We start from the raw sequence: 49,730 nt of genomic DNA, 5'->3' as shown, positions 1-49,730 counted from the left end.
CCGAACTCAGAAGTGAAACGCCGTAGTGCCGATGGTAGTGTGGGTATTACCCATGTGAGAGTAGGGTGCCGCCAGACTTTTAAATTTTAAGTTATGCTATGTAATCATACCAAATACGGTGGAGCGGTAGTTCAGTTGGTTAGAATACCTGCCTGTCACGCAGGGGGTCGCGGGTTCGAGCCCCGTCCGTTCCGCCACCTTATTTAGGGGCGTAGTTCAATTGGTAGAGCACCGGTCTCCAAAACCGGGTGTTGGGAGTTCGAGACTCTCCGCCCCTGCCACAAAAAATCATGAATTTGTCTTAATTTTAGTCGTTTGATTATTTTTATCTATATAAATAAAAAAAATTTATTTACAGATTTACTTAGTTAATTATAATTTCCGCCCAACTACTTTTACAATCCAGAGGAAAAAAAATGGCTGAAAGTTTTGTAAGTCAACAACGTTTTTTTGATAATAAAAATTATCCACGAGGATTTTCTCGTCATGGCGATTTTACTATTAAAGAAGCACAAATTTTAGAAAAGCATGGTTGTGCATTTAAAGATCTTGATGCAGAAACAAAAAAACCGACAACAGCAGAAGAAAAATCATTTGTTGCAGTTTGTAAAGGTAAAAAAGAGCCTGCAACCGATTTTGAAAAAGTTTGGCTTAAATACCTTTCTCGTATTAATAAACCAAAACGTTTTCATACATTATCGGGTGGAAAACCGCAAATTGATGTAAACGATGATTTTGTCGATAATGATGACTGATTCTGTTAACCAATATTTTTGTGTAATTGAATTAACAGTCTATCCATAGAACGATAACTTAAAGCTTCTGAAATATGTTTTCGTTCTATGTTCTTTGAACCTTCTAAATCCGCAATTGTCCTAGATACTTTCAATATTCGGTGCCAAGCTCTAGCTGAAAGTCCTAACTTGATTAAGGCTTGTTCTAAATATTCATTATTATCGTCAGATAATTGGCAATAGTGTTCAATTTCACTTGCTTCTAATTGACTATTTAATTTTTTATTCCTATCAAATTGTGTATTTCTTGCCTGTAAAACTCTTTGCTTAATAGATACTGTTGATTCAGCAGATGCTTTTTTCTGACTTAGTGAACCTTTTGGTAAAAGTGGTACTTCTATAGAGATATCAAATCTATCAAGAAATGGACCAGAAAGTCGGTTCAAATAACGAATGACTTGTTGAGGCGTCGTTCTATTGTGTGTTCCTTGATAATGACCGGTAGGACTTGGATTCATAGCAGCAATAAGTTGGAATTTAGCTGGAAAGCGTATTTTAGCATTTGCTCTTGAAATAATAATTTCACCAGACTCAATGGGTTCTCTTAACGCATCTAAAACTTTACGATTAAATTCAGGTAATTCATCTAAAAATAATACGCCATTATGTGCCAGTGAAATTTCCCCCGGTTTTGGAATTGTTCCTCCACCAACTAGTGCTGCAGTTGACGCGCTATGATGTGGCGATCTAAAAGGCCGTTTACGCCAATTTTTAATTGAACCATTTAGACTGACTAAACTAGTGATAGCTGCACTCTCAAGAGCTTCATCATCGGTTAATGGCGGCAATAAAGAAGTTAAACGAGTGGCTAACATAGTTTTGCCTGTTCCAGGTGGTCCAATAAGCAATAAATTATGTCCACCAGCGGCTGCAATTTCTAAAGCTCTTTTAGCATGTTCTTGGCCTATGACATCTTGTAAATTAACTGTTTCACTTTCTACATCATCATTTAGACGGTAATTTACTTTAGATAAACTCACTTCATGATTGAGATGTTGACACAATTCAAATAAATTATTGGTGATTAATGCATTGCTATGATGAATTAAAGAAATTTCAGACTGATTTTCTGTTGAAATAATTAATGTGCGATGACTTTTTTGTGATGAAATCGCAGCAGGGATAGCACCTTTCACAGCGCGAATATTTCCAGATAGCGCCAGTTCACCTAAAAATTCATATTGCGATAAATCCTGAGCAGGAATTTGCTCCGTTGCCGCTAAAATTGCAATGGCAATCGGCAGATCGAAACGACTTCCTTCTTTAGGAAGATCAGCAGGTGATAGATTTACAGTTATTTTCTTGGCAGGAAACGTAAAACCACTGTTAATAATAGCGCTACGTACCCGATCTTTAGATTCTTTGACTGTTGCTTCAGGCAAACCAACTAATACAAAGCCTGGTAGTCCATTGCTAATATGGACTTCAACATTTATTAATGGTGCTTGTATACCAATAGATGCTCGTGTGTAGATAATTGCAAGTGACATAAAAATAATCATTAATGGTTAAAATGATTTATTATGTTACTTTGTTAAAATGAGAGAAGTGGCTTAATATTGGTTTATTGTGATGTAGTGTCCAATTAACATTGCCATTTTTCTTGAATAGTTAATTTTTATCAGTAAAAAACTTCGATACAAATAAACACACAAAAAATAAGCCAGCATTACTTAAAACTACTGATGGACTTGTCGGTGTGTCATAGAGAAATGAAAATAGTAAACCACTTAATACCGATATCATTCCAATAATAATTGAAAGTATAGCCATTACTTCAGGTGTTTTGGAAAAGTATCTAGCTGTAGCTGCAGGGATAATAAGTAAAGAGGTGATAATCAGTGCTCCCACGAATTTCATTGCAATACCAATAGTAAAGGCTAATAGGAGTGTTAGAATTAATTTTGTTAATCGAATATTAATACCTTGAATGAAAGCTAATTCTTCATTAACGGTAATAAAAAGAAAATCATTCCAGCGCCAAATCAATAATAAACCGATAAATATTACACCAATTACGATTTGAGAGATATCAGTGTAAGTTATCGATAACAGATCACCAAATAAGTAACCCATTAAATCAATCCGTATGTTTCCCATTAGACTGATTACAACTAAACCTAAAGATAACGCACTATGAGCAAGAATACCCAGTAATGTATCAATAGGAAGTTGTTTCTGGGATTCTAGCCAAAGTAATCCTAATGCTAAAATCAGTGTCACAAGAATTACTGCATAAAATAGATTAATATTTAATAAAAAACCAAAAGCAATACCGAGTAGAGCTGCATGAGATAAAGTATCACCAAAATAAGACATTCTACGCCAAACAACAAACGTTCCTAATGGACCGGTAATGGTTGTTAAGCTTAATCCAGCTAACAAAGAAGGTAATAACAATTCAATCATTTTAATGATCCCTTTCTATATGCATTAATTTATCATGTTGATGATCAGCCGATGTTCTACATAAGTCATGTTGGTGATTGTGATGATGTTTATACACAGCGATTTGTGATGCACCGTGTTGACCAAATAGGGAGACAAATTCAGGGTCATTTGACACAGTAGCAGGTGTACCCGAACAACAAATATGATGATTCAGACAGATGACTTCATCCGTTTTAGCCATGACTAAATGGAGATCATGCGAGACCATTAATACCCCACAATTAAATTGTTTTTTTGCATTAGCAATTAAATCATATAAAAGAATTTGTCCATTAACATCTACGCCTTGTGTCGGTTCATCAAGAATAAGTAATTGAGGCTGTTTTGCTAAAGCTTGAGCAAGTAAAACACGCTGTAATTCTCCACCCGACAATTGATGCATTGATTTATCGACTAAGTATTCTGCTTTAACAAGTGAAAGCGTTTTTAAAATATCGTCATTTTTTAATTGTTTATTTAACCGCATAAAACGCTTTACAGTAATAGGGAGAGTTGGGTTTAAATTTATCGATTGCGGAACATAACCAATTGTTAAATTCGGTAAACGACAAATCTGTCCCGAAGAGTGGGGTAGTAATCCTAATATGACTTTAACCAGCGTTGATTTACCTGCACCATTAGGCCCAAGTAATGTAATAATCTGATTTAGCTTAATAGCTAATGAAATATTATCTAATATTTTTTGATGATTGATTTCAACGGAGACATTTTCAAGTGAAATTAATTGAGTCATGTAACGGGTAGCCCTTGCTCACCTAAATGTTATGTTATATTATAACAATATTAAATTTTATTCTATCATAAATTATAGCATTGGATAATAACGTGAAAAATCATATCGTGAAGACTTTTAAACTGTTTATACAGTATTTAATAATCTTAACCCCAATATTAATAATACAAAGTGCAAGTAATTATGCTAATGCTACGGTTATATCGTCGGTTAAACCGATAGGTTTTATTACTCAAGCTATTACATCAGGCATCACTGATGCAGAAATTCTTTTACCGGACGGTGCTTCTCCTCATACTTATTCATTAAAACCTTCTGATTTAAAGAATATTAAGTCAGCGGAATTAGTTATTTGGGTTGGTGAAGATATGGAAACCTTTATGCCAACCTTATTGAAAAATATCGATAAACAAAAGCAAATTGAATTAATGGAAATTCCTGCAATTAAGACTTTGCTTCGAACTAATCACGATGATCATTCTCATGAAGAAATAAATCATCATCAATCAGACCATGATCATCATGGTGAATATGATGAACATATTTGGCTTTCGCCTGAAATAGCAAAAATTATTGCGCAATCCATTCATGATAAACTTATCACCCTTTATCCAGATAAAAAAATAAAAATTGACGAAAATCTAAACGAATTCACTATAAAATTATCTGAAACAGAACAAAACATTGCAAAAAAATTAATAAACGTCCAAAATAGAGGGTATTTTGTATTTCATGATGCCTATGGGTATTTTGAATCACAGTTTAGATTAAAAAATCTAGGTAGTTTTACTATAAATCCAGCAGTTCAACCGGGCGCTCAAAAAGTTTATGCTATTCAACAAAAGTTAAAAGAACACCAAGCAGTATGTGTTTTTATAGAGCCTCAGTTTAGCCCAGCAGTTATTGAAAAATTGGTTAATGGAACAAATGTCAGAATTGGAGAATTGAATCCTTTGGGGACCGATATAATGCCTTCAAAAGATGCGTATTTTCAATTTTTAATGAAATTAACTCAGCAATTGTTGGATTGTTTAGATAAATAATCAGATAGATAATAAATAGTTAAGGTTTATTTTGGCTCGAAAGATTGAAAATCGTCATATTGAAAAAAGCAAAGTGAAATTTCCCTATTTTTCAATATTAGGCGTTCTTCTTGTTGTTATCTTTTTTACGATATTATGGCGACCATTGAATTTGGATCGCACGGTTTATATACCGTTGAATCCTCAAGTTGAAACAACCGTGAATAATACTTCTGTGCCTGTAAGTATTGGAGAAGGTCAGGTTGAGTTAGTCGACGGTAATTCAAATTCTACAGTGATAGAATCCTCTGATGAACCGGAAGATGAAATTGTCAAAGATGACTTAGATAAAATCATTGATGAAAAAGATAATACTGTACAATATACCATTGTTCGGGGCGATACCTTACATGATATCTTATTACGCTATAACGTAAATCGAAATGATGTTTATGAATTAACGTCCAAATTTAAACAGCTTGCTAATTTAAGAATTGGTCAACAGTTGATGTGGACAACAGACGATGACCATAATTTACAAAACTTGAACTGGACTATCTCAAGTAACAATATCCGAATGTACGAAAAATCGGGTAATGACTTTGTTGAGAATTCAGAAACGGTCGAAGGAATTTTACAAGAAGTTGTTATTAAAGGTGAAATAAAATCTAATTTTATTGCTGATGCCCGTAAAAGTGGTTTAACTAGTACTGAAATCGGTATTATTACTCGTGCTTTACAATGGCGATTAGATTTTAAACGCTTACAAATTGGCGACAAATTTTCGGTTATTCTGTCTCGTGAGATGCATGGCGACCGTTTATCGAATAGCCAATTGTTAGCGGTTCGCTTCAAAAATGGCTCAAAAGACTATTATGCTGTTCTCGCCGATGACGGTAAATATTATGATATTAATGGAGATAGCTTATCCCAAAGTTTTTTCCGTTATCCATTAGCAAAAAAAGCGCGTGTTTCTTCTCAATTTAATCCTCGTCGTTTACACCCTGTGACAGGAAAAATAGCGCCTCATAATGGTGTTGATTTTGCGGTATCTCGTGGAACACCTGTCTTATCGGTGGGGAATGGTGAAGTTGTGATCGCTAAATATAGTGGATCAGCAGGTAATTATATCGCTATAAGGCATGGGCGTCAGTATATGACGACTTATATGCATTTAGATAAGATTCTAGTTAAACCAGGACAACAGGTTAAACAAGGTGAACAAATAGGATTGTCAGGCAATACTGGACGTTCAACAGGGCCACATTTACATTTCGAATTACATATCAATAACAAACCTGTGAATCCATTAACAGCTAATTTACCTATAGATGAAGGTTTAACAGGTAAATCTAAAAACGCTTTTGTTGCGAAAGTGAAAAGTATTAAACCACGACTAGAATTTAATAATTAATTTTGTAGATACACCATTTTAAGCTAAATATGTGCTAAATAAACAAGGCAGATATATCTTTGAAAAATTGTGTTATGATAACGAAATATATTTTATGACGAATTTTAGGTGAGCTTTGAATACTTCGACTAAATCTACAAAAAAGAAACCTACTCAAAAAGTAAAAAAAAATAAAAATAAAAAACGCTCACTTTGGCGCCGATTTTTGTCATTGCTATTTAAACTGTTTTTAGTTTTTGTGGCTGTGACCGTAATGTATGGTATTTATCTCGATCAACAAATAAAAGAACGCATAGATGGTAATGTTTGGGAATTACCTGCAGCTGTTTATGGTCAAATTATCGATCTTGAGCCAGAAAGTGAATACAGTTTAAGCGATGTTGTAACGTTGTTAATAGGTGCACAATATCGACAACAGGATACGCAAGCTACTCGACCCGGTGAATTCATCGTCAGTAATGATGCTGTTGAAATATACCGTCGCCCTTTTACTTTTCCTGATGGTGAAGAACAAGCTTTTCGAGTTAGAATTACGTTCTATGATAATCGAATAGATCGTATTACTAATTTAGATACAGGACGTGATTTTGGATTACTTAAGATCGATCCAAAATTAATTACAATGATGCACTCACCTAATGGAGAACAACGTTTATTTGTTCCTCTCAAAGCATTTCCTGATTCACTGATTAAAACTTTAGTTGCCACTGAGGATAAACGTTTTTATGATCATCATGGCGTGAGTTTATATTCGATTGGGCGAGCAATTTATGTCAACCTTACCACAGGTCGTACCGAAGGTGGAAGCACGTTAACTCAACAAACTGTAAAAAACTTATTTTTAACTAATGAACGTAGTTTAAGCCGTAAAATACGTGAAGCCTATATGGCGATGATTCTTGATGCTCGTTATAGTAAAGAACGTATCTTAGAGTTGTATTTAAACGAAGTTTACTTTGGACAAGCTGGGAGTGAGGAGATCCACGGTTTTCCACTTGCTAGCCTTTACTATTTTGGTCGTCCTGTTAATGAATTGACCCTCGATCAGCAAGCAGTTCTAGTTGGAATGGTAAAAGGGGCTTCGTTATATAATCCTTGGACGCAACCTAAACAAGTTTTAGAACGCCGAAATGTTGTTCTAAAGCTGACCGAGCAACAAGGAATTATTGATGATGAGTTATATAATCTATTAAGTCAGCGCCCACTATCTGTTTTACCAAAAGGTGGTGTTATTTCGCCACAACCTGCTTTTATGCAAGTTGTTCGTAGTGAATTAAGAAAGCAATTAGGTGATAAAGCAGATCACCTTTCAGGAATGAAGATTTTTACGACATTTGATCCTGTTGCCCAAGCAGCGGCAGAACAATCAGTTACGAATGAAATTGAAAAATTACGTAAATCAACTAATAAAGATTTACAAACAGCCATGGTTATTGTTAGCCGAGAAACCGGCGAAATTCGTGCAATTATTGGTAGTGCAGAGCCTCGTTATCCTGGTTACAACCGTGCATGGTTAACCCGAAGAGCAATTGGTTCACTTGCTAAGCCTTCAACATATTTAACAGCATTAGGGCAACCGGATCGTTTTCAACTTAATACGTGGTTGGATGATTCACCACTTTCAATAAAGCTTGATAATGGTTCGTACTGGCAACCGAAAAATTATGATCGTAAGTTTCGTGATCGTGTCATGTTAGTGGATGCTTTAGCACTTTCGTTAAATGTACCAACCGTCAACTTAGGGATGGCTCTTGGTCTTGATGCGACTAAAAATACCCTGCAAGCATTGGGTGTGCCAAGTGATCGTATTACGAATCTACCTTCACGGTTATTAGGTGCTTTAGAGTTAACACCTTTAGAAACAGCACAAATGTTCCAAACGATTGCAAACAATGGACAACGTTCGCCGTTATCTATTTTAAGATATGTACTAACGGATAAGGGAGAATTGGTATATCAAAACTATCCTAAACAGATTCAAGCTGTTTCACAGCAATCAGCTTATTTAACAACTTATGCTATGCAACAAGTTGTGGAATCGGGGACATCACGGTCTCTAAAACGAAAATATGGATCATTTAACTTAGCTGCTAAAACCGGAACCAGTAATGATTCTCGTGATAGTTGGTTTACAGGAATTGATGGTAAAAATGTCGCTGTTGTTTGGATTGGGTTGGATGACCATTCGCCAATGAAATTAACAGGTGCAACAGGTGCATTAAAAATATATAGTGAATACTTACAAAATAATCCACCTAAAAGGTTATCGCTCCCGATACCTCAAAATATCTACATGCTATCGATAGATGATAATGGTCAGTGGCAATGTGATGATCGTAGTGGTCGAAAATTACCTGTTTGGACAACCAATACACAAAGCTTATGTAACAACAATAATCAACCGACTCCAAGTCAGCAAGTACCAACTTGGGTCACTGAAATGTTAAATAATTAGGTGAAATAAAATGCCTGAATTACCCGAAGTGGAAACAAGCCGTCTAGGTATTTTGCCTTATTTAAAAGGACAAACTATAAAGCAAATAGTAGTTAGGCAACCAAAATTACGTTGGCCTGTTGATGAACTCATTCATCGTTCTCATGGAGAAGTCATTTTGGATGTCAAAAGACGTGCAAAATATTTGTTGATACAGCTAGCACATAATTGGATTATCATTCATTTGGGAATGTCTGGTAGTTTGCGTATTTTACTTGATGAACAACAGGAAGTAGCAAAGCATGATCATATAGACTTGGTTTTAGAAAATGGTGTTGTATTGCGTTATACTGATCCAAGACGTTTTGGTTCATGGCTCTGGGCTAATTCGCTTGAAGAGGTTTCTCAATTAAACCATTTGGGGCCTGAGCCTTTGAGTGATGCGTTTTCAGCAGAGTATCTGTTGGCGCAAGCGAAAAATCGTCAAATACCAATTAAAAGTTGGATTATGGATAATCATATTGTTGTTGGTGTAGGAAATATCTATGCATCGGAATCGTTGCATATGGCAAAAATTAATCCCAATCGAAAAGTGAATTCATTACAATTAGTCGAGTTTGAAAGATTAGTTTCAGCGATCAAGCAAGTTCTGACTAAATCGATTAAACAAGGTGGAACGACACTAAAAGACTTTCTTCAATCTAATGGAAAGCCTGGTTATTTTGCTCAAAAATTACAAGTATATGGGCGAGAAGGACAAGAATGCCATAATTGCAAAACTATAATAAAATCGCAAAAAATAGGTCAGCGGAATACTTTTTTTTGTGATAATTGTCAAAAATATTAAAAAACAAATGGATACTTATTTTTTTCAAAACAATAAATATGTTAATAAACACACTAGGCTAAAACATCTTTTCAGACAGTTAGAAAATTTTTAATTTTAAAACAATTATTTTTCTTTTTTTGATAACTCAAAAATTAAATTAGCATAACCAATCTTTTTAACAAAAAAAGCGTTAAAATTATATTAACCTTTTTATTCCATATACTATAGACTTGTTATTTAATATCGGCTATCTTTCTTAATGAAAAAGTATGTAGAAATTGTTGAAATATAAAAATTGCCATTTTTAAGTGATAATAATCGTATGTTTTAATTTTTATTACTTTTCTCCAACTACTAATATATAGTGAATCTAACGTAGTTATTTATGTTTAATTTAAGGAATTTAAGATGATCAAATACGCCTCTCGCTTTTTGATAATTTGTTCTATATTTTTATTTGCTTTAATCAGTAATAGTTGGGCAGATAATACAGGGATTCAAATAAATATTACTGAAGGTGTCAGTACCGCAAAGCCTATTGCTGTTTCACCATTTAAATGGACAGGATCGGGAGAACCACCCCAAATAATTGAAAATATTATTGCATCTGACTTACGCAATAGCGGTAAATTTAATCCAATCGATATCGCAAATATGCCACAAAAACCGACAACCGCATCTGAAGTTAATTCTGCTGTATGGAAAAATCTTGGCGTTTCAGCTGTTGTCGTCGGTTCAATTCAACCTGATGCTTCAGGGAAATACCACATTACTTATCAATTAATCGACACCGTTGATAAACCGGGTGCTATTTTGGCTGAAAACCAATTTACAATAAGTCAACGTTGGGTGCGTTTGGCAGCACATTCGGCAAGTGATGAGATATTCGAATCACTTACTGGAATTAAAGGTGCCTTTAGAACACGCATCGCTTATGTTGTAGAGACCAACAGAGGGCCGTACACGCATGAATTAAGAGTGTCAGACTATGATGGTTATGATCAAGTAACCGTTCATCGTTCTAAAGCCCCACTTATGTCACCAACTTGGTCTCCGGATGGTAAAAAATTAGCGTTTGTTACTTTCGAAAGTGGAAATTCTGCATTGGTCATGAAAAATTTAGAAAACGGCGCCATTGAAACCGTTGCTTCTTTCCCTCGACATAATGGTGCTCCCGCATTTTCACCTGATGGTACAAAGTTGGCATTTGCACTTTCTAAAGAAGGTAACTTAAATATTTATATTAAAGATTTAAATTCTAAACAAATCACTCAAATTACAACTGGTCGAAGTAATAATACTGAACCTTCTTGGATGCCAGATAGCCAAACAATTGTTTATACGTCAGATCAAGCTGGACGTCCACAACTTTACAGTATCAATATAAATGGTGGTACACCTCAAAGATTAACATGGGATAATACTCAAAATCAGAATGCTCGTGTTTCTCCAGATGGATCGTTTATTGCAATGATTTCAACTAACAATGGTGAACAACACATCACGAAATATGATATGGCAACCAAAACCTACCAAAGATTGACTGATACATTTTTGGATGAGACTCCAAGTATTGCGCCAAATGGTACCATGATTATTTACAGTTCGACGAAAGGATTAGGGTCGATTTTGAATCTTGTATCGACTGATGGCTTTTTTAAAGCTGAATTACCCGTATCAGATGGACAAGTGAAATTTCCATCTTGGTCACCTTATTTATAAATTACTGTCGAACTTGATAAATTAAAATGATAAATATTCAATTTATACTGAAGAGTTAAGAAATATAATATATCAACTTTATTTCCAAACTGGTAACAAACGATATTTGAAATCAGTTGGATCGGCTAAAAATAAATATTAATTTATTTAAAAACACAAAGGAGTTATTACAATGCAATTCTCTAAATATCTTAAGGTAGCAGCTATAGCTTTACCATTAATTGCTTTGACAGCATGTTCTTCTAAAAATGGTACCGACGCGAATGGTAATTTTAGCGATACTTTAACAAGAGAAGATCGTGCTTTGCTTGCAAGATTACAACAACAAGAAATGAATACTGTCTATTTCGATTTTGATAAATATAATGTTAAACCTGAATATAATCGCATGTTAGATGTTCATGCAGGTTTCTTACGTGCTCATACTTCAATGAAAGTTGTGATTCAAGGGCATGCTGATGAACGAGGAACACCAGAATATAATATCGCACTTGGTGAACGCCGTGCTGTAGCTGTTGCTTCTTATCTACAAGCGAATGGTGTCTCTTCTAGCCAAATGCTGATAAGATCATTTGGTAAAATGCAACCTGCCGTATTAGGTCATGATGAAGCTGCGTACGCTAAAAATCGTCGAGCGGTTGTTGTATATTAATTATATTTCATAACGGCTGAAGGTTCAGCCGTTAATTTTTTTATATTGAGTTTTCATTTATGCATAAAAAAATAATTACATCACTCACATTGCTTTTGTTTACCGGTTACGGTTATGCAGCAAGTAATGCTGAATTAGAAAGAATGATACAAGCACAAGGACAGTTATTGATTGAGAGTCAGCAAAAGATTAGTGATTTACAATCGGATGTAGATACCTTACGTGGTCAATTGGAATATACCAAATATCAACTAAATCAGACTATTGAACGTCAAAAAATGATTTTACAACAGATGACCAATGGTACCGAATTCTCATCAAATCAAACTAACAACTCATCTAATCAATCAACATCACAAACTACCCAAACTGAATCGAGTGCAACTTCATCAAATTTAATAAATTGGACAACCACAGGAAATGATAAAACCGATTATAATTTTATTATGCAATTTATTAGTGATGCTAATCAAAGTAATGAACTCATTTTAGCTTTTAAAAAGTTTTTAGAAACTTACCCAAAATCGATATATCGTGCTAATGTGAATTATTGGCTTGGTCAAGTTTATTATAAGCAAGGTAAAAAAGATGATGCGACGTTTCATTATGCAACGGTAGTGAAAGATTTTGCAAACTCAGCGAAAGCACCAGATAGTCTTTATAAAGTAGGCTTGATTTTACTTGAAAAAGGAGATAATAAGAATGCTAAAGCTGTTTTTCAACAAGTAGTCAATAAATACCCTAAAGATAAAAATGCGGTGAACCTTGCCAAAAAGAAACTCGCTTCACTTTAGTCAAAACGTATGAAAAACCAGCTTTTGAAAAAAAGCTTTCAGAAAAGGGTTGCATTACCTAATAATTATAAGTAATATAGCAACCCGAAATTGCTTGTACCTATAGCAAAAAAGGTGCAAAGCGTCTCTTCATAATGGGTTGTTAGCTCAGTCGGTAGAGCAGCGGACTTTTAATCCGTTTGTCGAGCGTTCGAATCGCTCACGACCCACCACTTTCTCTCTTTCAAAATCAAATTAGCAATCAATTGAATTTAACAAATCTTAGTGATCATATTTATCGGAAATAATATTAAACCATTATTCTGTTAAGCTTAAAAGATGGGTTAACACAACAAAAGGGTTAAAAAATTATGTTCATTTGTTAAATTTTCTCGATTTTAAAGCAATCTATTTTACAGCCTATCTATAGGATAGGGTAAATACAGAGACCTCCTTTTAATTAAATATACTCAAACCGCAATCCATTTAAACAACCATTGAATAACGCTTAATTTCAGTTAGATTTTAATATTCTTTGTCGCAATATTTTTATAAAACAGAAAATAAGTTGTAAATGTAAATAATAATCATTATCATATTTATTGTTGCTTTAACTTTAGCCAACTGAAACAAATTATAATAAAATGATAAAAGATAGGAAAAACAATGAAATTAAGTCATCAATTCGCTATTTTGGGGCTAATAAGTACAGTACCCTTTGTTAGCGCTCAAGATAAAATAGACGATGTTGCAAACATCGAAACAATGAAGGTTGTTGCCAACATTACCGATATCAATGACCAGCGAATAAAAAAATCATCAACCGCGACAAAAATGCCATTTGATATTAAAGATATACCTCAATCCATTAATTCCGTTAACATTGATCAAGAAAAAATTTTTGGACAAAATGATTTAAGTGTAATCGTCAATAAATTACCCGGTGTTGATACTACTTATGATATGCGGGATGAAGGCATAAAAATACGCGGTTTTTCCGCAAGTTCTGGCGATATTTATCGGGATGGTGTCCGTGCAAGTGGGCAAGTTAGGCAAAGTACAGCCAATATTGAACGCGTGGAAATATTAAAAGGTCCCGCTTCGGTACTCTATGGTCGTGGTTCTGGTGGGGGAATGATAAATATGATTAGTAAACAAGCTAATTTTGATTCACCTGCTGTTTTAAGCTTACGTAGTAGTTCATGGGATAAATATGGCGGTATGGTCGATATTAATCATGTTGTCGATGAGAAACTAGCGATCCGAATGACAGTTGATCACCAATCAGAAAAAAGTTTTCGCAAAGGAATTAAACAAAGAGACACCATGGTATCGCCAAGTATACTCTATGATAATTTAGACGGGTTTAATTGGTTAGTACAATATACTCATGATCACCTATGGCGTAAACCAGACCGAGGACCAGCTTACTATAATTTACCAAAAGGGGTTTCAATTAAAACAACCTATGCGCATCCTGATGATTACGTAAAAGATAATTTTAAATCATTACGTTCGGTGATAGGTTTTGAATTTAATGACGATTGGTCACTAAAATTAACTAACCTTTATCGTCAAGCGAGTCAAAATTTTGACCATATTTATGGTGGTGATTATTGTCATTTAAATGGCAAAACAAATAGTGGAAAAACGTGTAACTATGCAGGAAAACTACAATTTCGACGAGCTTGGCAAGAAACAGATAATAAAACCTATAGTAATACACTCGATGTAATAGGCAAATTTACTACAGCAAGTATCGGTCATGATATGTTAGTCGGCATTGAATATAATATTGAAAAACGTCAACCTAGATTAGCATTAACGAGTGTTTACCCTGAAGTCGTTGATCCTTACCATCCACACTGGAATTCTAAAAAACCACATTACAATAAGCTAAATACTAAAACGAATCATAAAGCGACTTCAAAAGGGATTTATTGGCAAGATTTAATGAGTTTTACATCACAATGGAAATTGTTGATGGGCTTACGCTATGACAATTACGAATTTGCATCAGATGATAAAATTAAACATCAAAGCCGTTCATATAATGGTCACTCGTTAAGCCCTCGAATCGGTTTAATTTGGCAACCTATCGAATCGCAAAGTTTTTATGCTTCCTATAGTAAAAATTTTGCACCTTATGGTGGACGAGGACTGATTACCATTTCAACAGACTCAAAAACGGTTTACGATAATAAACCACAATATTCAAGGCAATATGAAATAGGCGTAAAAAGTGATTGGTTAAATGATAAATTATCTTCTCAAATTGCACTTTATAATCTTGAATTATACAACGTTCGTTATCAACCCGATGCGGTGAACGATCCTTATAATTGGCAGGTAAAAGGCAGTGACCGTAGTCAAGGTATCGAGCTAAGTATCATCGGACAATTAACACCAAAATGGTACATTAACAGCGGTATTGGGTATCAGCAAGCTAAAGTTCATAAAGATAAAAAAATGCCAGTTAATCAAGGAAAATATTTGCCCAATACATCTAAGCATAGCGGTTACTTAAATATACGTTATTTGCCTTACGACAATTGGTTTACTGAAGTTGAGGTTAATTATAAGGGATCAATGTTTAATGATGATAAAAATCAATTTAAACGTCCTGGGTATGTTGTATGGAATGCTGCAATAGGGTATCAATCTTCTTCTTTTGAAATGACTTTTGCAGTAACAAATTTATTAGGAAAAGAATATTGGCGTTCAAGTAGTATGCCTGGCACGCCTAGAGCTGTATTGTTAACTGCAAGTTATAAATTATAACCAATGAAGAAATAAAAGCGGAATGAAATAAAAATCCTATATTGAATAATTGATGATAATATTTGTCTGATTAGTATTTCAATCCGCTTATTGTTTGAATAGTAACAATATTTCAATTCATAAACATTATTATTTATAAAAAAGCATGGTGAAATAAATGAATAATTTGTAGACTATGCCTATCATTTGTTTTTTGGCTCCTATCTTATCTATGAATTTATTAAAATCTTTAGCCACTGTAAGTTCAATGACAATGGTATCTCGAGTTTTAGGCTTTGTTCGAGATGCAATAATTGCACGTTTTTTTGGTGCAGGAATGGCTACCGATGCGTTTTTTGTGGCTTTTAAACTTCCTAATTTATTGAGACGAATATTTGCTGAAGGGGCTTTTTCACAAGCATTTGTCCCCATTTTGGCTGAATACAAAAATCAACAAGGGATCGAGGCAACACGGACTTTTATTGCGTATGTTGCCGGTCTATTAACATTAGTATTGGCTATCGTTACGTTAATTGGGGTAATGACTGCACCTTTTATTATTATGCTGACAGCGCCAGGTTTTATGCAAGAATCTATCGACAAATTTGAACTTGCAACCATCATGCTTCGCATCACTTTCCCCTATATCTTTTTTATTTCACTTGCTTCATTAGTTGGTGCCGTACTTAATACGTGGAATCGCTTTTCGGTTCCTGCTTTCGTACCGACATTGCTTAATATTAGCATGATTGTATTTACGCTATTTTTAACGCCTTATTTTAATCCACCGGTGCTGGCATTAGCGGTATCTGTCGTAGTCGGCGGCATTTTACAATTGCTTTATCAACTTCCGACTTTAAAAAAGATAGGTATGCTAGTGCTACCTCGTATCAATTTAAAAGATAGTGGTGTATGGCGAGTGTTGAAACAAATGGGGCCTGCAATTTTAGGGGTATCGGTTGGGCAAATATCTCTAATCATTAATACGATTTTTGCTTCTTTCTTAATTTCGGGATCGGTTTCATGGATGTATTATGCTGACCGATTAATGGAGTTCCCAGCTGGCGTACTGGGTGTCGCATTGGGTACCATTTTATTGCCGTCATTAGCTAAAAGCTTTTCAAATGGTGATCATAAACAATATTCGGAATTATTAGATTGGGGATTACGTCTCTGTTTTTTATTGGCTTTGCCAAGCACGGTCGCATTAGGTGTGATTTCTCGTCCACTCATCTCAACACTCTTTGAATATGGACAATTTACAATAAATGACACATTAATGACACAACGTGCTTTAATAGCTTATTCTATCGGTTTACTTGGACTTATTCTAATCAAAGTTTTGGCACCCGCTTTCTATTCCAGACAAGATATTAAGACACCTGTCAAAATTGCGATTGTCACATTAATTTTAACGCAACTAATGAATATGGTTTTTATTGGTCCACTACAACATGCTGGTCTTTCGTTATCAATTGGGCTGGCAGCATGTTTTAATGCTGGATTATTATTTTGGCAATTACGTAAAAAGGAACTTTATCAACCACAGCCAGGTTGGGGTAAATTTTTAATTAAAATTGTGATAGCGGTACTGTTAATGTCATTAGTATTATGGTTTGGATCGAAATTAGTACCAGATTGGTCAACGGGTTCAATGTTAATACGAATAAGTCGTTTATTGTTATTGGTCATGGTAGGTATCGTTATCTATTTTGCATCATTGATTGCAATGGGGTTTAAAATCAGGCATTTCATTAAACGAATTGATTAAATGATTTTTTCAAAATTTTATGAATAAACCGAATTATTGTAAGCATACCGCTTAATTGAAGTAGAGGCTGTCTTTATGACTTAAATGCAATAATTTAATCTAAAATATTCAGTTGGTTGGATATTAAAATCAGCGTTAAAATGAAAAAATACGATTGTTTGGCAAAAGAATATTTTTTACAAACATGGTTAACAAATAAGATAAATTTAAAACAACTATTAAGAATTAGCACAAAGTATTATACAATAGCCCGATATTTTCTAGAGTATAGCACAATGAGAGAATCATAATGAGCTGGATTGAAAAGATTTTAAGTAAAAATAATATATCATCAGATCATAAAAAAGCGAATATACCCGGTGGCGTTTGGACAAAATGCAGTAACTGTGAACAAGTCATTTACCAAGCTGAATTAGATCGTAATTTAGAGGTTTGTCCTAAGTGTGATCACCATATGCATATCCCTGCGCGCGTCAGGTTATACCATTTTTTAGATGAGGATTCAGATGTAGAAATTGGAACTGATCTTGCGCCAAAAGATATTTTAAAATTCAAAGATACTAAAAAATACAAAGACCGTTTAACTGCGGCTCAAAAAGAGACACGCGAAAAAGAAGCTATGGTTGTCATGAAAGGAACATTACTTGGTATTCCTGTTGTGGTTGCCTGTTTTGAATTCGCTTTCATTGGTGGATCGATGTCATCAGTTGTTGGGGCTTTATTTACCCGTGCTGCTGAACAAGCGATAGCCGATAAATGCCCGTTAATTTGTTTTTCAACAAGTGGCGGTGCAAGAATGCAAGAAGCACTTTATTCATTGATGCAAATGGCTAAAACCAGTGCAATACTTGCTAAAATGCAAGATGAAGGTTTACCTTATATTTCTGTCATGACCGATCCGACTATGGGTGGGGTTTCAGCTAGTTTAGCGATGCTAGGTGATATTAACATTGCCGAACCCAAAGCATTAATTGGTTTTGCAGGCCCACGCGTTATTCAACAAACTGTACGGGAAACTTTACCAGAAGGATTCCAACGAAGTGAGTTTTTACTGGAAAAAGGCGCAATTGATATGATCATTCATCGTAAAGAAATGAGACCTAAAATTGCCAGCCTAATTGCAAAATTAATGAAACTTCCCGATCCATTTAATGATGTGAATAACGATGAAATGACAATTGATGAGACAGTTTAATTGATCATGCAAAATGAAAAACCTAATGCCATGTCTGACTTAAAGACATGGCTTTGTTATTTAGAGCAACTACATCCTACTACTATTGATATGGGATTAGAGCGAGTAAAAATCATTGCTCAGCGTTTAGATATTTTGCAACCCGCTCCCTATGTTATTACGGTTGCAGGAACTAATGGTAAAGGTACAACTTGCCGAACATTGGAAATGATCTTACTCGCTTCAAAACGAAAAGTTGGCGTATATAGTTCTCCTCATTTATTACGTTTCACAGAGCGAGTAAGAATTAATAATCAAGAGTCAACAGCCCAAGAAACGGTTAACGCATTTGTAGAAATTGAAAAAGTTCGTGGTGATATTTCTTTAACTTATTTTGAATATGCAACACTTGCAGCACTTTATCAGTTTAAAAAAGCAAAATTAGATGTAGTTGTGTTGGAAGTTGGGTTAGGTGGACGACTGGATGCAACCAACATTGTTGATGCAGATATTGCTGTTATCACAACAATAGACATTGATCATGTAGATTATCTTGGAAATACTCGAGAAAGTATTGGGCGTGAAAAAGCCGGTATTTTTAAATCGAAAAGCATTGCTGTTGTTGGTGAGCAAAATGTTCCTGTCACCATTCCATTGGTGGCAGAATCAGTTAACTGTCCTATCTATACGGTAAATAGCGATTGGTCTTATCAACAAATTAATGATAATCAATGGTCTTTTGAATCCCCCTTGGCAAATTATCATCATTTACCGATAGCCAATGTTCCGTTAGCTAATGCTGTGACAGCAATTGCAGCATTAAGTTATTCTTCTTTAAATATTACCCAAGACGATATCGTTAAAGGATTAAAACAAGCAAGCTTAGTTGGCAGATTTCAGACGCTACAACATTCACCATTGGTTATTATTGATGTTGCTCATAACCCACATGCTGCAACTTATTTAATTAAACAATTAGCTCAATTAAAAGCTAAACAATCCAAAACAGGTAAAATAAGATTTGTTATTGGCATGTTGAAAGATAAAGATATAAAAAGTACATTATCCATTTTACAAGGCGATGTATGGTATTGCGCGACACTCTATGGTGAGCGAGGTTGCAAAGCTGAAGTATTAAAGCAATACTTGCTTGATAAAGAAGAAACCAGTGTTTTAACATTTGATCATGTGGCGGATGCTTATCAAAAAGCAATGCAAGATGCCAAAGATAATGATATTATCGTCGTATGTGGTTCATTTCATACGGTAGCTGAAGTTTTAGAGCAATATGAATTAAGTGAAATTAATCATGACGAAAGACAAAAATAACGCTTCAAATAATCAGAATAGAATGAGAAATCGACTTGTTGGTTTTGCCACTTTATTACTTATTTTAGCTTTGATAGCACCATGGATCATCACCGATAAATCGAATACAACAACATCGACTACGCCTATTTTACAACCGAACATAGTGAATCAGCAGTTTCAATCTGTCGAACATACTCCTGATGACAGCTTTACACAAAATAACTCAAGTGAGGTTGCTAATTTTCCTTATGCACTAGACACAGACCAAAATCCAAGTTCATTAATCTCACCTGAAATCAATGCAGAAGATGTCAATGAACCGATAACGACAGATCAAACGGTCACAACTACGCAAGATTCAAAATTATATATGATTCAGATAGCGGCATTAAGAAACAAGCAAAAGATTGAAGAACTTGTTGCGTTATTACGATTAAACAATTATAACGTTAAAGTTATTCCTAAAAAGCCAGAACCTAACCAATTAATAAAATTACAAGTTGGGCCTTATGCTAAAAGGGAGCAAGCAGAACAAGTAATCGATAATCTTAATAATTTAACAAAACAAAAAAGCATTATTATTACTAATTAAAAAAAAATTTGTTCAAAAATAAAAGTAATAAATAATATCTCCTATAAATAATTAATTGTGAGTTACTATGATGAATTGGATTGATTTTACTATTATTGGCGTAATAATTTTTTCCGCCATGGTCAGTATAATACGGGGCTTTGTTCGAGAAGCATTATCTCTGATTAGTTGGGTGCTGGCATTTTTCATTGCGAGCCGATTTTATGCTTATATTACTCAGTATTTAACCTATTTTGATAGCGAATTGATCCGTACTTCTGTCGCAATAGCTATCCTTTTCTTAGCGACATTACTCGTTTGCTCATTTATTTCTTATGTTATTGGCTTATTAGTCCAAAAAACAGGTTTATCCGGGACAGATCGAGTATTAGGCATCTGCTTTGGTGCATTACGTGGAATATTAGTGGTTGCAGCTGTTCTCTTTTTTATTGATACTTTCACTCCCTTCTCGCAATCGCAATACTGGAAAGAATCACAACTTATTCCTCATTTTCATGTTATTATTCGTTGGTTTTTTGATTTTATACAACATTCGTCTTCATTTTTAGTGCAGTAATTTTGAGGTAATCATTGTATGTGTGGTGTTGTTGGTATTTTAGGATGTAGTACAGTTAACCAATCTATCTATGATGCATTGACTGTATTGCAGCATCGAGGTCAAGATGCAGCGGGTATTGTAACCATTGATGAACAAAACTGCTTTCGTTTACGTAAAGCTAATGGTTTAGTTAAAGATGTTTTTCAAGAACATCATATGCAACGTTTGCAAGGTACATTAGGAATTGGACATGTACGGTATCCTACAGCAGGAAGTTCAAGTCCTTCAGAAGCTCAACCCTTCTACGTTAATTCGCCTTATGGCATAGCACTTGCACATAATGGTAACTTAACCAATGCTAACGAATTACGAAATAAAGTATTTGAATTAGCAAGACGCCATATTAACACTAATTCTGATTCAGAAGTGCTACTTAATATTTTCGCCAGTGAATTAGACAAATTTCCAACTTATCCCCTTTCTGCAGATAATATTTTTACCGCTATACGTCATGTACATAATATTATTAAAGGCGCTTACGCTTGTGTCGCAATGATTATTGGGCATGGATTGGTTGCATTTCGTGATCCCTATGGCATTCGTCCTTTAGTTATTGGTAAACGCATTTTAAATAATCAAAAAGTGGAGTATATGGTTGCTTCTGAAAGTGTTGCTTTAGATATACTTGATTTCGAATTTATACGTGATGTCGAACCCGGCGAAGCGATTTACATTACACAAGATGGGCAATTTTATTCACAACAATGTTCAGACAATCCCCAATATTATCCATGTATCTTTGAATACGTTTATTTTGCACGACCCGATTCGTTCATGAATGGGGTATCGGTTTATCAATCACGTATATTGATGGGACAAAAATTAGGTAAAAAAATAGCACGAGAATGGAAAGATGTTGATATTGATGTTGTGATTCCAATTCCTGAAACATCTTGCGATGCTGCGCTTGAGATTGCTAGAATTTTAAATAAACCCTATCGGCAGGGCTTTGTCAAAAATCGTTATGTTGGACGAACATTTATTATGCCAGGTCAAGCTACACGCAAACTTTCTGTAAGACGTAAACTTAATGCTAATCGCATTGAATTTGAAGGAAAGAATGTCCTTCTTGTCGATGACTCTATTGTTCGAGGTACAACTTCGGAAAAAATTTTGGAAATGGTTCGCTCTGTTGGTGCTAAAAAAGTTTATTTAGCTTCGGCTGCGCCAGAGATTAGGCATCCTAATGTATATGGAATTGACATGCCAACAGCCAGTGAGCTTATCGCTTATAATCGCACCGTCGAGCAAATTGCTAAAGATATTGGTGCAGATAGACTTATTTTTCAGGATCTATCTGACTTAATCGACTCAATCCGTGAAGAGAACCCTAAGATTCATCATTTCGAGTGTTCAGTGTTTGATGGGCAATATATTACAGACAGTATTGATGAAAGCTATTTGCTTCAATTAGAACAAACAAGAAATCAAAATCAAAAAGCTTTTAATAGTAAAGAATCAGAAAATCTTGAAATATATAATGAAGAACAATAATTAGTATTCTTGCTGAAAATGACATTTTTATAAAAAAAGATACTAATATTCTAATATTTCTATCTTTTTTATCTGCTTTATTTAGTATTAGATAAAGAGAACTAATGTATTATTAATATTATCAAATTGATAAATAAATCCCACGTTTTATTTTAATCTATCTCTCCTCATATTCTGAAGACATTTTCATCAAATCTTTACAAATATTTTAAAAAAGTTATTGAACAATGACTTCTTTGTAATATAATCTTAAAAAAAGTAATTTTTTGTAAAGAATTTTAAAGACAATAAAAATGCTATCGTTTTTTATTCTAAACAAAGAAGCTTTTTTATCAAAAAGCTGAATAAAACGTGTTTTTGATACATATATTATCAATAAAGTGAAATATGAGGAATGATTAAGATGAAAACAAATCTTAATTTAAAAATTGTTTCAACCTTAGTTGTTCTGGCATTAAATTGCCAGACAGCTATGGCATTGGATTCGAAACAAGGCACTTCTACTGTTGCTGTAGACAACAGTAAAGTTATTGAACTTAAAAATGGTATTAAAGTTCGAGAAATGGTTAACAATAAAAAGGCTAGCCTTTACCAAATAGCATTAATAAGTGGTATAAATGTTGACCAACTACGCAAAATGAACAATGGGCGCTTTGATAAAAAGGATGTGATTGAAGAAGGTGAGCTTCTCGTGCTTCCTGAAAACTCCCCACTACTACCTGCCATCAGTACAAGTAAAGCTGAAGATACTAAACAAAGCAAATATACAAATTTACCGGATTTAGGATCAGATGAAAATTATGATGTACAGGCAGATAAAGATAAGCTTGCAACTCATGTTGCTTATGCTTTACAGACATTAGCAACACAAGATTGGAAACAACTATTATCATCTGAAAATGGTGGCTTATCAAGTCAATTGGCCAATCGAGGTAAGGATTACGCAGAGGATTATTTACGCAGTAGTGTGAAAAATCATGTTGTTGATCCACTTCGTACCGCTGCCCAAGACTTCTTAGGGCGTTTTGGTACGGCTCAATTATCTTTTGACGTTAGTGATAAAGGACAATTTAGTAACGTCAACGTTAAACTATTTAGTCCTTGGTATGATACAGAAAATACCTTGATATTTAGTCAAATATCATTTCAAGAATATGAACATAAACGACGTATTGGAAATATTGGTATTGGTCAACGTTGGGACTTTGCAGATAAAAAATGGTTATTAGGCTATAACGTATTTTTGGATCATGACTTTCAACGTTCACACAATCGTTTAGGTTTAGGTGTTGAGGCTTGGAGTGACTACATGAAACTTGCAGCTAACTATTATCATCCATTATCAAATTGGAAACAATCTCGTGATTTTGATGATTATTTAGAACGTGCTGCAAAAGGTTTTGATGTTCGTTTTCAAGGTTATTTACCACAGTACCCTCATTTAGGTGGTTCATTAATGTATGAACAATACTTTGGTGATAAAGTGGCATTATTTGGTAAAGATAACCTACAAAAAAATCCTAGAGCAGTGACAGCAAGCGTTGATTACACACCTGTGCCACTTTTTACCCTCAAAGCGGAACATAAGCGAGGACAAAATAATCAAAAAGCCACTTCTGCTTCATTGACGATGAATTATCGTATGGGGGTTCCTTTAAAAGATCAGTTAGATCCCGATATGGTTCAAGCAGCACGTTCATTAGCTGGTAGTCGTTATGACTTAGTTGATCGTAACAACTATATCGTTCTTGAATATAAAGAGAAAAAATTAAGTGTTGATTTAGGACTTGGATCTTTACAACTCGTTGAAGGACAAAGTTATGATGTTAGTATCGCTGTTTATAATGCGAAAGGATTAAGCAGTGTAAAATGGAATGGTGATATGTTTGAAATTGATGCAAATGGTGGATTCCTTTGTTATACAACAGGTATTTGTACATCTTCATCATGGGCTACACCAAAAGCAGATACTCAAAATTGGAAAATTGTTGCACCAAGTTATGTAGATGAAAATGGTAAACGTCATCCAATTCAATCTAATGGTAAATATACCTTATCTGTTTCCGTTACCGATAAAAAAGGTCGTTCAGCAACATCAAATCAAGTGTCATTTGAAGTTATCCCCGATCCTGTCATGCGTAAGATTGGTCTTTGGGCTGTTGATCGTAACGGCAATAAAACCACAATGGCTTCTAATTCAGCCGATGGTCTCAGTGCTATAACATTGATTGCCAGCCTTGTAAAGCCGAAGGTACCAAATGGAACAATTTCGGCAATAGAGGATGCAGTTGGTTTTAGTGATGAACAACTCATGAACCGAATTCCAGACTCATTTGATTCTGTACTTAAAGGCTGGACAGCAACAAGTAATGGCAAAAAAATCACCTTAATTGATGGTACTTCGGGTCAAGTAACGTCTTGTCCTAAACAAGAACCTTGTGTCATTGTGAAATCCTTTGAAAAAATCAAAATGGGTCAAAAAATTTCTGCTAAGGCAGCTACTGCTGGAGGCATGGATGCAATTGGTGATAGTTATGCATTAGATGTCGCTTCTAATATTGAAGGGGTGGTTGAATTTTCCACTTCAATAGATCAATTTGGTGCATCGTTCAATAAAGTATCCATAGATTTTGCTGGTGGTCAAGCCGGATTAATTAAAGTTTATCGAAGTGATGGGGTATTGGTTGCGACTCAAGCTGGAAACTTATTAGAGTTTGATCCTAATGGTTCAAAAGAGTGGAAAGTTGATAATGAATATTATGTCAAAGCATATGCGGCAGATGGTGTCACTGAAATGAATAGTCCATATGTGATTTGGTCTCTTGTGGGGTCTAATGCGGTTGCATGTCCTAATGGAGCGGCAACAGCAGCATTACCTGATGCAAGCAACAAACCAAATGGGCCTTGGTTTAATGTCGCAATGGGATATAACGCACATTATAAAATTAGAAGTATAAAAACAGGTAGTTATGCAACTTCTGGTTCGAGCATTATCGCTAATGCTGATGCTCCACAAGAGTTAAATCTTGATCCGATAAACGCAACGCCTTCAGCATGTGCAGGTGATCAAGGTTTTAGATTACAAGTATTTGTTAAATAGAATGGTTAATTAAAAAAGTGTTTTAGATAACCCATTTATAAGGGTTATCTAAAAGTTAAATACAAAACGGTGTATATTATTTTTGATATACAATAATTAATAAATGAAAAATAGGAAGTTAAACATGAAAAGTTTAATGATAAAAAATATTGCTTTAGGTCTGTTAATCGCTGGATGTGCAGCAAGTAACGCATATGCACTTAGCGGTGTGAGTGCTAAATATATAGTGGGTAATGCACCTGTAATTAAAAGTCTTGGCGGTCAAGATCACAGTTTAACAGTGTCAGTATCCTCTGATGCTGATGGTAACAATACCGTGGGTGGTCGAGCTGCAAAAGTTAATGATTATGTCGTTATCGAGTATACTTTACATGATGAAGATGGTGACAGCGATCCTTCAGGTAAAGTAGTAAAAGAAACGTTTAAAGCATTTTATAAAAGTGCGTCTGGTGAATGGAAAGAAGCCAGTTTAGCTGACTCAGATATTAAGTTCAGTAATGGTAAAATTACGTTTAAAATTACAAATGAGTTTGCTGGTGCAACACGAATTGGTTTCAAAGTATTAGAAAAAACTGAGTTTGGTTTACCATATACAAATAAATGGTTAAAAGTTGCTGATATTTGGAGTACGCAAGCACCAGGACAAGTGGATACATTAGATCCGACAGATCCAAGTAAAGCCCCTACTGATGATACTAATGGCCCGAATAAAGACGAAATAGGTAGTAACCCTAATGATGGTCCAGGTGAACAAAAAGATCCGAATAAAATTACAAGTGGACCAATTGAATCTGATGACATGAGGGTCTACATTTTAGCTGCTGATTCAAATGATAACTATAGTATAGCGGGTAGTACTTTCGTACCTAAACAAGGCGGAAAATATCGAGCTGTGGTATGGTTAGATTCTAATGGCAATGGTGCTTTAGATAGTGGTGAAGCTGACTTATCTGCAAATTACAACTTTACTTGGGAGTTAGACGGTACTTATGCCGGTGTTGGAGCGACAACAGATTCGTTAGCACAAAATCAAAATATAACATTAGGTCAACTTAACAACGATTCAATGTACAGTACGACCTACAAAGCAGGTGCTCAAGGTTATAAACTCAAAGTTACCGCAACCGCAAAATAATGCTTATTTAAGACAGATAAAAAACCACTCAAACGAGTGGTTTTTTTATAAATAAATTAGTTTGAACATCTTTTTAAATTAGTTTAAGCCGTTAAGTATTGTGCCATACTCACTAAGTTAAATACCCATTTAGGATAGACTCCGCAAATCATAATAAGTAAAGCAGAAAGGGTGATGAGTAACTCACTCATTCCAATTTTATGCCATTTAAAACTTACTACTGAATTATTGATAAATTGATCATCTCGACAAGTTGGTTTGATATAAAGGTTGATCACTAAACGAGCATAAAAATATAGGCCTAGCGCACTACCGACTACAACTGCTGCCATTAACCACCATAGTTCAGCGGTGACACCTAATAGGACTAATAAAAATCGACTAATAAAACCGAGAGTTAAAGGTGCGCCAGCTAATGAAAGCAAGCCTATTCCCATAGATAATGCAAGGATAGGGCGTCGCCAAAATAATCCAGACAAATCTAGCTCATTTTCATGATCTTGAAGCTCATTTGAGTGAGATTCTAAACTAATTACGCCCAGAACAGTAATATTTGCAAGAATATAACCTATCAAATAAACGCCGATTGTTTCTAAGGCCAAAACTTGATATTGCACAGCAATTAATGCAATTAATAAATAACCAAAATGTGCGATTGAGGAATATGCAAGAAGACGTTTTAAATTACTTTGCATAAAAGCAAATAAATTACCCCATAAAATAGAACAAAATGCCATCACAACTAAAATAATTCGGATGGTTTCATTGTTTACAATAGGAGCTAATAAAAATAGTCTTGCGATAGCGCAAAATATCGCAACTTTACCCACTGTGGATAAAAGAAGTGCGACAACCGTTGGTGCACCTTGATAAACATCGGGTAACCAAAGTTGGAAAGGAACAAGTGATAATTTAAAACCGACACCTACAAGCATTAAACAGACCCCCATTAATAACAGTGTGCTTGGGTAGGTCATCGTGGATAACTGATAACTTAAACCACTGAACGTTAATTCACCGGTGGATGCATAATAAAAAACAATACCCATTAGCAAAAAAGCACTTGCAACGGCGGATAAAATCATATATTTAATTGCTGCTTCAAGGGAGTGGGTTTGAATATATTGATATCCTATTAATCCCACAAAAGGAATGGAAAGCAACTCGATACCAATAAAGAAAGCGATTAAATGGCTGGCGTAGACTAAGGTCACTCCACCTAATGCCATGAAAAGTAATATTATATAAAATAATCCATGAGACTTTTGTTCTTGCTTAAACCAACGATATGCTAAGCAACTGACGATAATTGAAATTAATAAAATCAAACTGGTATAAAGTAAACCATAGCCATCACAGGTGAAAAGTACTGTAATTTCTTGGGAGTTCCAATTATTTACATTATTCGGTTGTTTAATATCTGAATGGGATTGATTTTTTTCTTGGTTATCCGCAATGTCTTCATTTTTCGGTGTTTCAGATGTTATAGTCTGTTCCGAATTGGATTCGTCTAACTGAGGTTGGCGGACTTGAGTCGCTGATTCTACGCCTGCATCATTATTATTGTCACTCAGAGCTTCTGTCTGATTAGCTTGTGGATCTGGTTGAGTTGGTGCGGCATCCACTGCTAATAATTTTGCATTCTGAAAATCAGGGGAAGTCAGTGGCAAAGAAGAGATAAATATTTGCATATTATCGCTGCTGATATCTGAAATTTTCTGATCATTGGCTGAAATTTTATATCCCATGACAGAAGCGCAAATTAATGCGAATATCAAACCACATAAAGATAAAATAGCGCAGCATTTTGTACTTACTTTGAAACGAAATAATGCAAACATTAGCGCAATAATAGTAAGACTTAATATATAAATAGGTGATAAAGCTATCATATCTTATTACTCTCCCATGCGCTCTGTTGTTATATAGTGTTGAGTTTGATTCATGACAGAATATGACATATCTAAAATGACTTTAGGATATAATCCGATAAAAATAAGAACAGCCAATAAACTACTTAACAATAAAAGCTCTTTGATATTAAGAAAACACTTTTTCATGGTTTCATTATTATCGTGACCGCCATGAAAAATAGGTTGCATACGAATAATGAATGAAATAGATAGCATAAGTAATCCTAGTGCTAATAAAATTGTAGAATAAGAAAATGTTGTGAAACTTCCAAGTAACATCAGGTAATTTCCTATAAAGTTAGCTGTGCCAGGTATACCCAATACGGCCAATATGAAAAATAACGTAAATGATGATAAATATTTGACTCGCTCTTTCAATCCAGTAAATTGACTGATGTTACGTGTTGAATAACATTCAACTAATAAACCACTAATCATGAACATACCGACAATCGCTAAGTTAATCGCAATAATTTGTATGACCACTCCTTGGTAGGCGATTAATGAACCACTATATATGATAGCGATCACAAAGCCCATCAATGCAATATGAACATAAGCAATTAGTTTTTTAATATCCGTTTGATTAAATGCAAGTAGTGCAGAATAAAAAACGGTGATTAATGCAAGTATTAAAATTAAAGGTACAATTGTTGCAGAAGCATTAGGAAATAATGGTATGACAAAACGCAATAACCCAAAAGTGGCAGTACTAAGTAATAAACCACTAATCATCATTGAACCGGTTGTTGACGATTCGATATGTGCTTCAATAAACCAATTGTGAAATGGAACAAAAGGAATACGCACAATAAAGGCAGCCATGAATCCAAGCATTAATAAATATTCTGTTTTACTTGATATAGGCGTTTTGGTTAAGATTTGATAATCAAAAGTCCAATGACCCGTTAAATTCCAATTAATGAGAGCTAATGAAACAATCGAGATTAACATTAACAAACTACTGATTTGAGTATAAATAAGAAATTTACTTGCACCATTAAAGCGTAGCTGAGAATTGGAATCTCGTCTTCCCCATAAAGAAATTAAAAAATAGATAGGAATCGCAACAGCTTCCCAATAAAAGAATAACAAAAAGAGATCCGTAACTGTAAATAACATCATGACAGCTGATGTCATTGCTAAAATACACAGATAATATAATCCAGTATTATTAATGCTTTCTTTGCTTGAATAGGCGATAGTGAATAAAACAATAATGAGTGTTGAAGTAATAACAATGATAGATAGCCCATCTAAAACTAAATGAAAACGAATACCTAATAAAGGAATCCATTCAAAGTTGACTTCTTCTACCCAACTATTTCCTTGATCCATAATAGCTTGCGCATCCAGCCAAAAATTGATCACCAATATTAGCGAGATGATAATCGTCATGAATGCGATACAAATTGGCAGTTTATTCCAACGTGATTGCGCATCAACAGATGCTACCATTCGTTGTAAAAAAAGATGACATAACCAACCGATAAATCCACCTGTCACAGGTAAGAAAATAAGCCATAACAACATGAAAGATTGCACCTTTATTAAATAAACACAAGTAACATTAATATAATAATACTACCCATTACAATTGAAACCATATACCATCTGAGATGTCCATTTTCGAAGCCGACAATATATGAATTGATTTTTTTTATACCCAGCATAACCCAATTGTCCCAAGTTGCTAATGGATCCTTTTTCAATTTACTGGTTAAAAAGATGAAAGGCTTAACAAAAACAATATTGAGTAAATAATCAAATCGCCATTCTGCTTTACACAGTCGTGTAAAAAATTTCACTATAGGCGTGTTTAACACTTCTTTCACTTCACTATTAGGATGAGCAAATAGTGTATAAGCGATGATAATACTAAGTAACGTTACCGCAGCAAAAAGAAGCTGGAATGATAATTTTACATTAGTATCTAATGCAGCAATTGGAATTATTCCTTTTATGGGTAACGGAAAATAGATAACTAATGATGAGGTAAATATTAACAATAAGAAAATAGGGCAATAACTCATCCAATTCGTTTTGGCAAATTGTTTAATTTTAGGTTTATGATAAAACACCATAAAAATTAAACGTAATATACTAACACTCGAGAGCAAAATACCTAATAACCCAATGGTTCCATTCATCAGATTATCTTGAGCCATTAATCCCCAAATAATGTCACCTTTAATGTAAAAGGCAGCTGAAATCCAAGGCATTGCACTAAGCGATAACAGAATGACTAAAAAAATGATAAATAAAACAGGGAATTTTTTATATAAACCGCCAATTTTACTTATATCACGCTCACCTTGACATTTTTTGATAAGTATTGCCGAGGCTAATATGAGTAACGTACTTGTCATTGTATAATTGATTAAACAATTAAGTGATAAACTCCAATGTTGAGTTGAAAATGCATAAAACAGATAACTAATTTGTGTCAGGTTTATGAAAGTGACTATACGTTTAATATCGTATTGTACAAGAGCAATAGAACTCGCAAATAAAACTGTTAGCGATGAAATTATTGTCATGATAGAAAGTACATCGCTTGACATCATAAACAAATTGCTGAATCTTAAAATTAAATAAACACCCGCTAAGATTACCGTTGAACTTTGCATTAACGCCATTGCAGGCATGGGTGCTAAGGTGCTTTCAGTAAACCATGATTGCATTGGAAACAGCGCTGATTTACTCATTGCACCAAGCAATAGCATTAATGTTATCCAAAAGATGATATCTGAATCGATAGCTAAATTAGCATGTGCGAGAGTCAATATATTCCGAATATCTAACGTATGAAGCGTTTGATAAATTAAAAATACGCCGATGAGTAAAAAAACATCGGTCAAATGCATGATTACAAACGCTTTAACTGCTGCAAAACCATTGCGGATTTGTTTATAGTAAATGCCAATAAGTAAGTAAATACTTAATGTAACACCTTCCCAACCAATTAGCATGACCAACAGATTATCGACTAAAATAATTGTTAACATACTTGCTATTAACAAATTGCTATAAGCATAAAAAGTATAAATATCTTTTTGAGATGTTAAATAATACGCAGCAAAAAAATAGATAAGCATGCCCAAAAAAGCAATTAACACAAGAAAAGTTAATGACAAACCATCTAAGGTTAAAGTAATGGGAACAACAAAATCCCCTATAGAAAACCAATTCCATAATGGTCTACTATAAATTAATGACATATCAGGGACTGAGTTAGTAACAAAATCAATACAAGAAAATATGGTAATTAATACCACAATCAGCATAGTACTAATGCCGATAATGATGATATTAATTGATCGTATTTGTCTTCCTAAGCTAACAAGGGCTAAAAAAGAAAGCAAAGGAACAATGATAGTTAAATAGAGTAAATTCATCCTTTCATTTCGCTTAATGAGTCAATATTAAAAATTTTCTTTCGGTAAACTAGCTTTCTAAAAAGGGCAAGTCCAACGCACACTTCGGCAAGTACCGCAACAATCGCTAAAATAGCCAGTACTTGCCCATCTGTATGTTGCCAATGGCTACTTGCAGCAATTAAAGCAATAATGGCACCATTATTCATTATGATTAGGCTAAGGAGCAAAAAATAGAGATTGCGCCGAATCATCACGCCTAGTAAACCAAGGACAAATAAGATAGAAGCTAAAATAAGGCTATGCATTAATGGAATCATATTAGCTCTCCGACGACAAACGATGCATAAAATGATAAGCAATGACCGCTGCACCTAATAATAAAAATATTCCCAATTCTGCCATTAAAATATAGGCATGTATTGAAATTTCATGGGTTAATTCATGTGGCTCTTTTAGCTGTGAATAGTCAGTGCTTACTACTCCATAAATAAGGATGACCAGTAAAACAAAAGCTAACATTAGCGGGACTAACCATATTTTAGGGCTAATACCACGTTTATCATTTTCCACATTGTCTTTACGAATTTTAAGTATACTTGCAATGGATAAAAAAAGCGTTACTGTTCCGCCAATAAAGAACACGATATAAAGCACAGCTGATAAATAAGTATTAAGTAGAATCAATATCAACGCTGAAGCAAAAAGCGAAACAATAAGGTACAAAATAGCTTTATCTATTTGTAAGCAACTAATCACTTTCATGCTAGCAAAAATAGCTATAATCGACGCAATATAAAAAACAGCGATCATTAAATAATCCAATATATATTCTCAATCTTATTAGTATATACCCAAATTAAAGCAAGATACAGATTACAGGCGAGCTATTCATTGAAAAACAGTGATTTAATAAAAAATAGAACGTTATTTTTTAATATTAGCTAAGAATTTAAAGATAAGTGCATTATATTTTCAATATAATTAAAACAGAAAAAAAAATAAAAACCATAAAATTTTATTATTTAAATTCAATTAAGCATTGATATAAAGTATATAACTTGAGCAAATTAGCCATTATTTATACTTATTTCTTTAAATTGTGAACATGCCCTTACAGCTTAAAGTTGCTTAACCCTAATTTTTAAATACATAAAATGAGATCAAAATGAACAGTGAATACTCCTCTATGCGAAGTAATGTTAATATGTTAGGTACCCTCCTTGGCGATGCAATAAAACGAGCGACCGGTAACGAAACTTTTGATTTAGTCGAAAAAATAAGGAAGCTATCAAAATCGGCTCAACAAGGAAATAAGCAATCTCATCAAGAGTTACTCAAATTAATAGAACATCTCAATGATGAAGATTTATTACATGTTGCTCGAGCATTTAACCAGTTTTTAAACTTAGTGAATATTGCGGCAGAATATTATGGCATTTCGCCGCACGGGGAAGCGGCGAGCAGTCCAAAAAAAATGACAGACTTATTTACTACCCTAAAAAAATTAAACTTTTCTGAGCAAACTATCACACAAGCCATTAACGATTTATCGATTGAATTAGTATTGACTGCTCACCCAACCGAAATTAATCGTCGTACAATGATTAATACCTATACCGCAATAAATAATTGCTTATCGCAATTAGATCATAATGATCTTGCTGATTACGAAATTGAACGTATTATGCGCCGATTAAAACAGCTAGTTTGTCAGGCCTGGTATACGGATGAAATACGTAAAAAACGGCCTACACCTCTCGATGAAGCTAAATGGGGGTTTTCTGTTATAGAAGACAGTTTATGGCAAGGTGTTCCTCTCTTTTTACGGGAATTTAATGATCAAATCGTTGATGCGTTTAATCAACAACTATCTGTTGAACATGTTCCAATAAAATTTACCTCATGGATGGGGGGAGACCGTGATGGTAATCCTAATGTCACAGCTGATGTGACAGAAAAAGTCATGTTACAAGCTAAATTAAAAGCAATTGAATTATTTTTAGCAGATATTCAAATATTAGTGCGAGAGTTATCGATGACAGAGTGTAACCAATCTGTTATTGATCTGTTAGATGAGCCAAATAAAACAGCATCAGAACCTTATCGAGCGGTGATTAAGCAGCTACGAGCCCGTTTAGTTAAAACGCACAGTTACATAGTATCAGTACTCAATAATGAACAAGTCCTAGCTCCAGCTGATATTTTAATTAAAAATAACCAACTTTGGGATCCACTTTATATTTGTTACCAATCATTAATTGATAATGGGATGTCAACTATTGCTCACGGACCTTTACTTGATACATTACGTCGAATAAAAAGCTTTGGATTACAGTTAGTCAAATTAGATATACGTCAAGATAGTTCTGTTCATACTGAAGCACTTGATGAATTAACGAAAGAACTTAATCTTGGAAGTTATGCACAATGGTCTGAAGAAGAGAAACAAGCATTTTTATTAACCGAACTTCAATCTAATCGTCCATTATTACCCTATCATTGGCAACCTAGTCAAATCGTTAAAGAAGTATTTGACACTTGTCGTGTAATTAAAAAAGCTGGTGAAGAGTCGATTGCTTCTTATGTTATCTCAATGGCAAAAGCACCTTCGGATATTTTAGCGGTATATTTGCTCTTAAAAATAGTCGATTGTGAAAAAAATATCCCGGTGGCACCGCTATTTGAAACATTAGAAGATTTGAATAATGCAAAGACTGTCATGCAAAAATTATTGGATATTCCTTGGTATCGACAAAAAATCCAAGGTAAACAGATGGTCATGATAGGTTACTCGGATTCAGCTAAAGATGCTGGAACCCTTGCGGCATCATGGGCACAATATCGTTCGCAAGAAGAATTAGTCGCCTTATTTGAAAAATATAATATCAATCTTGTTTTATTCCATGGGCGAGGCGGTTCAATTGGGCGTGGTGGGGCGCCAGCACATGCGGCACTCCTTTCTCAGCCACCTGGTTCATTAAAAGGCGGGCTTCGTGTCACTGAACAAGGTGAAATGATTCGGTTTAAACTTGGTTTACCGGAAGTCGCGCTCAGTAGCTTAATGTTATATGCTTCAGCTATACTTCAAGCAAATTTATTACCTCCTCCACAGCCGAAACAAGCATGGCGCAATATCATGGATGAAATGTCAGATATTTCATGTCAGTGCTATCGACGTTATATTCGTGAAAAAGCAGAATTTGTCGATTATTTTAGAACGGTCACCCCCGAAGCAGAATTAGGAAGGTTACCTCTTGGTTCAAGGCCTCAAAAACGGCGAACAGGTGGCGGAATAGAAAGTCTTAGAGCTATTCCATGGATCTTTGCTTGGACACAAAATCGCTTAATGGTTCCTTCATGGCTTGGTGCTGGCTGTGCCTTAAAAAAAGTGATTGAAGAGGGGAAAAAAGATTTGCTCAAAGATATGTATCACAACTGGCCTTTCTTTAATGCACGATTAGGTATGTTAGAAATGGTATACGCTAAAGCTGCACCAAAAATTCATGAGTATTATGAACAACGTTTAGTTGATGCTAGCATGTGGCCATTAGGAGAAGAGTTACGTAATTTATTAACAGATGATATTAATACCGTTTTAACCATTACTGACGATGATAGCTTAATGGCCGATCTACCTTGGATTGCGCAATCCGTTGCTTTACGAAATATTTATATTGAACCGTTGAATTTATTACAAGCAGAACTATTAAATCGTTCTCGTCAACGTAATGATGAAGAAAATACAATAGTTGAACAAGGATTAATGATCACAATATCAGGTATTGCTGCTGGAATGAGAAATTCTGGATAACTTAATAAAAATAAAAAAGGGCAATCGCCCTTTTTTATTTATCTGCTAAAAGTTCATCTAAATACGTTTTAGCATCTCGATCACCTTGCTCACTCGCTTTAGTAAACCAGTAAATTGCCGTATCTTTATTTTTCTTGATACCTTCACCTTCAAGATATTTAATGGCTAAATTGTATTGAGCATCAGCACTGCCTTGTTCAGCGGCTTTAATATACCATTCAATCGCTTTTTTAATATCTTTGGGAACACCACCGCCAACATCATACATTACGCCAATATTATATTGTGCATCTGCATTACCCGCTTCTGCTGCTTTAGAGAACCAATGGGCTGCTAATTGGTTATTAGGTCTAGTGCCTGTACCTGTGGCATAAATAATGCCTAAATTATACATTGCAAGTACATTACCATATTCTGCCGCTTGCGTATAAAAATAGGTTGCAGCAACATAATCTTGAGTCAGACCATCGCCGTGTTCCGACATTAATCCTAAATAATATAAGGCTTCAGGCACATTATATTTCGCTGCTTTACTAAACCAATCGGCTGCTTGCATACGATCTTCTTCTACACCATCACCAAAAAAGTACATAATGCCTAGGTTTAGGTAAGCATCAAACACGCCTTGATCACCAGCTAAAATAAAATAGTTAATAGCACTATCGTTATTTTTGGCGACACCTTCCCCATTTTTGTACATTAAAGCTAAATTATAAAGTGCAAAACTGTAATTTTGATCCGCTGCCAATTTAAAATATTTAAATGCTTTCGATAAATTACGCTTAGTTCCTAAACCATTTTGATACATATATGCTAAATTATTCTGGGCTTTAGCTAATCCTTGGTCAGCTGCTTTTTTAAACCAAAACAGCGCGCGAACATTATTAACTTCAATACCGCCTAAACCTTGTTTATAAATATTACCTAAAGTGTATTGTGCTTGTGCATCCCCTTTTTCTGCCGAAAGCTTTAAAGAAGGAATCAATGAGCTAGGATCAGTCATTATTAGTTCTGGAGCTTTTGATGCACCATTTTCATTAGCTTTGACACTAAATGAAAAAGATAACATTAATACCAATAATAATTGAAATGTCTTCATAGTTTTTATTCATAATAAAAGTGTTATTAAGTATATATTAACAAGATAAAAATAAATAGTTTATATGTTTTTTGATAGATATAATCGATAGATTCTATATAAAAAAATTAAGTTCTGAGCAAAATTAATTTATTATTAATCAATTAAATCATACTATTATATTATAATTCAAAAATTTAGTTATCAAATCACATAACTTTTAAACGTACATAATACGGTTACTAACATACAAAAGGTGGGTTAACTTTCTGTTTAGTTTCTATTGATCGGATAAAGAATTCAAGTACTTTCTGATAATATTTAATTAAAAAATCGACAAATATTACTTTGTTTTAGGTATAAATTACCTTATTAACTTATTTATTCTATTTAAAATATTTAGTAGTGAATAATTTAAATATATTTTAATCTTTATGCTTTCTTAGGCATAGGGGCAACAAATAGTACATATTTAACCTTTTTTTTATGATACAATTTCGACCTTTATAAAATAAATTTGAATTCAGAGGATCAATATGGACTTTTTTATTAATCAAGCGTACGCAGCTGACGGACAAGCCGTTGAAAGCAATCCTTATTTTTTACCGATCATGCTTGTTGTTTTTGGATTATTTTTCTATTTTATGATCATGCGTCCACAACAAAAACGTGCTAAAGCACACCGTGAATTAATGTCATCCATTTCAAAAGGTGATGAAGTGTTAACCAATGGTGGATTGATCGGTCGTGTTTCTAAAGTGAACGAAAATGGTTATATTGCATTAGAATTAAATGATTCAACTGAAGTAATAATCAAACGTGATTTTATTACATCTGTATTACCAAAAGGTACAATGAAATCATTATAATAACAATATTATTATGATAATTCATTGTGTTAATAGTCTAACCCCACAAGAGAATATGTCGTGTTAAATCGCTATCCTTTGTGGAAGTACATTATGTTGGTCGTCATAATTTGTGTCGGCCTACTTTATGCGCTTCCTAATATTTATGGTGAAGATCCAGCTATACAGATTTCTGGCTCGGATAGTGCCAAAATTGAAACGGCTACGCAAAGCAATGTAATAAAATTGCTAGCTGAAAATCACATCGATATCAAGTCAATTGTTTACGAAAATGGAACCATTTTAATTCGATTTGCTGATAACGATACGCAACTTAAAGCCAAAGAACTTATTTCAAAAGATTTAGGTGAAAATTATATTGTTGCTTTAAATCTAGCGCCTGCAACACCAAAGTGGCTTTCCATGTTTGGTGCTTCACCTATGAAATTAGGACTAGATTTGCGTGGGGGAGTTCACTTCTTGATGGAAGTGGATATGACAACGGCATTAGACAAACTCGTAGAGCAATCAATTGAAAACCTAAAGTCTGATTTTAATAATAGCAAACTAAACTTTAAATCCTTGAGTCGCAATAGTGAGCAACAAATCGTCATGGAGTTTGTTAATACACAAGATCGAAACAAAGCCATTGCTAAAATCAATAATTTACAAGATTACAAGATTGACTCTCAAAACGACAACAGCATCATAATCAATATAAGTGAACAACGCTTACAACAAGCTAAAAACGATGCTGTTCAGCAAAACACAACGATTTTACGTAACCGAGTTAATCAACTAGGTGTTGCTGAACCGATTGTACAGCGTCAAGGTTCGGATCGAATTGTTGTTGAATTACCGGGAATTCAAGATACCGCATTGGCTAAACGCATTATTGGTGCAACTGCTACACTTGAGTTTAGACAAGTAAATGAAAACAATTCAGCGGATTTGGCTGCTATCATTAACGGTCAAATGCGTGTTCCTTATGGTTCAGAAATAAAATATATGGAAAACGGGCGTCCGGTACTGTTATATAAACGCATTGTCCTGACTGGTGACCATATAACGGATTCTTCTTACCGATTGAATGAATATTCCCAACCAGAGGTTTCTATTACCCTTGATAGTTCAGGGGGAAAAACTATGCTCGATTTTACTCAAAAAAATCTGCATAAATCAATGGCTACTTTATTTGTCGAATATAAAGATACTGGTAGACGTGATGAAAATGATAAACCAATTTTTGAACGACTTGAACGGGTTATCAATGTTGCAACAATTCAAGGCATCTTCAGTGATCGTTTTCAGGTTACAGGCATTAGTAACATTAATGAAGCTAAAAATTTGTCACTTTTACTACGTGCCGGCGCATTAATAGCGCCAATTCAAATCATTGAGGAGCGTACCGTTGGTCCATCAATGGGGCAAGAAAATATTACTCAAGGGTTAGAATCTTGTGTATGGGGATTATTAATCTCAGTTATCTTTATGTTAGTGGTTTATCGACTATTTGGAGTATTTGCGAGTTTAGCGTTAGTTGCTAACTTAATATTAATTGTTGGTGCGATGTCATTATTGCCTGGTGCGACGTTAAGTATGCCGGGTATAGCTGGTATTGTATTAACTGTCGGTATGGCTGTTGATGCAAACGTACTGATCAATGAACGAATAAAAGAAGAACTGAGTAACGGTCGTAATGTTCAACATGCGATTAATGAAGGATATGCAGGTGCTTGGAGCAGTATTTTTGATGCAAATATCACTACATTAATTACTGCGGTTATCCTTTATGCAGTCGGTACCGGTTCAATCAAAGGTTTTGCGATTACATTAGGTATCGGTATAGTAACATCAATGTTTACATCTATCGTCGGTACTCGAGCATTAGCAAATCTTATTTATGGCGGTCGTCGCGTCAACAAGTTATCAATTTAGAGGTTTATTGTGATTGTTACTAGTAATGATATAAAAAATCATGATGTTAAAGAACTAAATCATGGTCGCAGAGTCCTCGACTTCTTAAAGTTTGGTTTTATTGCTTTTGCAATATCAATGTTACTTGTTGTTGGATCAATTTATGTAATTTTGACCAAAGGATTTAATTTGGGACAAGATTTTACAGGTGGTACAACAGTCGAAATTACGGTAACCAAACCAGTAAATCTTGACGACATCCGTGACAGTTTACGTAATGCTGGCTATCATGAGCCCGTTGTTCAATATTATGGAAGCAGTAAAGATATTATCATTAGACTTGCTTCAGAAAAAAAGGATGACGGTAGCGTATCTTCAGTTATTGATAATGCGTTAGGAGTCAACATTTCAAAGTTAATTCATAAAGATATTGATGCAAATGCAGAGATAAAACGAATTGAATTTGTTGGACCAACCGTTGGTTCTGAGCTTGCTCAAGATGGGATATTAGCTATCTGCGCGGCATTGGTTTGCATATTAATTTACATTGCATTTCGTTTTGAATGGCGATTTGGAACAGGTGCGGTTGTTGCGCTTGCGCATGATGTCATCATCACTGCGGGCTATTTATCACTGTTTGATCGGGAGTTGGATCTCACCATAATTGCTGCCATGCTTTCAATTATCGGTTATTCACTTAATGATACCATTGTAGTATTTGACAGAATTCGTGAAAACTTCAGGAAAATTCGTCGAGCATCGCCTTATGATGTGATTAATATCTCATTGACTCAAACCTTACACCGAACTTTAATGACATCAGGTACAACCTTGGCAGTAGTCATTATTCTCTATATTTTCGGTGGTTCAATGCTAAAAGGTTTTTCAGAAACATTGGGCGTTGGTATTGTTTTAGGCACTATTTCGTCAATTTATGTAGCAGCTTACATGTCACTAAAATTAGGCGTTAAACGAGAACACTTTATGCCGCAAAAAAGTGAAGCTGAGGGTGCTGATCAACCTTCAATTATGCGCTAACTTTTACACTCTGCTGGATGCCCAGCAGAGTTATATCAGATTGTTATTTAAACAAATGATATTAAATAGATTGACACCTATAATCGAGTTGAATATTATTAGCCACAGTTTTATCCCTTTCTACTTGGGGCCATAGCTCAGCTGGGAGAGCGCAACGCTGGCAGCGTTGAGGTCAGGGGTTCGATCCCCCTTGGCTCCACCACTTTTTAAATTCATGTGTCAATGTTAATCAAACACAAACGATGACACTAAAGATATTAAATCCTACTTCATTATCATTCCTGTTATCGCGTTACTCATTCTCCTAAAGGCATATACCTACAAGTAAATATCTGAATACATCTATAATTAAAATAGGCAAAAGCTAAAACGAAAATTTAACTATCTTGATTGCATAAGGCTTTATTAATAATCCTAAAAGATTATATATACCGTTACTATGCCAAAATTCGCGAGAAAATCATATAAAGTTAAAGAATAGTAAAGAAATGTATATAGTAAGTAAATAATATTTAATTTATAATAATTATGTAAGGTTGATTTTGTGAATCTCCCTGACAAAACATCTATTTTAAACGATGAATAGATCAATATGTTTTAAAACTGACATTCTGTTTTTATGAAAAATAAAAAATAGAACGACATGATGTAATGAAAATTACATCATGTTTTTTTTGATTTAATTTTAGGTTAAATATTTTATAGGCTATTAATTTATATGAAAAATCATAAGTTTTCTGTTGTATATCAAACTATAGCATTAATAACGCTTTCCAGCGCGACTTATGTTAATGCTTTACCATGTAGTATCGCAAATGGTCAAATTAATGCCACTAACTCTTGCGAGACGAATGAGAATAATCTTACCAATATTAATGTTAACGCAGGGGCGACAGTTAACCATGATACCGCTAGTAGCTTAATTATCAATAATCCTGGGATTGAGTCAAATAGTAACGGAATTAATGTAACTGGTAGTAATGCGAATTATTTATTAAACGCTTCCGATACAACAAAAGATATAACAATCGATATCGGCGACAATAAAAATCAAAGAGGTCGAGGTATTTCTGTTGAAAAAGGTGCCACAGCAACCGTTAAAGCAAATAACGTGACAATCAAATCAAAGGATAAATATACCAACGATTGGAATGCAAACAATGCATTATGGGCAGGCTCTGGCGGTCAATTAACTATTTTTGCTGATAAATTAGATTTATCAGTTGAAAATGCCACAACACCTTATGGAACAATTGGTGTCAACAACGGTAGTATAAAAATCCAAGGTAATAATGGATTGTCAATTGCGACAATTTCTAACACTGGTGCATCAAGTGCCGGCATATGGGCAGAAGGCAAAGGAACGATAGATCTTGATCTTGTTAAAATTAATACTGATTCTTCTCAAGATTATGTCATGGGGGTTTATACTAAAAATAAAGGGTCAACCGTCACATTTGCTGGAGGTGAAATTGGTAGCCTTGCTAGTCGGGCCGGTTCAGCAATTCGAACATTGGAACAGTCACAGGTTATTGCCAAAGGTTATGATAAAGGATCTTTAATTATACAGACTAATGGAACGGATTCACGGGGTATTCGAGCAACGGGTGGTTCATCTGTCATTTTAAATAACGACAAACACAGTAATTTTGTCACGCAAATTCATACTACAGGAAGCATTTCTGATGGTATTAACGCTGGTCGATTAGGGACAATGCATAAGGATGGAAAAATCTTTAAGCATGGCGGTGAAATAGGATCGGAACTCGCGTCTTCAAGCATTGAAACTTATGGTGAAACTCATATAAAAACAGATTCAGAAAATTCTTATGGTCTTCGACTTATTGGTGATGGAGCAAGCATAAAAATGCATGCGTTGGATGGACAAGGTCGTAGTACGATTCATTCAGCGACCACAGCAATACGTTTTAATTTTGGCAATGGTTACAGTCTGAATGAAGATGGTTCTTCGGCAAAAGATCTTGCCCAAAATATGATGCTCGAAAATGTAGACATTACCAGTGATGGAAAATCAGGCAAGTTCGAATTGATTAATACCAGTGATAATAACAGTTTTATCTGTAAACTTGGTGGTTGTGACAAAAATGGAAATAATACCTATGCTAGCGGTAATTTAATTCAGGTCGGGGATCACAGCCTTGATGTGGGTATGTTATCGCATATCAACGATAATAATTTAGCTATGACTGTGGCTGATTCAGTAAAAAATGGTGTGCTGTTATTAAAAAATAGTTCGGCAACAGCGGCTGAAAATACCGATCTATTAAATGTTACTTATGGTGGTGGAACGGCTAAAGTGACTGATAAGGTTTCAAGTAGTTTTAATTTGACGTCTAATGCATCGATCTTAAAAGGGAGTATCTTTACGGATAAAACCTTAGACAAAGACAATCAAGCAAGTCAATCCAACATAAGCTTGAATAATCAATCTACATGGTACATTCAACGTGATTCAAATGTGACTAATTTAAATGTCCAAGATAGTGAAATTTATCTCAATCGCTACGACAATTGGAAAGATGAGCAAGGTAAATTACTTGAAAATGCTAACCAGCCTTCAAATTATACTGTATTAGAGACAAATAAATTAACGGGTAATAATAGTCGCTTTTATTTCCAAACGGATATTGTTAACCAAAAAACAGATAAATTAATAATAACCGATAAAGATGGGACGAATGGGCAACATTATGTCATTGTAAAAAATGATGGATCGCAAAGTACGACAGGAACAGAAAAAATTGACATCATTGAAACTAATGGAAATCATGCCGATTTCAAATTAATCAATAAAGTTGAATTAGGTGGTTATGAATATGATATCAGACAAATTACTGATCCTGATTCAGACGATCTTGGTGGTTGGGAGTTATATAGTACAGGTTCAAAACAGAAACCTTCAAAACCATCAAAAACTTCAACGGCTCAAGCAACGCTAAGCTTTGCAAATACTAACTATATGCTTGTTTATATTGATATCCAAACTTTATTACAACGAATAGGTGATTTACGGAATATATCGGATCATCAAGGCGATTTTTGGATGAGAGGCGTCGTTGGTCAATTAAACTCATTTGCATCAGTTGATTATAATGATTATAAAATCAATTATCGGGGGCTACAAAGTGGTATCGATAAACTTATTTATGAATCTGAAAATGGTCGTTTCTATTTAGGTGGAATGATTGGCTACTATGATGTAGATCAAGATTTTAAACAAGGAAGTGGTTCAGGAAAAAACTATAATGTTGGTCTCTATTCTACTTATATCACCAATAACGATTTTTACTTAGACGGTATTTTCAAATTATCCAAATTAAAAAATCAATTTAATGTTAGTGATAGCCAAGGTAAAAATATATCTGGTAAAGGGAATACCCACGCACTAAGTTTATCGTTAGAAGCGGGTAAACGTTTTTACCTTGCTGAGGCAAAACAAGGGATATATGCAGAACCTCAGCTACAAGTTGTTTATACTCGTAATGGCGCTGATTCAACAAAAGCGAGCAATGCACTCAAAGTTAAATATGATCGCTATAACTCATTGATAGGACGTACAAGTGTCATAATGGGATATGCGATACCGAATATCAAAAATCAAACCAATATTTACTTAAAAACAGGGTATGTTAAAGAGTTTGATGGTGATACTTCTTACCGATTAAATCATATCAAGGAATCTAATCAATATCGTGGACATTGGTTTGAAAATGCACTTGGTATAAACGCAACCATACAAAATAATCATCATATCTACAGTGAAGTCGATTTTGCTAAAGGGAATAAGTTTAACAAAAAGCAGATCAACCTGGGTTACCGATACAACTTTTAATAACAATAAAATCCTAACAAACTAACTTTATAAGCTTATCCTTATTGGATAAGCTTTTTTTATATATGTCGTAACCAAATATTCCCCCTAATTGAAATTTAATGAGCGATCAGTTGAACAAATCATTTTTTTAATTACTACTGCAAAGTTATTGGTTTTTGTACGATGAAAGTAATATCAACCTTAGGATCTTATTCTTGACAATTGAATGTTCCCTTTATTATTGATTTAATAATTATTAAAATTCATGATGTTCGAAACAAAATCAACAATATTGATAACACTATCATTAAATTCTTGGCATATCGATTTGAATAGGTCAAACAAGCCAGTAATTTAAAAAGAAGACTTCTGATATTTACGCAAATGGAGGTTTTGAGTGTATGCTTGAAAAACGAGAACAACAAGCTAATGAATTATGATTAAATGATGAAATCATCAAACATTTATACGCTAATCTTGTACAACATTTTATTGAGGAAGCATTGAAATACGTTAATAATCTAGCAAAATAATCATATCGTAATTTTATCAATGACAATAAGAAATTAACTCTATTGTATGAAAAACAAAAGGTTAATATAAGTAAATTTCACTGCATTAAAATTTACTTTATCACTCACTTCATCACAAATCTTATCCAAAAACAGCTTGATGCCTATCCTATTTTTCGAAAAAATAACCGAATTACGTCAATAGATTAGCTAACCAATTTGGTAATAATTAATAAAAAAATAATAAATTGAAAGTGAAATGAACAATTGTTTATAACCGTTCTAACAAAATCATTAAACAGCAGTATTGAAGTTGTTTTAAATCTTTAATGGGTAAAAGTATGAAATCTTTTTACAGTATAAAACTAGCCAATTTTCTGAACTTTTTTTCAACGAATTTCTTTTATCATAGTGCAGAAATGCTATTTTTAATCTGGTTCTTCCTATTTTCATTCATATTTTTTTCATTAAAAATCACTCAAAATATATATCAATTAGGCATGATTTCTACGACAAGAGATGAAGGGAAGTTTGAACTTTCAGTCGATGGAAAAAAAAGAAAAAAGTTTGCGTTCAAATATATCAATTATGATAACCCTGTCAGCAATATCTTTTTCATCAGACTATTTGGCGTTATTTTAAACTATTTATCAATTGTTTTTTGTTTTATCATTTTTGCTAACTTATTATTAAATATAATCTTTTACTTTTTAAGTTTAGGTAAAATGATTAACTTAAAATACTATAAATACTATCTTTTTAGTGAATATAATGTTTATGGTATCGCATGGATAGCAGTCGCATTTGCTTTAGCTGTCATTTGTTATCTGATTATCTACCATAAATATACAAAACAGTTTTTTTCAGAATTAGATAAAAAAGTTAATGAATCAATGATTTCAAATATTAAAAAATCTGATTTAAGAAGCGGTAGTTTATTAGATGTTAAAGATTTAAAATTTAATGAAGTCGATATTTACGATCCATCAGATTATTATCAAGAAGCGAAACAAAAAGATTCGTTATTTCTTGGTATTGATGATGAATCGACCCCCATATTTTATAAAAAAAGTGTATGGAATGAAACTAACGTACAAATAATCGGAAAAATGGGAAGTGGTAAAGGTGTATTAGCAACATCTGTATTTATCCAATGTTACGAAAACTATAATGATTTCAATGTATGGTTCGATCCTAAAAACGACGAATGGGCTTATAGTGTTTTCAAGAATAAATCAAAGAAAGATCAGTTCTTTTATATAGATCTTAATCGAGATGCAGAGCCTCAATTTAATATATTCCAAGATATTACCGTCACAGAACTTAATGAATTATTTGTAGCCGGTTTTGGACTTGGCAGAACAGGAACAAATGCTGACTTTTATAAAATTGGTGATAGAAAAGTATGTCGTGAATTGGCTAATCAGTTTGAGGATGAACCAGATAATATCAACATCAACACGATTATGGAAAAATGGAATAAACTACCTAATGACCTAAAACAGCAAGGTTCAAGTTTTTTTGGTCAGCTTGAAGAATTATCTGAATTAAAGTGTATTCAAACTGATAAAGGGATTAACTTAAAAAACATTATATCAGGCAATAAACCCGGCATGTTATATATAACAGGATCATTACGAGATGAAAATGTTGTTATGTTACAAAAAATGTTGCTATTGAGAATAACGCAGATCATCGAAAAAAGGGACAGAAAACAAGATTTAACACACATTAATATCATGCTTGATGAAGTTCGATATATTTTATCTAAAAATACGTTAGAAATGATGGGAACAATACGAGATAAAAAAGCAAATATTATCTATACTCACCAATCGTTAGGTGATCTAGTTGGGTCAAGCCAAGATCTTGATCCTGCATCGACCAAAAATATCATGCTCGACAATGTTGGACTAAGATGGATATATAAACTTGATATAAAAGACAGTGCGGAATGGGCAAGTAATTTAACTTCAGAAACGCTAAAAGATGTAGAAAGAAGAACTTTAAGCTTAAATGATGCAAACGTAGAAATGGCAAGCAAAGAAACAACCATTTTTAAACAAAAAGCCAATTATATTGAAACGAGTGTTATACAGAATTTACCGAAACGCTGTGGCTTGATTATTGGATTAGAAGGCTTGCCTAAGTTAGCTTACAGTAGCCCAATAATCGTATCTAAATTAGATAAAGTATTACAGATAGCACCTAGATTGGAACTTACCTACAAAAAAACAACACCAAAAAACAAGGTTGAAAAACAACCAGTCAAAAAACAGAAAAAAAATGAGACCACTGTCGATAAAGAATTACTTAATCAAACTACAGGATTAGAAGATTTTTTAGCATCCAAACTTAAAAAAGATAAAAACCTATCTGATGAAATAATGATTGACATCGAAAGTAATCCTACCGCTCAACCAACGATTATAAATCATGAAGTGATTAAAGATTAACAATTTGTGATAACGATTTCAAAAAAAACATAATGGTAACGTACGTACTAAAAAATTTTTACGTTTCAATAACTATAGTGAAAAGCTTATTCTGTCTAGTTTTTGGTTATCTTTTTCCAAAAAAAATCGTTATATTTCGTAAAGATAATAATTAACAAACAACAATTATAATTACAAAATTTACTAAATTAGAACTGAAAATATCGAAAATAGCTATTATAGTACGACCCATCTTTACAAATTCGTTTCAATTAGCGATTTGTGCGATTTTAAAAATAAATTAATAAAAATCATATAACTATAAACAAAAAATAAAATAATAAAAAATTACAATAATTTGTAATCGTATATCATTATATTAGGAATAGAAGGAAATGAGGAAGTGGAGTTAGTTACGCTTTTAACAGCTTGTGCTTTAAATGTAAGTTCTGATTTATTAGAACCATTAATTCAATTAGAAAGCGGTTATAACCCTTATGCTATAGGTGTTGTGGGCGCTTCTGTTCCTCAACCTACCTCTTTAAATGATTTTTGGCACACTATTAATGATTTAGAAAAAAGAAACAAAAATTATTCGGTAGGTCTTGCTCAAATCAATATCAAAAATCTTCATCGATTTAATATTCCTGTTCTTGATGCGGTAGAGCCTTGTAACAACATCAAATTATCAAGTGTCATATTGAAAGATTGTTACTCAAATTATCAAGATATAGGAAAAGCATTGAGCTGTTATTACAGTGGCAATGATAAAACTGGTTTTAAGCGTGATTTTAATAATAGCTATGTTGAACGATTTTTAACATCTTATGCTAACAAGCAAGAAAATGTTGTTATCAATTTTGATTATGACCAATTTTATCAACTCAAAAATCAAGTTGAAAATTATCATCACAATCAACCATCAACACAAATTGCCAGATCATCAAATGTTAAAAATACTAATCAAGTAAAAAATTTTTCTAATCACAAGAAAAAAGAATCGTTTTTGAAAAAAACAATCAATATGAACTAAAGGAGAAAGAATAAAATGAAATTAATCAAAAAATTATTTTGGTTGTCAATTGGGATTTTGATTACTAATCCAAGTTTTGCTGCCGGACTTTCTAAAACCGAAAGTGGTATGAAAGAACTGCAAAGTTCGATACATGCCATTGTAGGAATTGTATTTCTTATAACAGGACTCATTGTTGGTGTTTTAGTTTGGCGAGGATCAAAAACATGGGAAGAGTGTTCTAAATGGGTGATTGGAGTCGCATTTGCAGGTGGAGCGGCAGAATTCATTACGATTTTCTTTGGATAAGTGTCAAATAAATGGAAAAAGATATTTTATACAAGGCATTAACCAGACCTGCATTAATATTAGGATTACCATTGCAGTTAATCATATTTATTGCATGGTTAACTGTTATGTTATGTATGTTTATTTCATACTTTTTTGTCGGTTTAGGTATTTTTCTTTTTATTACCTGTGTTGCTTTAAATAAAAAGGATGAAATGTTTTTTTCTATATTGGGAAAGAAATTATTGGTTTCAAGCGGAACGGCCAGTTTGTCACAAAGTAAAAAGCTATATGGCAATAATATAGATTATGTAACATCATCGTCTTATCGGGCAATAAAAGTGGATAATAATATTAATTTAAAACATTTTTCAACTATCGAAAAAAACATACCTTACTCAAGTCATATCGATAATCACATTATTATTAACAAAAATGGTGATTTAGTGGCGACATGGGAAGTAAAAGGTATTTCCTTTGAAACAAAAGGTGATGATGAACTTGATATCAGAAAAAATGAACTTGATAATTTTATTCGCTCATTTTCAAATGAAAACATAGCAATATATGTAAATGTCATCAAAAAAAATACAGATATCAAAATAGGCGGTGATTTTACGGGGTTTTGGTTTGCTGAAGAAAATAATAATCGATATCTCGATTACCTAAAAAGTCAGCAAAATAAAGAGACTTTTATTTATGTTTCTTTGGTGATGAAAGGCGCGGATTTACAAGATAAAGCAGATAGCTTCATTACCAGTATAATTACAAAATTGATAGGGAAAAAATCGATTAATGTCAAAGAAAAACAGGATTTCATTGATAATAACTTATTACAAATGAAAGATCTCTGTTTCAGATTTGATAAAGGATTATCTGAATTTGGCTCAAGGCGACTAGGGTT

At 33.9% G+C, this 49,730-nt stretch carries 35 protein-coding genes and 4 tRNA genes (1 of these 39 running past the window's edge); 30 read left to right on the top strand and 9 right to left on the bottom strand.

The window, feature by feature from the left end; all coding sequences use genetic code 11:
• Nucleotides 1-120 precede the first annotated feature (120 nt).
• The 3 genes from J3U36_RS02720 to J3U36_RS02710 all read left to right on the top strand — a co-directional run bounded on the left by J3U36_RS02720 (nucleotide 121) and on the right by J3U36_RS02710 (nucleotide 755).
• Nucleotides 121-197: transfer RNA gene (locus tag J3U36_RS02720), tRNA-Asp, on the top strand.
• Nucleotides 198-205: 8 nt separating this feature from the next.
• Nucleotides 206-281, top strand: a tRNA-Trp gene (locus J3U36_RS02715).
• Between the two features lie 135 nt (nucleotides 282-416).
• Entirely contained in the window at nucleotides 417-755 is a 339-nt protein-coding gene (locus tag J3U36_RS02710) for a DUF413 domain-containing protein (protein WP_065557810.1), read from the top strand.
• A 5-nt stretch (nucleotides 756-760) separates the two neighbouring features.
• On the opposite strand, the gene J3U36_RS02705 is transcribed toward J3U36_RS02710, so the two are convergent.
• The 3 genes from J3U36_RS02705 to znuC form a co-directional block, all read right to left on the bottom strand.
• Nucleotides 761-2,284, bottom strand: coding sequence for a YifB family Mg chelatase-like AAA ATPase (locus J3U36_RS02705; protein ID WP_267351443.1), 1,524 nt, complete (start codon nucleotides 2,282-2,284; stop codon nucleotides 761-763).
• 121 nt (nucleotides 2,285-2,405) lie between these two features.
• Entirely contained in the window at nucleotides 2,406-3,203 is a 798-nt protein-coding gene (znuB, locus tag J3U36_RS02700) for a zinc ABC transporter permease subunit ZnuB (RefSeq protein WP_267351445.1), read from the bottom strand.
• A gap of 1 nt (nucleotide 3,204) precedes the next feature.
• Complete coding sequence (gene znuC / locus J3U36_RS02695) at nucleotides 3,205-3,978, bottom strand: zinc ABC transporter ATP-binding protein ZnuC (protein WP_267360448.1); 774 nt, start codon at nucleotides 3,976-3,978, stop codon at nucleotides 3,205-3,207.
• 92 nt (nucleotides 3,979-4,070) lie between these two features.
• Between znuC and znuA the strand changes: the two genes are divergently transcribed.
• The 17 genes from znuA to J3U36_RS02610 all read left to right on the top strand — a co-directional run bounded on the left by znuA (nucleotide 4,071) and on the right by J3U36_RS02610 (nucleotide 26,759).
• Nucleotides 4,071-5,021: a zinc ABC transporter substrate-binding protein ZnuA gene (gene znuA, locus J3U36_RS02690; protein ID WP_267351448.1), complete on the top strand. Its 951-nt coding sequence runs from the start codon at nucleotides 4,071-4,073 to the stop codon at nucleotides 5,019-5,021.
• A gap of 31 nt (nucleotides 5,022-5,052) precedes the next feature.
• A complete protein-coding gene (gene mepM, locus J3U36_RS02685) occupies nucleotides 5,053-6,414 on the top strand; it encodes a murein DD-endopeptidase MepM (protein WP_267351450.1) in 1,362 nt (453 codons plus the stop codon).
• A 115-nt stretch (nucleotides 6,415-6,529) separates the two neighbouring features.
• Nucleotides 6,530-8,869 (top strand): bifunctional glycosyl transferase/transpeptidase, encoded by a 2,340-nt coding sequence (gene mrcB / locus J3U36_RS02680; protein ID WP_267378387.1) that lies wholly within the window; start codon nucleotides 6,530-6,532, stop codon nucleotides 8,867-8,869.
• A gap of 10 nt (nucleotides 8,870-8,879) precedes the next feature.
• Complete coding sequence (gene mutM, locus J3U36_RS02675) at nucleotides 8,880-9,695, top strand: bifunctional DNA-formamidopyrimidine glycosylase/DNA-(apurinic or apyrimidinic site) lyase (protein ID WP_267378384.1); 816 nt, start codon at nucleotides 8,880-8,882, stop codon at nucleotides 9,693-9,695.
• A 393-nt stretch (nucleotides 9,696-10,088) separates the two neighbouring features.
• Nucleotides 10,089-11,399: a Tol-Pal system beta propeller repeat protein TolB gene (tolB, locus tag J3U36_RS02670; RefSeq protein ID WP_416379818.1), complete on the top strand. Its 1,311-nt coding sequence runs from the start codon at nucleotides 10,089-10,091 to the stop codon at nucleotides 11,397-11,399.
• Between the two features lie 172 nt (nucleotides 11,400-11,571).
• Nucleotides 11,572-12,051 (top strand): peptidoglycan-associated lipoprotein Pal, encoded by a 480-nt coding sequence (gene pal / locus J3U36_RS02665; protein ID WP_267351457.1) that lies wholly within the window; start codon nucleotides 11,572-11,574, stop codon nucleotides 12,049-12,051.
• A gap of 59 nt (nucleotides 12,052-12,110) precedes the next feature.
• Nucleotides 12,111-12,845: a tol-pal system protein YbgF gene (gene ybgF, locus J3U36_RS02660; protein ID WP_267378379.1), complete on the top strand. Its 735-nt coding sequence runs from the start codon at nucleotides 12,111-12,113 to the stop codon at nucleotides 12,843-12,845.
• Between the two features lie 136 nt (nucleotides 12,846-12,981).
• Nucleotides 12,982-13,057: transfer RNA gene (locus J3U36_RS02655), tRNA-Lys, on the top strand.
• 433 nt (nucleotides 13,058-13,490) lie between these two features.
• Nucleotides 13,491-15,605, top strand: a complete 2,115-nt coding sequence (locus tag J3U36_RS02650) for a TonB-dependent receptor (protein WP_267378377.1) — start codon at nucleotides 13,491-13,493, stop codon at nucleotides 15,603-15,605.
• Nucleotides 15,606-15,816: 211 nt separating this feature from the next.
• On the top strand, nucleotides 15,817-17,355 hold the full coding sequence (murJ, locus tag J3U36_RS02645) for a murein biosynthesis integral membrane protein MurJ (RefSeq protein ID WP_267378374.1): 1,539 nt from the start codon (nucleotides 15,817-15,819) through the stop codon (nucleotides 17,353-17,355).
• Between the two features lie 289 nt (nucleotides 17,356-17,644).
• Nucleotides 17,645-18,550 carry an acetyl-CoA carboxylase, carboxyltransferase subunit beta gene (accD, locus tag J3U36_RS02640; protein WP_267351462.1) on the top strand — a complete coding sequence of 302 codons (906 nt, stop codon included), beginning with the start codon at nucleotides 17,645-17,647 and terminating at the stop codon, nucleotides 18,548-18,550.
• Between the two features lie 3 nt (nucleotides 18,551-18,553).
• Nucleotides 18,554-19,858, top strand: a complete 1,305-nt coding sequence (folC, locus tag J3U36_RS02635; protein ID WP_416379817.1) for a bifunctional tetrahydrofolate synthase/dihydrofolate synthase — start codon at nucleotides 18,554-18,556, stop codon at nucleotides 19,856-19,858.
• Nucleotides 19,839-20,432 (top strand): SPOR domain-containing protein, encoded by a 594-nt coding sequence (locus J3U36_RS02630; protein WP_267351465.1) that lies wholly within the window; start codon nucleotides 19,839-19,841, stop codon nucleotides 20,430-20,432. Before folC ends, J3U36_RS02630 begins: the two co-directional genes overlap by 20 nt.
• 70 nt (nucleotides 20,433-20,502) lie before the next feature.
• On the top strand, nucleotides 20,503-20,988 hold the full coding sequence (locus J3U36_RS02625; protein ID WP_411597324.1) for a CvpA family protein: 486 nt from the start codon (nucleotides 20,503-20,505) through the stop codon (nucleotides 20,986-20,988).
• A gap of 18 nt (nucleotides 20,989-21,006) precedes the next feature.
• The gene (purF, locus tag J3U36_RS02620; protein ID WP_267378369.1) at nucleotides 21,007-22,524 is read left to right on the top strand and encodes an amidophosphoribosyltransferase; all 1,518 of its coding nucleotides are present in this window, start codon (nucleotides 21,007-21,009) and stop codon (nucleotides 22,522-22,524) included.
• A gap of 403 nt (nucleotides 22,525-22,927) precedes the next feature.
• The gene (locus J3U36_RS02615; RefSeq protein ID WP_267378367.1) at nucleotides 22,928-25,624 is read left to right on the top strand and encodes an inverse autotransporter beta domain-containing protein; all 2,697 of its coding nucleotides are present in this window, start codon (nucleotides 22,928-22,930) and stop codon (nucleotides 25,622-25,624) included.
• 124 nt (nucleotides 25,625-25,748) lie between these two features.
• Nucleotides 25,749-26,759 (top strand): hypothetical protein, encoded by a 1,011-nt coding sequence (locus tag J3U36_RS02610; protein ID WP_267351473.1) that lies wholly within the window; start codon nucleotides 25,749-25,751, stop codon nucleotides 26,757-26,759.
• 83 nt (nucleotides 26,760-26,842) lie between these two features.
• Here the strand turns inward: J3U36_RS02610 and J3U36_RS02605 are convergent, their stop codons facing one another.
• The 5 genes from J3U36_RS02605 to J3U36_RS02585 are packed head-to-tail and all read right to left on the bottom strand — an operon-like array spanning nucleotide 26,843 to nucleotide 32,862.
• Nucleotides 26,843-28,651, bottom strand: coding sequence for an NADH-quinone oxidoreductase subunit N (locus J3U36_RS02605; RefSeq protein WP_267378364.1), 1,809 nt, complete (start codon nucleotides 28,649-28,651; stop codon nucleotides 26,843-26,845).
• 6 nt (nucleotides 28,652-28,657) lie between these two features.
• Nucleotides 28,658-30,205 carry a complex I subunit 4 family protein gene (locus J3U36_RS02600; RefSeq protein ID WP_267378361.1) on the bottom strand — a complete coding sequence of 516 codons (1,548 nt, stop codon included), beginning with the start codon at nucleotides 30,203-30,205 and terminating at the stop codon, nucleotides 28,658-28,660.
• A 17-nt stretch (nucleotides 30,206-30,222) separates the two neighbouring features.
• Entirely contained in the window at nucleotides 30,223-32,070 is a 1,848-nt protein-coding gene (locus tag J3U36_RS02595) for an NADH-quinone oxidoreductase subunit L (protein ID WP_267378358.1), read from the bottom strand.
• Nucleotides 32,067-32,369 (bottom strand): NADH-quinone oxidoreductase subunit NuoK, encoded by a 303-nt coding sequence (gene nuoK / locus J3U36_RS02590; protein ID WP_267351481.1) that lies wholly within the window; start codon nucleotides 32,367-32,369, stop codon nucleotides 32,067-32,069. Before nuoK ends, J3U36_RS02595 begins: the two co-directional genes overlap by 4 nt.
• A gap of 1 nt (nucleotide 32,370) precedes the next feature.
• A complete protein-coding gene (locus J3U36_RS02585; protein ID WP_065557830.1) occupies nucleotides 32,371-32,862 on the bottom strand; it encodes an NADH-quinone oxidoreductase subunit J in 492 nt (163 codons plus the stop codon).
• Between the two features lie 355 nt (nucleotides 32,863-33,217).
• Here J3U36_RS02585 and ppc point away from each other — a divergent pair, with 355 nt between their 5' ends.
• Nucleotides 33,218-35,863 carry a phosphoenolpyruvate carboxylase gene (ppc, locus tag J3U36_RS02580; RefSeq protein ID WP_267378355.1) on the top strand — a complete coding sequence of 882 codons (2,646 nt, stop codon included), beginning with the start codon at nucleotides 33,218-33,220 and terminating at the stop codon, nucleotides 35,861-35,863.
• A 34-nt stretch (nucleotides 35,864-35,897) separates the two neighbouring features.
• Here the strand turns inward: ppc and J3U36_RS02575 are convergent, their stop codons facing one another.
• On the bottom strand, nucleotides 35,898-36,962 hold the full coding sequence (locus tag J3U36_RS02575) for a tetratricopeptide repeat protein (RefSeq protein WP_267378353.1): 1,065 nt from the start codon (nucleotides 36,960-36,962) through the stop codon (nucleotides 35,898-35,900).
• Between the two features lie 515 nt (nucleotides 36,963-37,477).
• Between J3U36_RS02575 and yajC the strand changes: the two genes are divergently transcribed.
• The 9 genes from yajC to J3U36_RS02530 all read left to right on the top strand — a co-directional run.
• Complete coding sequence (gene yajC / locus J3U36_RS02570; RefSeq protein ID WP_065558440.1) at nucleotides 37,478-37,810, top strand: preprotein translocase subunit YajC; 333 nt, start codon at nucleotides 37,478-37,480, stop codon at nucleotides 37,808-37,810.
• Between the two features lie 60 nt (nucleotides 37,811-37,870).
• A complete protein-coding gene (gene secD / locus J3U36_RS02565; RefSeq protein ID WP_267378351.1) occupies nucleotides 37,871-39,727 on the top strand; it encodes a protein translocase subunit SecD in 1,857 nt (618 codons plus the stop codon).
• A 30-nt stretch (nucleotides 39,728-39,757) separates the two neighbouring features.
• Entirely contained in the window at nucleotides 39,758-40,744 is a 987-nt protein-coding gene (gene secF, locus J3U36_RS02560; protein WP_411623370.1) for a protein translocase subunit SecF, read from the top strand.
• A 126-nt stretch (nucleotides 40,745-40,870) separates the two neighbouring features.
• A tRNA-Ala gene (locus J3U36_RS02555) sits at nucleotides 40,871-40,946 on the top strand.
• Between the two features lie 516 nt (nucleotides 40,947-41,462).
• A complete protein-coding gene (locus J3U36_RS02550; protein WP_267378344.1) occupies nucleotides 41,463-44,597 on the top strand; it encodes an autotransporter outer membrane beta-barrel domain-containing protein in 3,135 nt (1,044 codons plus the stop codon).
• A 1,219-nt stretch (nucleotides 44,598-45,816) separates the two neighbouring features.
• Complete coding sequence (locus J3U36_RS02545) at nucleotides 45,817-47,547, top strand: hypothetical protein (RefSeq protein WP_267378341.1); 1,731 nt, start codon at nucleotides 45,817-45,819, stop codon at nucleotides 47,545-47,547.
• Between the two features lie 382 nt (nucleotides 47,548-47,929).
• Nucleotides 47,930-48,559, top strand: a complete 630-nt coding sequence (locus J3U36_RS02540) for a transglycosylase SLT domain-containing protein (protein WP_065559009.1) — start codon at nucleotides 47,930-47,932, stop codon at nucleotides 48,557-48,559.
• 15 nt (nucleotides 48,560-48,574) lie between these two features.
• A complete protein-coding gene (locus tag J3U36_RS02535; RefSeq protein WP_267378338.1) occupies nucleotides 48,575-48,847 on the top strand; it encodes a TrbC/VirB2 family protein in 273 nt (90 codons plus the stop codon).
• Between the two features lie 11 nt (nucleotides 48,848-48,858).
• Nucleotides 48,859-49,730 carry the start of a VirB3 family type IV secretion system protein gene (locus J3U36_RS02530; protein ID WP_267378335.1) on the top strand. The gene runs 1,945 nt beyond the window's last position, so the window shows 872 of its 2,817 coding nt (coding positions 1-872); its start codon is at nucleotides 48,859-48,861; its stop codon lies beyond the right edge, outside the window.

The sequence above is a fragment of the Gilliamella sp. B3817 genome, from assembly GCF_026536705.1.
In the GTDB taxonomy this organism is placed as follows: Bacteria; Pseudomonadota; Gammaproteobacteria; order Enterobacterales; family Orbaceae; genus Gilliamella; species Gilliamella apicola_I.
This window is presented reverse-complemented; position numbering and strand designations above follow the sequence as displayed.

Excerpts from the sequence above, each read along its gene's own strand:
- J3U36_RS02710 (WP_065557810.1), top strand. The coding sequence starts at position 417 with ATGGCTGAAAGTTTTGTAAGTCAACAACGTTTTTTTGATAATAAAAAT.
- J3U36_RS02705 (WP_267351443.1), bottom strand. The coding sequence starts at position 2,284 with ATGTCACTTGCAATTATCTACACACGAGCATCTATTGGTATACAAGCA.
- znuB (WP_267351445.1), bottom strand. The coding sequence starts at position 3,203 with ATGATTGAATTGTTATTACCTTCTTTGTTAGCTGGATTAAGCTTAACA.
- znuC (WP_267360448.1), bottom strand. The coding sequence starts at position 3,978 with ATGACTCAATTAATTTCACTTGAAAATGTCTCCGTTGAAATCAATCAT.
- mutM (WP_267378384.1), top strand. The coding sequence starts at position 8,880 with ATGCCTGAATTACCCGAAGTGGAAACAAGCCGTCTAGGTATTTTGCCT.
- pal (WP_267351457.1), top strand. The coding sequence starts at position 11,572 with ATGCAATTCTCTAAATATCTTAAGGTAGCAGCTATAGCTTTACCATTA.
- ybgF (WP_267378379.1), top strand. The coding sequence starts at position 12,111 with ATGCATAAAAAAATAATTACATCACTCACATTGCTTTTGTTTACCGGT.
- J3U36_RS02650 (WP_267378377.1), top strand. The coding sequence starts at position 13,491 with ATGAAATTAAGTCATCAATTCGCTATTTTGGGGCTAATAAGTACAGTA.
- murJ (WP_267378374.1), top strand. The coding sequence starts at position 15,817 with ATGAATTTATTAAAATCTTTAGCCACTGTAAGTTCAATGACAATGGTA.
- accD (WP_267351462.1), top strand. The coding sequence starts at position 17,645 with ATGAGCTGGATTGAAAAGATTTTAAGTAAAAATAATATATCATCAGAT.
- J3U36_RS02630 (WP_267351465.1), top strand. The coding sequence starts at position 19,839 with ATGACGAAAGACAAAAATAACGCTTCAAATAATCAGAATAGAATGAGA.
- J3U36_RS02625 (WP_411597324.1), top strand. The coding sequence starts at position 20,503 with ATGAATTGGATTGATTTTACTATTATTGGCGTAATAATTTTTTCCGCC.
- purF (WP_267378369.1), top strand. The coding sequence starts at position 21,007 with ATGTGTGGTGTTGTTGGTATTTTAGGATGTAGTACAGTTAACCAATCT.
- J3U36_RS02615 (WP_267378367.1), top strand. The coding sequence starts at position 22,928 with ATGAAAACAAATCTTAATTTAAAAATTGTTTCAACCTTAGTTGTTCTG.
- J3U36_RS02610 (WP_267351473.1), top strand. The coding sequence starts at position 25,749 with ATGAAAAGTTTAATGATAAAAAATATTGCTTTAGGTCTGTTAATCGCT.
- J3U36_RS02605 (WP_267378364.1), bottom strand. The coding sequence starts at position 28,651 with ATGATAGCTTTATCACCTATTTATATATTAAGTCTTACTATTATTGCG.
- J3U36_RS02600 (WP_267378361.1), bottom strand. The coding sequence starts at position 30,205 with ATGTTGTTATGGCTTATTTTCTTACCTGTGACAGGTGGATTTATCGGT.
- J3U36_RS02595 (WP_267378358.1), bottom strand. The coding sequence starts at position 32,070 with ATGAATTTACTCTATTTAACTATCATTGTTCCTTTGCTTTCTTTTTTA.
- nuoK (WP_267351481.1), bottom strand. The coding sequence starts at position 32,369 with ATGATTCCATTAATGCATAGCCTTATTTTAGCTTCTATCTTATTTGTC.
- J3U36_RS02585 (WP_065557830.1), bottom strand. The coding sequence starts at position 32,862 with ATGATCGCTGTTTTTTATATTGCGTCGATTATAGCTATTTTTGCTAGC.
- ppc (WP_267378355.1), top strand. The coding sequence starts at position 33,218 with ATGAACAGTGAATACTCCTCTATGCGAAGTAATGTTAATATGTTAGGT.
- J3U36_RS02575 (WP_267378353.1), bottom strand. The coding sequence starts at position 36,962 with ATGAAGACATTTCAATTATTATTGGTATTAATGTTATCTTTTTCATTT.
- yajC (WP_065558440.1), top strand. The coding sequence starts at position 37,478 with ATGGACTTTTTTATTAATCAAGCGTACGCAGCTGACGGACAAGCCGTT.
- J3U36_RS02550 (WP_267378344.1), top strand. The coding sequence starts at position 41,463 with ATGAAAAATCATAAGTTTTCTGTTGTATATCAAACTATAGCATTAATA.
- J3U36_RS02545 (WP_267378341.1), top strand. The coding sequence starts at position 45,817 with ATGATTAACTTAAAATACTATAAATACTATCTTTTTAGTGAATATAAT.
- J3U36_RS02535 (WP_267378338.1), top strand. The coding sequence starts at position 48,575 with ATGAAATTAATCAAAAAATTATTTTGGTTGTCAATTGGGATTTTGATT.